At 59.2% G+C, this 57,671-nt stretch carries 46 protein-coding genes and 1 pseudogene (1 of these 47 running past the window's edge); 12 read left to right on the top strand and 35 right to left on the bottom strand.

The window, feature by feature from the left end; all coding sequences use genetic code 11:
• On the bottom strand, positions 1–662 hold the 5' end (the start) of the coding sequence (gene cysN, locus AC1Q6D_RS09625) for a sulfate adenylyltransferase subunit CysN (protein WP_103403136.1). Its footprint begins 1,252 nt before the window's first position; 662 of the gene's 1,914 nt are visible here — the first part of the coding sequence; its start codon is at positions 660–662; its stop codon lies beyond the left edge, outside the window.
• A complete protein-coding gene (gene cysD, locus AC1Q6D_RS09620; RefSeq protein ID WP_256590130.1) occupies positions 662–1,648 on the bottom strand; it encodes a sulfate adenylyltransferase subunit CysD in 987 nt (328 codons plus the stop codon). The genes cysN and cysD overlap by 1 nt, the downstream gene beginning before the upstream one ends.
• Before the next feature lie 1,055 nt (positions 1,649–2,703).
• Here cysD and cysQ point away from each other — a divergent pair.
• Positions 2,704–3,468 (top strand): 3'(2'),5'-bisphosphate nucleotidase CysQ, encoded by a 765-nt coding sequence (gene cysQ, locus AC1Q6D_RS09615; RefSeq protein WP_103403134.1) that lies wholly within the window; start codon positions 2,704–2,706, stop codon positions 3,466–3,468.
• 128 nt (positions 3,469–3,596) lie between these two features.
• Here cysQ and AC1Q6D_RS09610 read toward each other — a convergent pair whose 3' ends face one another.
• The 4 genes from AC1Q6D_RS09610 to AC1Q6D_RS09595 form a co-directional block, all read right to left on the bottom strand.
• Positions 3,597–4,040, bottom strand: coding sequence for a hypothetical protein (locus AC1Q6D_RS09610; protein ID WP_103403133.1), 444 nt, complete (start codon positions 4,038–4,040; stop codon positions 3,597–3,599).
• A gap of 183 nt (positions 4,041–4,223) precedes the next feature.
• Positions 4,224–4,865 carry a 3-oxoacid CoA-transferase subunit B gene (locus tag AC1Q6D_RS09605; RefSeq protein WP_103403132.1) on the bottom strand — a complete coding sequence of 214 codons (642 nt, stop codon included), beginning with the start codon at positions 4,863–4,865 and terminating at the stop codon, positions 4,224–4,226.
• A gap of 8 nt (positions 4,866–4,873) precedes the next feature.
• Positions 4,874–5,566 carry a 3-oxoacid CoA-transferase subunit A gene (locus AC1Q6D_RS09600; RefSeq protein WP_047529128.1) on the bottom strand — a complete coding sequence of 231 codons (693 nt, stop codon included), beginning with the start codon at positions 5,564–5,566 and terminating at the stop codon, positions 4,874–4,876.
• Between the two features lie 305 nt (positions 5,567–5,871).
• On the bottom strand, positions 5,872–7,209 hold the full coding sequence (locus AC1Q6D_RS09595; RefSeq protein ID WP_103403131.1) for an MFS transporter: 1,338 nt from the start codon (positions 7,207–7,209) through the stop codon (positions 5,872–5,874).
• A 2,214-nt stretch (positions 7,210–9,423) separates the two neighbouring features.
• On the opposite strand from AC1Q6D_RS09595, the gene AC1Q6D_RS09590 reads away from it, so the two are divergent.
• Entirely contained in the window at positions 9,424–10,710 is a 1,287-nt protein-coding gene (locus AC1Q6D_RS09590; protein WP_178083097.1) for a tyrosine-type recombinase/integrase, read from the top strand.
• A gap of 657 nt (positions 10,711–11,367) precedes the next feature.
• Here AC1Q6D_RS09590 and AC1Q6D_RS09585 read toward each other — a convergent pair.
• The gene (locus AC1Q6D_RS09585) at positions 11,368–12,435 is read right to left on the bottom strand and encodes a UvrD-helicase domain-containing protein (protein WP_103403129.1); all 1,068 of its coding nucleotides are present in this window, start codon (positions 12,433–12,435) and stop codon (positions 11,368–11,370) included.
• The gene (locus AC1Q6D_RS09580; protein ID WP_219739010.1) at positions 12,428–14,041 is read right to left on the bottom strand and encodes an ATP-dependent nuclease; all 1,614 of its coding nucleotides are present in this window, start codon (positions 14,039–14,041) and stop codon (positions 12,428–12,430) included. The genes AC1Q6D_RS09585 and AC1Q6D_RS09580 overlap by 8 nt, the downstream gene beginning before the upstream one ends.
• A gap of 180 nt (positions 14,042–14,221) precedes the next feature.
• Between AC1Q6D_RS09580 and AC1Q6D_RS09575 the strand changes: the two genes are divergently transcribed.
• Together AC1Q6D_RS09575 and AC1Q6D_RS09570 are read left to right on the top strand one after the other, a co-directional pair.
• Positions 14,222–14,992 (top strand): HNH endonuclease, encoded by a 771-nt coding sequence (locus tag AC1Q6D_RS09575; protein ID WP_103403127.1) that lies wholly within the window; start codon positions 14,222–14,224, stop codon positions 14,990–14,992.
• A 137-nt stretch (positions 14,993–15,129) separates the two neighbouring features.
• A complete protein-coding gene (locus tag AC1Q6D_RS09570) occupies positions 15,130–15,444 on the top strand; it encodes a DUF7693 family protein (RefSeq protein ID WP_178083096.1) in 315 nt (104 codons plus the stop codon).
• Positions 15,445–15,553: 109 nt separating this feature from the next.
• On the opposite strand, the gene AC1Q6D_RS09565 is transcribed toward AC1Q6D_RS09570, so the two are convergent.
• Positions 15,554–16,111 (bottom strand): hypothetical protein, encoded by a 558-nt coding sequence (locus AC1Q6D_RS09565; RefSeq protein WP_103403211.1) that lies wholly within the window; start codon positions 16,109–16,111, stop codon positions 15,554–15,556.
• A 337-nt stretch (positions 16,112–16,448) separates the two neighbouring features.
• On the opposite strand from AC1Q6D_RS09565, the gene AC1Q6D_RS09560 reads away from it, so the two are divergent.
• The gene (locus AC1Q6D_RS09560) at positions 16,449–16,997 is read left to right on the top strand and encodes a hypothetical protein (protein WP_103403125.1); all 549 of its coding nucleotides are present in this window, start codon (positions 16,449–16,451) and stop codon (positions 16,995–16,997) included.
• A gap of 714 nt (positions 16,998–17,711) precedes the next feature.
• On the opposite strand, the gene AC1Q6D_RS09555 is transcribed toward AC1Q6D_RS09560, so the two are convergent.
• On the bottom strand, positions 17,712–18,953 hold the full coding sequence (locus tag AC1Q6D_RS09555; RefSeq protein ID WP_256590113.1) for an MFS transporter: 1,242 nt from the start codon (positions 18,951–18,953) through the stop codon (positions 17,712–17,714).
• Between the two features lie 264 nt (positions 18,954–19,217).
• On the opposite strand from AC1Q6D_RS09555, the gene AC1Q6D_RS09550 reads away from it, so the two are divergent.
• Entirely contained in the window at positions 19,218–20,144 is a 927-nt protein-coding gene (locus AC1Q6D_RS09550) for a transporter (RefSeq protein WP_256590112.1), read from the top strand.
• 99 nt (positions 20,145–20,243) lie between these two features.
• Here the strand turns inward: AC1Q6D_RS09550 and AC1Q6D_RS09545 are convergent, their stop codons facing one another.
• From AC1Q6D_RS09545 to AC1Q6D_RS09535, 3 genes are all read right to left on the bottom strand, one after another.
• Positions 20,244–20,942 carry an ion channel gene (locus AC1Q6D_RS09545; RefSeq protein ID WP_103403122.1) on the bottom strand — a complete coding sequence of 233 codons (699 nt, stop codon included), beginning with the start codon at positions 20,940–20,942 and terminating at the stop codon, positions 20,244–20,246.
• 150 nt (positions 20,943–21,092) lie between these two features.
• Positions 21,093–24,650, bottom strand: coding sequence for a magnesium-translocating P-type ATPase (mgtA, locus tag AC1Q6D_RS09540; RefSeq protein ID WP_103403121.1), 3,558 nt, complete (start codon positions 24,648–24,650; stop codon positions 21,093–21,095).
• A 158-nt stretch (positions 24,651–24,808) separates the two neighbouring features.
• Entirely contained in the window at positions 24,809–25,480 is a 672-nt protein-coding gene (locus AC1Q6D_RS09535; RefSeq protein ID WP_103403120.1) for a MarC family NAAT transporter, read from the bottom strand.
• Positions 25,481–25,775: 295 nt separating this feature from the next.
• On the opposite strand from AC1Q6D_RS09535, the gene AC1Q6D_RS09530 reads away from it, so the two are divergent.
• Both AC1Q6D_RS09530 and AC1Q6D_RS09525 read left to right on the top strand, forming a co-directional pair.
• Complete coding sequence (locus tag AC1Q6D_RS09530) at positions 25,776–26,966, top strand: cation:proton antiporter (RefSeq protein ID WP_103403119.1); 1,191 nt, start codon at positions 25,776–25,778, stop codon at positions 26,964–26,966.
• 171 nt (positions 26,967–27,137) lie between these two features.
• Entirely contained in the window at positions 27,138–27,629 is a 492-nt protein-coding gene (locus tag AC1Q6D_RS09525) for a DUF2878 domain-containing protein (RefSeq protein ID WP_103403210.1), read from the top strand.
• A gap of 17 nt (positions 27,630–27,646) precedes the next feature.
• Here AC1Q6D_RS09525 and AC1Q6D_RS09520 read toward each other — a convergent pair whose 3' ends face one another.
• From AC1Q6D_RS09520 to AC1Q6D_RS09510, 3 genes are all read right to left on the bottom strand, one after another.
• Positions 27,647–28,171: a DUF3833 domain-containing protein gene (locus AC1Q6D_RS09520; RefSeq protein ID WP_103403118.1), complete on the bottom strand. Its 525-nt coding sequence runs from the start codon at positions 28,169–28,171 to the stop codon at positions 27,647–27,649.
• Positions 28,172–28,210: 39 nt separating this feature from the next.
• Positions 28,211–28,768 (bottom strand): chalcone isomerase family protein, encoded by a 558-nt coding sequence (locus AC1Q6D_RS09515; protein ID WP_103403117.1) that lies wholly within the window; start codon positions 28,766–28,768, stop codon positions 28,211–28,213.
• 185 nt (positions 28,769–28,953) lie between these two features.
• Entirely contained in the window at positions 28,954–29,970 is a 1,017-nt protein-coding gene (locus AC1Q6D_RS09510) for a M14 family metallopeptidase (protein ID WP_103403116.1), read from the bottom strand.
• A gap of 117 nt (positions 29,971–30,087) precedes the next feature.
• Between AC1Q6D_RS09510 and AC1Q6D_RS09505 the strand changes: the two are divergent.
• Positions 30,088–30,627, top strand: a pseudogene (locus AC1Q6D_RS09505) (TetR family transcriptional regulator C-terminal domain-containing protein); the annotation flags it as partial.
• Here the strand turns inward: AC1Q6D_RS09505 and AC1Q6D_RS09500 are convergent.
• The 5 genes from AC1Q6D_RS09500 to AC1Q6D_RS09480 all read right to left on the bottom strand — a co-directional run bounded on the left by AC1Q6D_RS09500 (position 30,583) and on the right by AC1Q6D_RS09480 (position 35,981).
• Positions 30,583–31,587, bottom strand: coding sequence for a DMT family transporter (locus tag AC1Q6D_RS09500; protein WP_103403114.1), 1,005 nt, complete (start codon positions 31,585–31,587; stop codon positions 30,583–30,585). The pseudogene AC1Q6D_RS09505 and the gene AC1Q6D_RS09500 overlap by 45 nt on opposite strands.
• Positions 31,587–32,285, bottom strand: a complete 699-nt coding sequence (locus AC1Q6D_RS09495; protein ID WP_047538681.1) for an ABC transporter permease subunit — start codon at positions 32,283–32,285, stop codon at positions 31,587–31,589. The genes AC1Q6D_RS09500 and AC1Q6D_RS09495 overlap by 1 nt, the downstream gene beginning before the upstream one ends.
• 5 nt (positions 32,286–32,290) lie before the next feature.
• Positions 32,291–33,004 (bottom strand): ABC transporter permease, encoded by a 714-nt coding sequence (locus AC1Q6D_RS09490; RefSeq protein ID WP_103403113.1) that lies wholly within the window; start codon positions 33,002–33,004, stop codon positions 32,291–32,293.
• Positions 33,005–33,164: 160 nt separating this feature from the next.
• Positions 33,165–33,953 carry a transporter substrate-binding domain-containing protein gene (locus AC1Q6D_RS09485; protein ID WP_103403111.1) on the bottom strand — a complete coding sequence of 263 codons (789 nt, stop codon included), beginning with the start codon at positions 33,951–33,953 and terminating at the stop codon, positions 33,165–33,167.
• Between the two features lie 24 nt (positions 33,954–33,977).
• Positions 33,978–35,981, bottom strand: a complete 2,004-nt coding sequence (locus AC1Q6D_RS09480) for an aminotransferase class I/II-fold pyridoxal phosphate-dependent enzyme (protein WP_103403110.1) — start codon at positions 35,979–35,981, stop codon at positions 33,978–33,980.
• Between the two features lie 238 nt (positions 35,982–36,219).
• On the opposite strand from AC1Q6D_RS09480, the gene AC1Q6D_RS09475 reads away from it, so the two are divergent.
• Genes AC1Q6D_RS09475 through AC1Q6D_RS09465 form a run of 3 tightly spaced genes read left to right on the top strand, consistent with a single transcriptional unit; the run spans position 36,220 to position 39,924 of the window.
• A complete protein-coding gene (locus tag AC1Q6D_RS09475; protein WP_103403109.1) occupies positions 36,220–37,773 on the top strand; it encodes an efflux transporter outer membrane subunit in 1,554 nt (517 codons plus the stop codon).
• Positions 37,770–38,891 (top strand): HlyD family secretion protein, encoded by a 1,122-nt coding sequence (locus AC1Q6D_RS09470; RefSeq protein ID WP_103403108.1) that lies wholly within the window; start codon positions 37,770–37,772, stop codon positions 38,889–38,891. Before AC1Q6D_RS09475 ends, AC1Q6D_RS09470 begins: the two co-directional genes overlap by 4 nt.
• Complete coding sequence (locus AC1Q6D_RS09465; RefSeq protein ID WP_103403107.1) at positions 38,881–39,924, top strand: DUF2955 domain-containing protein; 1,044 nt, start codon at positions 38,881–38,883, stop codon at positions 39,922–39,924. Before AC1Q6D_RS09470 ends, AC1Q6D_RS09465 begins: the two co-directional genes overlap by 11 nt.
• On the opposite strand, the gene AC1Q6D_RS09460 is transcribed toward AC1Q6D_RS09465, so the two are convergent.
• The 14 genes from AC1Q6D_RS09460 to AC1Q6D_RS09395 all read right to left on the bottom strand — a co-directional run bounded on the left by AC1Q6D_RS09460 (position 39,914) and on the right by AC1Q6D_RS09395 (position 57,473).
• Entirely contained in the window at positions 39,914–40,366 is a 453-nt protein-coding gene (locus AC1Q6D_RS09460) for a YMGG-like glycine zipper-containing protein (protein WP_103403106.1), read from the bottom strand. The genes AC1Q6D_RS09465 and AC1Q6D_RS09460 overlap by 11 nt on opposite strands.
• A 255-nt stretch (positions 40,367–40,621) precedes the next feature.
• Positions 40,622–41,326 carry an NAD(P)H-dependent oxidoreductase gene (locus AC1Q6D_RS09455; RefSeq protein WP_103403104.1) on the bottom strand — a complete coding sequence of 235 codons (705 nt, stop codon included), beginning with the start codon at positions 41,324–41,326 and terminating at the stop codon, positions 40,622–40,624.
• A 9-nt stretch (positions 41,327–41,335) separates the two neighbouring features.
• A complete protein-coding gene (locus AC1Q6D_RS09450; RefSeq protein WP_103403103.1) occupies positions 41,336–42,982 on the bottom strand; it encodes an ABC transporter ATP-binding protein in 1,647 nt (548 codons plus the stop codon).
• A 2-nt stretch (positions 42,983–42,984) separates the two neighbouring features.
• Positions 42,985–43,812, bottom strand: a complete 828-nt coding sequence (locus tag AC1Q6D_RS09445; RefSeq protein ID WP_103403102.1) for an ABC transporter permease — start codon at positions 43,810–43,812, stop codon at positions 42,985–42,987.
• 3 nt (positions 43,813–43,815) lie between these two features.
• Positions 43,816–44,775, bottom strand: a complete 960-nt coding sequence (locus AC1Q6D_RS09440) for an ABC transporter permease (RefSeq protein WP_103403101.1) — start codon at positions 44,773–44,775, stop codon at positions 43,816–43,818.
• Positions 44,776–44,940: 165 nt separating this feature from the next.
• Positions 44,941–46,542: an ABC transporter substrate-binding protein gene (locus tag AC1Q6D_RS09435; protein WP_103403099.1), complete on the bottom strand. Its 1,602-nt coding sequence runs from the start codon at positions 46,540–46,542 to the stop codon at positions 44,941–44,943.
• A gap of 101 nt (positions 46,543–46,643) precedes the next feature.
• Entirely contained in the window at positions 46,644–48,059 is a 1,416-nt protein-coding gene (locus tag AC1Q6D_RS09430; protein ID WP_103403098.1) for an aldehyde dehydrogenase family protein, read from the bottom strand.
• Positions 48,052–49,242, bottom strand: a complete 1,191-nt coding sequence (locus tag AC1Q6D_RS09425; RefSeq protein ID WP_103403097.1) for a pyridoxal phosphate-dependent aminotransferase — start codon at positions 49,240–49,242, stop codon at positions 48,052–48,054. Before AC1Q6D_RS09425 ends, AC1Q6D_RS09430 begins: the two co-directional genes overlap by 8 nt.
• 30 nt (positions 49,243–49,272) lie before the next feature.
• The gene (locus AC1Q6D_RS09420) at positions 49,273–50,880 is read right to left on the bottom strand and encodes a 5-guanidino-2-oxopentanoate decarboxylase (RefSeq protein WP_103403096.1); all 1,608 of its coding nucleotides are present in this window, start codon (positions 50,878–50,880) and stop codon (positions 49,273–49,275) included.
• 10 nt (positions 50,881–50,890) lie between these two features.
• The gene (locus tag AC1Q6D_RS09415) at positions 50,891–52,990 is read right to left on the bottom strand and encodes an acetate--CoA ligase family protein (protein WP_103403095.1); all 2,100 of its coding nucleotides are present in this window, start codon (positions 52,988–52,990) and stop codon (positions 50,891–50,893) included.
• Positions 52,991–53,007: 17 nt separating this feature from the next.
• Positions 53,008–54,168, bottom strand: coding sequence for an acyl-CoA dehydrogenase family protein (locus AC1Q6D_RS09410; protein WP_103403094.1), 1,161 nt, complete (start codon positions 54,166–54,168; stop codon positions 53,008–53,010).
• Positions 54,169–54,219: 51 nt separating this feature from the next.
• A complete protein-coding gene (locus tag AC1Q6D_RS09405; RefSeq protein WP_103403093.1) occupies positions 54,220–55,011 on the bottom strand; it encodes an enoyl-CoA hydratase/isomerase family protein in 792 nt (263 codons plus the stop codon).
• Positions 55,012–55,326: 315 nt separating this feature from the next.
• Positions 55,327–55,812 (bottom strand): hypothetical protein, encoded by a 486-nt coding sequence (locus tag AC1Q6D_RS09400; protein ID WP_103403092.1) that lies wholly within the window; start codon positions 55,810–55,812, stop codon positions 55,327–55,329.
• Between the two features lie 248 nt (positions 55,813–56,060).
• Positions 56,061–57,473: an amino acid permease gene (locus AC1Q6D_RS09395; RefSeq protein WP_103403090.1), complete on the bottom strand. Its 1,413-nt coding sequence runs from the start codon at positions 57,471–57,473 to the stop codon at positions 56,061–56,063.
• Positions 57,474–57,671 lie beyond the last annotated feature (198 nt).

The raw sequence follows: 57,671 nt of genomic DNA, 5'->3' as shown, positions 1-57,671 counted from the left end.
CCGCGGTACCAAGGCATGTGCTCACTCTGCACGGTGATGTTTTCACCTCGCAGCGCCGACATGGGTATGGCGGTGACATCTTCAAGATTGATCTGCCTGGCGAAGGCGCGGTAGTCATCGACGATGGCGTTGAAGACTTTCTCCGAGTAGTCCATCAAGTCCATCTTGTTGACGGCAAGGACCACCTTGCGTATGCCGATCAGCGATGCCAGATAACTGTGGCGCCGGGATTGAGTCAGTACGCCGCGTCGGGCGTCGATCATCACTACGGCCACATCGGCGGTGGAGGCACCGGTCACCATGTTGCGGGTGTACTGCTCGTGGCCAGGGGTGTCGGCAACGATGAACTTGCGCAGGTCTGTCGAGAAAAAGCGGTAGGCCACATCGATGGTGATGCCTTGTTCGCGCTCAGCGGCCAGGCCGTCCACCAACAGGGCGAAGTCCAGTTCGCCGCCTTGGGTGCCGTCTTTTTTCGAGTCGGCCTCCAGGGCTTCCATCTGGTCTTCGAAGAGCATTTTGGAATCGTAAAGCAGGCGCCCGATCAGGGTGCTTTTGCCGTCGTCCACACTGCCGCAGGTAATGAAGCGCAGCAGGCTCTTGTGCTCGTGGGCCTTGAGGTATTGCCCGATATCCTCGGCAATCAGTTCAGATACGTGTGCCATTAGAAATACCCCTCTTGTTTTTTCTTCTCCATTGATGCGGACGAGTCATGGTCGATCATTCGGCCCTGACGCTCGGACGTGCGGGTCAGCAGCATTTCTTGAATGATCTTGGGCAGCGTGTCGGCGTCAGATTCGACGGCACCGGTGAGCGGGTAGCAGCCCAGGGTGCGAAAGCGCACGTTGCGAATCATCGGTACTTCACCCGGGTTGAGCGGCATACGTGCGTCATCTACCATGATCAGCATCCCGTCACGCTCGACTACCGGGCGCGGCGCAGCGAAATACAGCGGTACGATCGGGATGTTTTCCAGGTATATGTATTGCCAGATGTCCAGCTCGGTCCAGTTGGACAGAGGGAATACGCGGATCGACTCGCCTTTGTGTTTTCGCGTGTTGTACAGGTGCCAGAGCTCCGGACGCTGGTTCTTCGGGTCCCATCGGTGCTGGTCGGAGCGGAAGGAGAAAATCCGTTCTTTGGCGCGGGATTTTTCCTCGTCGCGACGTGCACCGCCGAAGGCCGCGTCGAAGCCGTAGTGGTCCAGCGCCTGTTTCAGGCCCTCGGTCTTCATGATGTCGGTGTGGATCTGCGATCCGTGCTTGAAAGGGCTGATGCCCATTTCAACGCCTTCGGGGTTGATGTGGGTCAGCAGGTCCACGTTCAGCTTGGTCACCATCTGATCGCGGAAGCGATACATCTCCTGGAACTTCCAGGTGGTGTCGACATGCAGCAAAGGGAAGGGCGGCTTGGCCGGGTAGAAGGCTTTCATGGCCAAGTGCAGCATGACCGCGCTGTCCTTGCCGATGGAGTAGAGCATGACCGGGTTGTCGGATTCGGCGATAACCTCGCGCATTGCCTGGATGCTTTCCGCTTCCAGTCGCTGCAGGTGGGTAAGCGTCATAGATTTTCCTCTCGCTTTTTGTTGTTGTCGTTTTTCAACGTACAACTGCTGCGATTCGGACTTATGCGCGACTTGATGTTTTAACATCAGGCGTAACATCTGCAGCATCGGGTCGCCGGGCAGGGTGGTGGCGAGCGCGGCTGGCTCGTTGTCTGGCACGATGTGATGGCTGACGCGCGCGGCTTGCTGACTGATCTGGGTCGCCAGTTCGCGGGCGCCGCAGAGCATTGCGCTGGCTTCCGGCAGGTGGAACAGGTGCAGCCTTTCAGCGCGTTCGCCCGCCCAGGTAATGAAGGTCGCGGCGCGTTGCCAATGCATGCCTGAGAGCAGGGCAAACACTTTGCGTTCCGACGAGCGATACAGGCGGTCGAAGAACGCTTCCAGGTGGGGCGCGCGCAGCCCGTCTTCGTAAGGGAACCAGAGCACCTTCCCGCGATTGCTGACGGCGCGCAGAACCCCATAACTGAGCTTGCCCAAGTCGTTGCGCGCACCGTAGTCATCGATCCAGTGGATTTCGCCGTTCTGCGCACGGGATTGCTCGAGAATGTCCCGGTAGGTGCTGCGGTACCAACGCTGCACCGCCAGCGAAGCATTTGCGACGCGCTTGGCCGGGCGTTCGGCATTCAGCTGCCAGCGTTGCAAATAGTGGGCGGCAGTGCGTTCTGGCAAGTCAATATCGTGCAAACGCTTGACCAGTGCCTGCATCGCTTCCAATTGCCAAAGCAGGAACGGTAACTGGTGCCGTTCCGGCGAGGTGCTGACCAACAACAGGTAGATGTTCTGTTCCTGCTCGGCCGAGAGACTGCGGCCTTCACCTTGCTTGCGCCCGCGCTCGCGCACGGGCACGGCCTTCCAGCCACCGGTTTGCCACGCCTTGTAGGCTGAGATGATTGTCGGCGACGAGAGTCCTGTGTCCTGGTTGATGGCTTTGAGCGTGCTTCCGGCGATGCGCATCTGCACGGCGCGCAGGCGGAGCTTGTTGATCTGTACAACCGATAACTGATTGCCGTGGGGCACAGGAACTCCTGTTAAACATCCATTTGCTGAGTGGTGATGGGGTGGATGCCTGTACTGTTCCCGGATCAAGAAAACGGCGCATAGGCCGTTTGGACCATACGAAGAATAAAAACAGGAGAAATCTCATGAACCAGTCAATGACTGTTCTGCTTGAAGACGTCATCGGCATCGCGCGCGCAGCGGGCGAACTGGTGTCGGAGGTGTACCGCACCGATTTCGAGGTACGCGGGAAGCTCGATACCTCGCCTGTGACCGAGGCTGACGAGCGAGCCGAGACGTTGATACTTCAAGCTTTGGCGGCACGCACGCCGCAGATCCCGGTGATTTCCGAAGAAGCCGCCGCTGCCGGCCTGGTGCCCGAAGTGGGTCAGCGCTTCTGGCTGGTGGACCCGCTGGACGGGACCAAGGAATTCATCAATCGTAATGGCGAGTTCACTGTCAATATCGCCCTGATCGATAACGGCGAACCGGTACTGGGGGTGGTTTTTGCGCCTGCGCTGCAGCGGCTGTTCGCGGGTGCCCGCGGTTGCGGCGCCTTTATCGAACAGGCAGGAAAACGCGAGGTCATTCAATGCCGGACGGTATCGGAGGAGGGACTGGACGTGGTCGCCAGCCGCTCCCATGGCGATGCCGAGGCGTTGGATAAATTTCTCGACGGGCGCAAGGTGCGCTCACTGAAAAGCGCGGGTTCATCGCTGAAGATCTGCCTGGTGGCTACGGGCGAAGCGGACCTCTATCCGCGTCTGGGCCGAACCATGGAGTGGGATATCGCGGCGGGTCACGCGGTACTGGCCGCCGCCGGCGGGCAGATTTTCACACTGGCCGGTGATGCGCTGGGTTATGGCAAGCCCGGTCTGGACAACCCGCATTTCTATGCGCGTGGTCTTTAGTCCTTAACCCGTACGTGGACCTTTCGACCGTTGGCACCTCAGTATTGGCGGCAGTACTGAGCAACCCCTCACCGTGGCCTGGTGGATTTGCGCAAGCCACGGTACCGAACGAATTGCCTGATGCGCCCCTAGCTCGCGCTGATGTTGCCGCAGAAAAGAGGGCGGCTACCGTCCGCCGGGCTGGTGCGAACGAGCAAGACATAGTCACCCTTGGTCAGTTCGCTCAGCGCCACCGGCGCCTGGGACCATTGCTGGGTACGCGGGGCCAGCGATGGATAATCGACGCTGTTGGCCTGATGGGTCTTGTACACCGGTTGTGTGCTCAACTGCTGACACGAGCCAGAGTAGATGGCCGTAACGAGGCGGCTAGGTACAGCCAGGTCGTGAGGGACACCACCGACGGTGAGCCAGATGCTGGTTTGGTTGCCCACCGGGCTGAGGGTGGCTCGAGCGATATGCTCGGCGTTTTGCGGGGTAGCATTGAGGGGGACATCGACAACCTCGGTTCGGCTTGCGCAACCTGAAATCGTCCCGACCATCACTACCAACGCCAGCCAAGATTTTCTGTTCATTACAGATCTCCTGATTTGAAGTGCGTTGATTTCATGTCCCCCTGTGTAGTCTAGTGGCCTGCGCTGGGCGCGGGATCCAGCTGATGGGCGGTCATCCTCCATTATGAAATGCGCTGCAATTTTGAATTTATTGAAACAGTTGGATGGCTGGCCCGCTTGTAACGAGCCAACCGACTCGATCCGTTATCGAATCAATGGCACGCCACTGAGCGTTTGCAGGTCATCAAAGCTGATATCAGCGACGATCTCCAGGACCTTCAAGCCTTCCGCGGTGACGTCCAGAATAGCCAGGTCGGTATAAATCCGAGTCACGCAGCCGATACCGGTCAGTGGGTAGGTGCATTGCGGCACCAATTTGCTTTCGCCCGTCTTGGTCAGGTGATCCATCATGACGAACACCTGACGCGCGCCTGTCGCGAGGTCCATCGCGCCACCCACTGCCGGAATGGAGCCTTCGGCGCCGGTGTGCCAGTTGGCAAGGTCGCCGTTGACCGAGACCTGGAAGGCGCCAAGCACGGCAATATCGATGTGCCCGCCGCGCATCATCGAGAACGAATCGGCGTGGTGAAAATAGGCGCCACCGGGCAGCAGCGTCACGTGCTGTTTGCCCGCGTTGATCAGGTCATCGTCTTCCTCACCCGGCGCAGGACTCGGGCCCATGCCCAGTACACCGTTTTCACTGTGCAGGAACACTTCCTTGTCACCCAGGTAGTTGGCCACCAGCGTGGGCACGCCAATGCCCAGGTTCACGTAAGAGCCTTCGAGAATATCGTCGGCCACGCGTTGGGCCATTTCGCTACGCGATAGTTTTTTCATAACAGTCATGGCGGGCCTCAGTTGACGTTGGCTTTCGTGAGAGGGGCACGCGGCACTTTGACCACGCGCTGAACGAAGATCCCCGGGGTAATGATGTGTTCGGGGTCCAGCTCTCCCAACTCGACGATCTGATTGACCTGGGCGATTGTCGTTGTCGCCGCCATCGCCATGATCGGTCCAAAATTACGCGCGGCTTTGCGATAGGTGAGGTTGCCCCAGCGATCGCCCTTTTCGGCCTTGATCAGTGCGACATCGGCGCGCAACGGCATTTCCAGCACATAGTTGCGACCGTCGATCACTCGGGTTTCCTTGCCTTCGGCCAGCAACGTGCCATACCCGGTGGGCGAATAAAACGCACCGATTCCAGAGCCTGCCGCGCGGATACGTTCGGCCAGATTGCCTTGTGGCACGACTTCAAGCTGGACCTTTCCTGCCAGGTAGAGTTCGTCGAATACATAGGAATCGGATTGGCGTGGAAACGAACAGATGACCTTGGCAACGCGCCCGGCCTTGAGCAGTGCAGCCAAACCGATCTCACCGTTGCCGGCATTGTTGCTGATGATGGTCAGCTCGCGAGCGCCGGAAGCAATGACACCATCTACCAACTCTGACGGCATCCCGGCAGTGCCGAAACCACCCACCATGATGACCGAACCATCGGCAATGCCGTCTAGTGCAGCAGCGACGGACTCAAATGTTTTGTTGATCAAGACGTACTCCCGTTTTTATGTTGGCTGAACAGAATGATCCGATGGAAAAAAACGCTGGATCATCGTGACGGTTAAGATGTGCATAGCGTGCCAAACAATGGGGCAAGGAGGGTGTCCCGACATGTGATGTCGTGCGATTAGCGAACGAAACCGTAACACCGTGACAGGTACCTTGGAGCATTCAGCTGTGCATGTGCGAGGTTAGCGAACCCATCCTTGGCATTGGGTTGGGTTGTACCGGGGTTAGAGGAAGACGAACCTTAATGAACGTCCTCCTCGAAACCTTCCCGTGTAACCGCTGAGCGTCAATGAGTGGCGAGCGGATGACCTTCCACCGCATCGATTTGAGGGCGAATAATGATCAGCCCGGCTGAGGCAATGATCAGCGGAATGATCAGCGCTGAGTAGTAACCAGCGGGCCCACCGTGTTCAAGAAACCAGCCACCGCTTGCCGATCCGATAATGGCCCCGACCCGCCCCAGTGCAATAGCCCAGCCTGTTGCCGTTGCACGCAGTGCAGTGGGGTAGGCTTGGGCAACCATGTAGTTCAATACTATTTGCTGACCTCCGATACCTACACCGGCGCAGCCGGCCAGGATGAACACCAGCGTCCAATTTGTGCCACTGTTAGCCAGTCCCCAGCAAAGCGCGATCCCGAACAGGAACAGGATAAGCAGCAAAAGCCGCGTGTTGATCTTCGGCAAGATGATAGACAGTGGTATGGCACACGCAACAAACACTGCATTGACCGCGACAGTCCCCATAGGCGCCTGTTCTGCGGGTAATCCGGTCGCTTTAAGAACAGTGGGCAGCCAGGATAGAAACATAAACCAGGCAACCCAGTTAAACAGGTACACCGTCCATATCCCCAGGGTATTACGAGCCAGGCCGCCATTGAACAACGAAGCCACCCTGGTTTTGACTTCCGTCTCAGGAACGCTATAAGTGGCATCGGGTGTTGTTTGGGTTTTGGTGATGCGGGCAATAATTCGCGCAATCTTTTGACGGCTGATCGTTGATTGATTCCTCGCTAAAAAATACAGCGACTCAGGCAACGCGAACACTAATACCCCCACCAGCGCCAGCGGCACTACACCGCCAACCGCAAAAATGCCTTGCCAGCCGATCGAGGGCAGCATTTTTGCCGCCAACAACCCTCCCAGAATGGCGCCTGCAGGCAATCCAAGCAAAACAGTGGTCATGATTGTGCCGCGATGTTTGGCGCTGCCGTACTCGGCCGCAAGCGACAGAACCACGGGCGTTGCGCCGCCCATTCCAAGTCCCGCGATAAACCGTAAAACCAGAATTTGTTCGGTAGTGTGCGCAAATGCAGTGGCTAAGGAGGCCACACCAAATAAGGTGACCGATCCGATAATTGTCGGTCGTCGACCAAATTTGTCGCCCAACAGTCCCAATGTCATTGCCCCGAGCACCATGCCGACAATACCGGCGGTGAGAATCGGTGCCAATGCACCTGCGCCCAGTCCGAAAAACTGAATGATTGATGGACCTGTGAATGCAATGGCTTGAGTATCAAAGCCGTCGAGTATGGCTACGAAAAAGCAGAGGCCAAACACTTTCCATTGAAATGCGCTGATTCGAGTGCCGTCGAGAAGCTTGGGAATCGAACAATGAGTACTCATAATTGCTCCATTAAAAGGCATTTTTATTTTTATGCGTACGCATAGCCTTACGGATCACAGGCTAAGTTCGAAACTCACCGGGGTCTAATATCATTTGAGTGGTGTGTGATACCTAGAAGGTATGAACCGCTATTGCATGATCAATTTCACGTGCCCTCAAACGTCAGTGGCCCTGATAACCCCGCTGCTTTGCATGACAGGGCAACTTCTCGTAACAAAATGGCAACGAGCAAACGGGGCGAGGGGCAGGGGAGTCAGGCAGTAGTCGATGTCGAAATTGAACCGCTTTTACGTCAGCAGTGCTGCATCGCTTGGAGTGAAGGACTGTCTAACTTGCTACGCGATGGCAAATACCTAGTACTCAAACTTCCGGACTTGATTTGGTCAAGTGATAGCCGCGTGATGCTCAGTTCGGCTGCCGTGAATAAAGAAGAAATAATTCATGAGCTCTGCGCTCCAAGTAGTTTTTTCGCCATGTCCTCGTTGCATACGGGCTGCAAAAGGAGCCGTTGGCGATGGCGCGTGCGGTGTATCTAGCTGCACGTGCCTGCACACGATGTGGTTGCTGGTCCTGCGTTACTTAGGGGCGCGGGCGAAGTTTTGCTCAATGAAACTGGCAATCCAATACAGTACGGAACGCAGGACAACACCCAAGCAGCATGACGACGCTGTTGATGAGCAATTGGGCACTGAGGGAGAGAATCAGAACAAAACACGCCTATCATTTATCGAGCAATACTTAATTTAACATAATATACATTATGCGTACCGTTCTATGCGGAGCTTGGGGGCTCTGTGGCCAGATTTCGAGCCTGACCCAGAGCGCTCGGAAGTAATTCTTTGAAATTTTCGGAAGTAAATCTTTGAAGCGATGGTTTCGTCCCCACTTCAACAAATTACTTCCGCACTCTCTAGTGTGGCCCTCCTTTAAAGATGGCGCCTTAAGTGGCGCCCCCCATTTTTGTTTCGAAAGCCTTGTAGGCCGCGCCTCTGCGAACATTCCTTACTCTCGGAGAACGCCATTTCAGTGCTTTTTAATCCGGCGAAATAGGCCCTAACACATGGTATGACTACTTTCTCGTTAGTTCAGGACTCCGTATGCCGCGTAGAAATGCTTCCACGCGCCCTGGTAAGCGCCTATTTCGAGCAGGTTGCCCCAGAGCAATAAAGAGCCCGAATGCACGACCTCTTTTAAAACTGGCTGAAACCTTTAAAAATGACCCCCTCTGTAGTCCAATGAAAACGAGGGATTGCGATTTTCTGAAACCTAAAATCGCTCGCAATATGTGCTTTACCGCGTAGGTTCGATCGTTCGCATCAGAATATTCCAGTCTCATCGACCGGTACGCGAAGATCCAGAAAGATCGAATATCAGGGCAGCAACCCGGAAGCTACACCTAGGTAGTCTAAACCTCGCCTGCGCCATGAAGGCTAAGCTTGGTTGAGGGCGTGCAACACTGGCGTGCGTTGCGTGGATAAACATTGGAGTGAGCGACCGATATTTCAGCTCAGAGAGATTCAATTGCGAAGATATAGCGCTATATAGGCAAAAGAAGCGTATCGAAAGGTTTATATCGGACTGAAGCTTCGAAGAAGCTTCATTATAAAATCACTAACAGTTCTGAATTTCAAGAGTATTTTTCATGGGCTGACTACTGGTTGTTCAAGAAGCCCCCTCATTTGAAACAACTTTTAAAAATGATTGAAACCTTTAAAACTGGTCAGACCCACTAATTATGGCGGTTGCTGCCGTACAGCCCGCATACTAGGGTAGTGCAGCTAAAACACTTTTAAAAATGGCTGAATCTTTTAAAAGTGGCCCTTGGATTAGGGTTGTCACAAAGCCCCCTATCTAAAGCGCTATTGGCACCTCTCAATAGCTGGGTAGTTTGATCACCGAACCCTCACAGTCTGGGGCCTTCGGCCGTGAAGTCGGCGCTTCTCAGTCTGGACTCGGTCAAAACTGTCAATATATAACTAATTGGTCTTTAGTTGCCTGATCATCAGTCAAGCTTTGTAAGAGAAAACTTGCCAAGACATGTTTGCCATGTATAACCTACATGCCATCAATCAAATGGTTAGGGCTATGCGATGAGCGATTCATCCAGGCAGACGGGCACGCTCGCCTCGAACAAACGGAAGAATACGCCCCCTACTTCCGATAACTCCCAGAATCGGAAGTGTGCAATCCAGCATTCAAAGAAGGATGGCGAGATGCCGAACCCACATCCGCTGTTTAACACCTATAAAGAATTCATCAATCACACTAGCGATGAGCCCGACCCGAGCCTACCGATGGTGATGAACTATCTGGCGAACTTTGATGCTCTGCTAAAACCCATAGGCGGTTTCGACGCCGTCAGTGGTTTTCTGCGTTCATACTCCAACGTCGAGGCTACATTCGTTTCGTATCGCACCCATGCCGAGCGCCTGCTGCTTTGGGCATTGTTGATCAGAAAGAAGCCCCTCATGGAGCTGCGTCGCGCAGACGCCGAAGCTTTCTTGGAATTCTGCATGAATCCACCCACGGGCTGGCTTGGCCCCGTGACACGCAGCAGATTTCTGATCAAGGCGTCAGACAAAGATTTAGGGTTGTGCCCAAATCCACGCTGGCGTCCATTCTCGGTGAAGTCAGCGAGTCGCACGCCTGATGCCGCTGATCTTGACGGCCTGGGTACCGGCGCTCCGTATCAGCCATCCCGAGGGAGTATTTCCCAGGTTTTCTCGGTTTGCAGCAGCTTGTACGAATATGGTCTCGATGAGGGTCTGACGTCGGCGAATCCCTTCAGAGCGATCAAACAGAAGTCGCGGTTCAAAGCGTCGCGCTCAATGGAGCAAACCGGACGCGCCCTTACGCCTCTTCAATGGGACTTCGTACTTACCACCGCTGAAAAAATGGCAGCAACGGCTCCTGAGCGCTATGAACGCACCCTGTTCATCGCCGCGACGTTGTTCTCAATGTACCTACGCGTTTCAGATGTCTGTGGTCGAGTGAATTGGCAGCCCACAATGGGCTCATTCAAAGCAGATCATGAAGGCAACTGGTGGTTCCACCTCATTGGTAAGGGTGACAAAGCCGCCAAGGTAGCGGTTAGGCCGGAATATATTGATCGGTACCTAAAGCGCTACCGGCGGTTCATGGGGCTGTCCGAACTGCCACTACCTAATGAACAAACCCCTCTGATTGCGACCTTGAATGGTCGTCCAGGGTTATCCACTCGAATGGTTCATTCGATCATCCAGGAACTGTTCGACCGAGCCGTTGATGAGATGGTGAGCGAAGGTCGTCAGTCGGGCGAAATCGAGGCTCTGCTATTGGCCTCCACTCACTGGTTAAGGCATACGGCTGCGACACTTGATGCCCCCTGGCGAGACGCCAAGGACTTACAGATGGATCTACGTCACAACAATTTGTCGACAACTCAGGACATCTACTACAGCAGTTATGAAGATAAGCGCTCGTACTCGCTTAAAAAACTGGGTTTGAAAAATCGCGACTAATTTTCAGAGACAACAATCAAGCGCCAAAAGTGCCTACCAACGTTTCTTTGCGTGGCGTGGTTAGGATCTAGCAGGCCTGCCCTACTCTTTGCGGGTCGTTTCTAGTAAGTCTTTCTAGCTCAACTAAATAGTCATTTAGTTGAGCTAACTATACTATTTTGTCCGTGGGCTGAATCTCTGCATCAGCCACGCGACTTGATGTTGAACGCTATCTTGACTTGGCATTGCTCCTCCTCAGCGACTGCTGGGATACGTGGTTTAGGCAACACTCCTCTTATTAGGCTTACGTGCAGCAAATTGTTAGATGACTTGTTGTGCGATATTGCAAGCTTCCAGAAGCTCCTGCCCCCTCATACCAAAATCCTGAAAGCACATCCTGTGGGGGTGGCTCTCCGAGCTCGGCTGTCGTGAATCAAGCCGCCCGCAAGGCGTCCGTCTTGACACTGCGGATTTCCATCCTCACGCCTGCGCGCGCCGCTTGCCTGTTCCTGCGTGGCGGTCATAGCTTGGCGCTCTCAACGAAGTCGGCGCTCGATACGAGTCCCCTGCGCGAGGCTTCAGGCTCTGAAATTTCTTGCGAAATTAACGCTACGCACAGCAATGTCCTTTCGCTCTGCCCTGAGATCATTACCCTCATTAGCGCCCTGCTCCTTTCAATTACGGCACCCACACCGGCAGTTTGGAGTTACCAGGTTTGTCGATGATGATCGCCAGGCTTTGCTTTGCCCGCGTAGCTGCGACATAAAAGGCGGCTGCCGGCGTTGATTCCAGGTAGATCTGCTTCTGGATAAAGGCCTTGATGGGCGCGGTAGGCATGATCAGCACACGCTCGAATGTGGCGCCTTTCGAAACCTTGAAATTCATAAAGTCAAACGGGAGCTCCTTACCCGAAGCTATGGTGCTGCGAAGACACTGAGGCCGGAACCGCTCGACGTATTGCTCGACATGCTTTGAATGCACCAAGTACACGCCATCATGTTCAGATACCGCGTGGTTCTCTGACGTTGTTCCTGGAAAGCCCCATGACGCATCAAAAATGGTGTCAGAGAACGTCGCGATTTCAGTTCGACAGCGGTAAGTTGTAGTCGCATAGTTAATGCTCAGCAGCCCTCCCTTTTCGCGTACAAGGAACCACTCAAGCGCACCTGCGTACCCATACTGTTTGTTTTTCTGTCCCCTCGGGTTTGTCGAGAGCACCGCTTGGCGCACGTCACCAACCATGCGGACGTCGATCCTCGACTCAAGTAATTCATGGACGATTTCCCAATCGTAGCCACTGAGATCTTGTACCTCGTCGATCAGTATTTCGTCGTAGAGACATTCAAGTCTGCGTATCAACGCTGGGGTGGCCGCCATAAGCTCCCGCGCGAGGCGTCCGAGCTCGCATGCGTAGATCTGGTTGTTGCCATCCATAAATCTCTGCTTGCCGTTCGCGTACATGCTGGGGCGACCTTCGAAGTTGAAGCCCCCTACCCGCTCACCCGGGAATTTGAATGGCAGGAACGGCTTTGCAAAATGACGAAGCAAGAATGTGTACCAACCCAGAACCTCGAGGTTAAGGCAATCACCCGCTTGGGCGCCGAGACGATGGATCAGCTCCTGCTGATTTGTCTGGGTGAACGTGACAATGAGCACACGCCGATCGGTTGGTAGTCCTTTGCAGTGATCGACCAGTCCTTGAGTTTTTCTACCACCAGCGACAGCTAAGGTAAGAAGGTTAGGCATTGCGTATGAACTCCGCCGCGGCCTTCATATAGGCCGGTGGGCTGAGCACCTCATCCGACTCAGCTAGTCGAATTGCCCCTTCCGTTTTCTCGCGCGCCATCCAGGTCAATAGAGTTGCTGCCGCAGTGATGCCGAGCATCTTGCGCAACTGAGGTTCGCCGTTCGCTGTAATAAGCTGGGGTTCGAGCGTGGTTCCGCCAGCCACGGTGCCGATGAACAGCTCTCTGCGCGTCACGTCCAGCCACTTTAGAACCGGCGCACGTAGCTCTATTGGTTCAATGCCGTCGTTGTCACGCATCACAGCTACGGGCTTGTCGATGGCCGCGCAAAGCTCAAGGCATCGCGCTAGTGCCAGACCACGCATACTGATTACATCTATCCCATGGGCCATCGGGCGTGCGCCGAAGCAATCTTTGTAGACGCGTTCGAAGATGATTTCGTCTGATGGCCCCTCAACCAAAACGACTTTTTTCGCTAGTACCAAGCGGAGTGTGTCGTAGCCAGGCAGTTTCTGAAAGTAGCTCACCGTATCTGGATCAAGTTCAGTGATCTTGGAGGCACTGTTGCGATGGAGGAGCAGCAATGCGTCGAGGCCGAGCCGGTTCAACACGTAGGTGCTGTGAGTCGAAATGAATAGCTGCTGTTCTTCCGTCGCCAGTTCTTCGATGCGATTGAGTAGGGTCGTCAGGCTTGTGTGAGATAGATGGTTTTCAGGCTCCTCGATCATCACGATATTCGCCTTTGTGGAATGACGCTTCATTGCTAGAGAGATCTTGATAGCAGCCTGTTGGCCCTGGCCTGCCATCGCAAACGGGAGCCCGTCGACATGTGGTGTAACCACGCTTTCCCAAGAGGTACGAGATGTCTGATCCATTGCCAGTGCCATAGGCTCTGACTGTAGCGCGGCGCCCAGACCGGAGAGTCGCTTGTTCACCGGCGCCAGCGCACCATCAGTCATGGATGCTTTGATACCGCGGTAGTCCAGCGATATCTGTGCTTTCTCGGATGTTTCCAAGTGGTCGCTCAGAATCTGGCGGAGATGGTAGTCAACGCCGGCGGCAGATTTGACTGTGCGAGAATCGATGGTGGCCACAGAGAGTGCCCGTGGTCGCCGTGTGAGTTCTCTATCAGCGAAGGAGCGCCATTCGTAGGTGTAATACTCGACGGGGAGCAGCGCAGATGGGGTTTTCAGCCATTCATCCAGCTCGTCCTGGTATTCCTCACTGGGGGCAATGGATAGAACAATTCCAGGGCAAGCGTTTGTGGGAACATCCGCATTAACGGCGCCGAGCAACACCTGGAGTTCCAATGTGTTTTGCAGGTAAAGCTCGATTAGGATTTCCGGAAGTTTTGGCTTCTTCCCTGCATTCCTAAGGGCAAGAAATTCAGACACCATCTCGGTGTTGAACCAGTGAGGGTTGAGCTCCTCCAGGATCCCCCGCCCACCGATCCGCCCGTTGAGCGCCAGCGAGATGGCCTCCATTAAGGTAGATTTCCCGGCATCGTTGTCTCCGACCAGGATGTTCACGCCAGGGTTAGGCTTCAGTAAGAAATCCTTGTAAATACGGTAACCACGGATTCGAATTTTGGTGATCACGGTCGACATTCCTTTGACGAATTGTTGTCGGATGGCGCTTTGATGGCGCTGCGAGCTGATGCTATAAGCGAAGTGGTTAATTTGTCGACTGCATCACGATTCTCTCTGTTGGGGACACCGCCTTAACCGGGAAGTCGATTCAAGATTTTTTATCACCTCCTTCCTTCCGTTACCGCACAGGATTTGCACATGACTACAACGCCCTTCTCCACCAGAAAAGCTTTCATTGAGTCACTGGGGGCGACGTGTAGAAACTGGACGTGGAGCTGGTCTTTTATTAACGAGCAAGAACGTAAAATCATCTTCGGCGCTTGGGACATCAATACCAACGCTGGTCGAGCGCTTATCCTCAGCGATGATTGGGAAATCGAAAACGGGCGGCGAAACAGCGGCTATTCCCAGAGCATGGAGCACATTAGGTTGGTCGCCGAAGAGGGATATGAACTCCACACTTTCAAGATCATGCATTCGGACGAACTCCAGGATGAGGATGGACGCGGCCCCGCGAAGATCAAGCGCTTCGAGCGCTCTATCGAACGGAAATGGCTATCTTATGAAGATGGAGATTGGTATGCGTGCGATGAGCCGCCGGCAGCAATGATTCCCGAAGAAGTGATAGAGCCTGAGTTCTTTTCGGAAGGTGCCGTAAGGGAAATTAAGGTCAATGCTTACGAGCGCAACCCACAAGCCCGTGAGGCATGTATTCGTCATCATGGTGCTGTATGTGCTGCCTGCAGTTTCGATTTCGGAGCTGTCTACGGAGAGGTTGCACAGGGGCTCGTCCATGTACACCATATTATCCCGCTAAGTCAGATCGGCGCGGAATACCAACTGAACCCGGTGACCGATTTGATTCCGCTTTGCCCGAACTGTCACGCAGTAGTTCACCGGAGATCTGAGGTCATGTGTATCGAGCAGCTTAAAAAGTGCTTGGCTTCTACTGGTACGACCCGTGACTAACCTGCATCAGTGACAAGGCCATAAATCTTAGCCTTCAACGATCCACATCGTTACGCATCAGCATCGGCAGCAAGAATCGCAGCGAGTAGGCCACAAGCCGCACTGTTCAATCGTCACAGTCTCTGGGTTATCTCACCATGGATGCAAGAATGCTCACCGCGCAAGAGGTTTGCCAGGTACTCCGTGATGTTTCTGCAGGTTCACGCTCAATGCGCCGAATCACTGAGCAAACCTGGAACGAAATCTTCTGTGGCCTAATGTCCGTCGAAGTGGATGGCTGGCTGATCAGTTTTTTCAACGATTGCGGTGAGTTGGACTACTGCGATAGCTGCTGCAGTCCTGACGACCGAAAGTACGAATTCACCTCAACCGATATCAAAGCACTTGATCCAGTAGCTCTTCTGAGCCCAGAGGAGCATCGCAAGCTTGAGGAGCTGCTCACCAGTACCTGATGACACCTCAAGCATCGCAATTCGCACGTCAGTCCCTAATGTCGCCTGTTAGCAAGCTCCACAGATTTGAGCAGAGAGGCCTATGGCACCACTCTGAGTTCAGTGAGGCCTACAACCCGCTCATTGTCTCTAAATGATCCAGTGGCTCACGCCCCATCGCCTCCATCAGCGCATTGGCAAGCCAGACCGCGTCACGCATGCTGAACGAGTAGCCCATGAAATCAAAAACAAGCTCTACACCTCCTTCTTCAATTGTGTAAACGCTGACCTTTTCAGTTTTTTCATTCTCTTCTGTCGCAAGTTCAACGACGTAGGCTTCATCTTCAGTCTCGTGACAGTTAAACTTGCCGTCGGCGTAGTAACTCCATTCTCCAGAAATTCTTTTCCGATATCTCCTTTCAAGAATACTGTCTCGACCGGCTGGCGTTGGTACAAACCCTGCGAGATTTCCCACGGTTATGAGCACAGCATCGTAAAGACAGTGCGCAATATCTTCAGCCACTGCGTCAGCAAATCTAAAAGGCATGATGTCTAGGTTTAGGCTGACGTAATCACCCTCCTGCCTGGCAACCTGACACGAATACATCTCGTCATCCTCGCGGCCTCGCCAACATACAAATTTGCGCTCTGCAAAAAACGGTGTTTGTTTCATCTCGGTTTTGCTCACAAGTTTCACCATCATCTTATTGTTAAAAATAACAACGGACGTTCTGATCAAAACCTTTAGCGAAAAAGTAAAATATTTTTTGAGGGGAGCTAGAACCTAAGAATCTGAACAGGAAACGTGAGGATTGAACCCTTAAAAGTGAGGCAATGCCCCGGAATCTCAGAAAAAGTCTGAGTCTTAGCCGGGCCTGTTAGGCCCGAATGAACGACAAACGACCAGTGCAAGGTCGGTAGGTCAGCCAATCCAAGACGACGCCCTCATTGTGAGCAATCACCTAATCATTGCGGAAAACATTCTGAACTAGACTCCCTGCAACGCAGAAAGGGATACGAGCAACATGAACATTCCCCGCCAGGTTACTCCCAAAGGTGAAGAGAATTTTCTAAGGGATTTTCTCAAAGAGATTGCGTGGCCAGCGATGGCAGGAAACGTCGCTTGGTCATTCTTTTCGGTCGCGATCGATCCTGGCTGCGGAGGGAACACCTTTCCAAGACTTGCGACGCTGCTTGCCCTGGCGTTTTACCTTTCAGCGGAGTGGTACCGAACCAAAAAGGGTGGCGCAACCTCCCTTGGTCTTTGTTTTGATCTTTTCCTGGTCATTTGCATCGTTTGGTTTGCGATTGCCATTCAAGCGAATAAGGGTGCTCCCGGGTTTGCGTTGGTGCTGATACTCACTGCGGTCGGGATAGGTCACTTATGCAGTGTTTGGCCTCCTATCGGAGAGGGCAAAGGGAATATTGAATTCGGGAGGGTCAACATTCTCATCGCAGTAGTTCTTTCCATTGCCCTGCAGGTGAGCAGTTCTTGGCAGTCTTGGATCATTTTTTTCGCCATTAGCACAGTGCTTGTAGCTTGGTGGATACTTCGCCACGGCAAGACCAAATAATCACGGGCGACTAAAAAGCCTAGGACATTTCTCTGCCCATCATCGATTATGCTTTCCATAAATCTGGGCACTCAGAGAAAGACATGAATAGGCTTGGGCAGTGCATGGCGTGGTTTTGGCGGGACAAGAGGTCTCAATCTGAGCAGTCGCGTGAACGGGCGTTTATCGAGTCAGTCAACGGGTTGAAGACTCTACAGGTCACGCCTGAGGGCGGCATGTCTATAGATCCCCAGGAGATACGCGAGCGCGTAATCGCGAGTCGTCATGCGCTTAAGCATTTTGTGAGAAAACCGTAGGCATCACCTCCCCTGACCTTTCGCCACTGGCTGTCTTGGCAACGTCTCAAAAGGAAACTCTCTGCTACGCTGGATTTCGGCGCCATCAACGCTGAGATCGCCTAGGGGCATGTGCGTTCGTGGTTGAGCGAATTCAACAATGCTCAGGTTTCATACAAGGACGACAGCATGACTGACAGACGACCCTTGAATCCGAATGTAACTGTTCCGAAGCCAGGCGGTGGTGTCCAGCCTCGCTCGCGAAATCAAGACGGCCAGGTTCGTGATAAGCGTGATGACGCTGGAAAGCCCAGAAAGAAATAATCGATCGATGCTGAATAGCAGGTTGCTCGCATTTTGGGGCAACCTGCTCTGCCGCCCGACTAGAGATTTTTATGCTGCTTGAGGTGAGCACCACCGGGGTTATAGCCCGGCTGGGTTATCTAGCGTTGCGCTTAGACTTTCGACGAGGCTTATAGCTTATGAGATGGTTAAATAGCGCTCTCTCCTCGGGAGTTTGACCTACCACGTGGGCATTGGCCCTAGGGCGCCACTCGATCATCTTGTCCCAGATTCTCCAAGACCTGCTCTCCAGTGAATACGCACAGTCGCTCAGACCGCGACAAAGCTGAAGTGCCTGTTCGGCTGTTAGTAGGTATTTGTCATTGCCCTTGCCAAAGGCGCGTTGCCCAAGCACCATGTTCATCTGCACGGCAAAGTCCAGCGCGATACCGGTAACCGCCAAACCCATCACACCGTAAAAAGGGTTGATGAAGGCCGGGAGGAAACTCACTGCGGCCAATATCATGGCCAACTGTGAGGCGCGTCGAGTGTGCCCGGCATCCGCGAGTCGACCACTGATAGGTGCGGCGATTGCACCGATGGCGCCGACCAGGGAGAAAATCGCGATCTGACTTTGCGAGAGGCCGAACTCACGGCTCAATACCATCGGGACAGCGGTCCAGAACAAACTGAACGCGGCAAACATCAACCCTTGATAGAGCGCTCGCTGACGCAATACGGGTTCGCGGCAAAACAGTTGGCCAAGGGATTTCAGCAACTGGCCATACGACGCGCGATGGGCTGGTTGCCATTTGGGCATGGTCATGCCGATCACCACGGAAATGACGAGCATCAACGCAGCCGCGCCGATAAACACGGCCCGCCAGCCAAAATGATCGGCAACCAGGCTCGACAGCGGCCGCGCCAGCAGGATCCCCAACAGCAAGCCGCCCATGATCCCGCCCACCACTCGGCCGCGAGATTCTTCAGGCGCCAGATGCGCGGCCAATGGAATCAGCATTTGCACTGAGACCGAGCTGAAACCGATGAGTGCCGAGACGACAAGGAACACACTCGGCTGCCTGGCCAGGCCGGCTGCGATCAGGCTGAAGATCGTAACCACGATCGTTGCGATCATCAGCCGGCGATTTTCCATGAGGTCCGCCAACGGGACCAGGAAGAACAATCCGAGTGCGTAACCGATTTGAGTCAGCGATACGATAAAACTGGCGCTGCCATTGGACATGCCGATGTCCGGGGCGATCAGGCTGATAATCGGCTGTGCGTAATAGATGTTGGCCACGATGGCGCCACAACAAAACGCAAAGAGAAGCACCATCCCTCTCGTCATTGAAGCTATTGCCACCGTCGCTGCCGTACCGCTTGTTGAAACACTCATGCTGTGGACTCCTGAAGTTCGACAACGGTGACGTTCCAATGAAGGTCACCCGCTGGATGTTGGTCAGGCCACAAAATAGGCGGCACGCCTCGCCGGGAGAATATGGACATGGCGCAACGTCCTGTTGCGTCGTGCGCAAAAGATGCCTGGGCAGTCTGCTGGAACCGCCGTCGGTACGTGGTCGCTATGAATGCCAGACGAATACGGATGCGCTACTACAATGAGTAGAACTTCCGGGGCCTGACAGGCAGCGAGCGAATGTGGATGAAACACCAACTCTGCGTCGTTCGGCCGATTCGTTTCGCGACCGCCTCGCTCATCCTCGTCACCTCCATTGCCGGCGCAGAGGACCTCGAGCCCAGGTCCTACGCCAATACGCCGGTCGGTATCAACTTCCTGCTCATGGGCTTTAGCGATCTCCATGGCAACGTAACGGCCAACCCCTCGGTCCCGCTCCAGGATGCCAAGCTCGATATCAAGACTGTCGTGTTTGCCTTTGCCAGATCCCTGGACATCTGGGGCCGCTCCGGGAAGTTCGATATCGTCGTGCCTGAGGCAAGATTGACTGGGTCTGCCCTGTTTGCCGGTGAGCCCAAGGAGCGAAATGTGACGGGTTTGATCGACCCAAGATTTCGCTTCTCGGTCAACTGGTATGGCGCCCCGGCGATGTCCCTGGCTGAATTCCCCAGCTATAAACAGGATGTGATTATCGGCACCAGCCTGGCGATCACGGCGCCACTCGGCCAGTACGACGCGAACAAGCTGGTGAATCTCGGCAACAACCGCTGGTCGTTCAAGCCCGAACTCGGGATTTCCAAGCGTCTGGGACCCGTGACCCTGGAATTGTCCGGCGCGGCAACGTATTACACCGACAACAACGAGTACCTGGGCAACCGCACACTTTCCCAGAACCCGATATACCAGGTGCAGGCGCATCTTATCTATGCCTTTGAGAACGGTGTCTGGGTCTCGCTGGATTCGACCTACTTTGAGGGGGGGAGTACTTCAATCGATGGCGTCGGCAACCATGACTTCCAGGAAAATACGCGCTACGGATGCACCCTCACGCTACCGTTGAACCGCAACCATTCGGTGAAGCTCAATGCGAGCAATGGCGGACATACTCGTACGGGCAGCGAATACGATGCCATTGGCATCGTCTGGCAATATCGCTTCGGCGGAGGGCTTTGAAACCGGGGCTTGCGCTGTATTCCATTCAGGCATCGGTGGAATATTCGACGGAGTCTGATTATTGACCAATACCCGCAAGTGGTTCAGGAAAATCGAGCGTCACATAATCTGATTCGATGGATAAAGACCGGCAAGCCGCGCTATCACCACACCCACGTAAAAGACCCCTGAAAACTCTTCAACCATCACAAGTGAACGAGCGTGATTGGTTAACGGGATAAAATCACCGTAACCGGTTGTTGTGAGGGTCGTAAGACTAAAATAGATCAGCTTGAAGAAGTTTCCGGGCTGGACGAAGTCAAGGTGGCCAGGGCCGAATGAACCGGCGCTGGACATCTCGACCAAGGCATATACGAATGACCAGACGAACGCCAGCAGGATGTAACCTGCAAGCGCGCCATGCAGTTTGTCCGCCGTAATGGGCCCGCGCTTGAGAACATAGCGAAGCACTCCGCTGAACGAGATGGCAAGAGACGCTGTATAAGCCATCCCGGCAAGTTTAAGAACGGCGACACTCCCAGCCCACAATGCCCCCCATAGAAGGCCGACCCCCAGCAACGCCAGACACAGTTTGAGAATGGCTCCCCGCCGAGTCTGCCTGGTGGCGAAAGCGCCCACGAGCAGCACGGTTGAAAACAGAATGGCGAGCAAGATGCGGTCAAATATGCCCTCTTCAAGAAAGGGAAACAGGAGGATCAATCCCACTAAGAGCAGCAACAGATAAGTGCAGGGCCCCAGCCCTATGACAATCTGACCTAAATCCGCATCGGATTCGGTTTTATCTTGTGGATGGGTCATATCGCCTCCCTGAGGCCGAATAGTTGCTTTATATGGCGTCTATGTTCGAATTACATGACCCCCTTCCCTGTCTGTGCCGGTTTTTTCAAGGGCCCGAGACGCCCGCCCCCATCAACGCGCTGCAAGTTACTCAAGTGCCTGATGAAACCACTAGTGTTGACGCCGATAAAAAGCCCGTTTCACAAACTCGGCCGACACCATGTACACCAGACTGATTGCCAGCATCAGCAACAGGATATGGAATGGCAAAGGCACCAGGCCGAACCAGGGGGCTACCGGGCTGTACGGCAGACCTATGGCCAGCAGGCCGATGCCCAGTGCACTGACGATCAGCAGTTTAGCCGGGCGGCTTTGGTAAAACGGTTTGTAGGTGCGCACGATGAAGATCGTCAGCAGTTGAGTCAGCAGCGACTCAACGAACCACCCGCTGCGGAATACTGCAGGAACCATCTCCGCCAGCAGGTACAGGGCCACGAACGTCAGGATGTCGAACAGTGAGCTCACCAGCCCGAACACCACCATGAAATTACGTATCTGCTTGATGTTCCATCGGTGAGGCGTGCTTTCCCATTCCCGGTCAACGTTGTCGCTGGCAATCCCCATCGAAGGGATGTCGGACAGGAAGTTATTGAGCAATATCTGCTTGGCCAGCAGCGGCAGGAAGGGTAGCGCCAGGGAAGCAAGGGCCATGCTGATCATGTTGCCGAAGTTGGCACTGGAGACAATCGATATGTATTTGAGGGTATTGGCAAAGGTATGCCGCCCCTCTTCGATGCCTTCGCGCAGGACATTCAGGTCGTGCTCCAGCAGCACAAAGTCAGCGGCCTGTTTGGCCACGTCGGCCGCGTTGTCCACGGAAATCCCGATGTCGGCGACTTGCAGCGCCGGGGCATCATTGATGCCATCGCCCATGTACCCGACCACATGCCCGGTCTTTTGCAGGGCCCGGATGATGTGCTCCTTCTGATTGGGATCGACCTCGGCGAACAGGGTTGTCCGGGGGGCCAAGTGCATCAAGGCTTCATCTTTCATCGCCGAGAGTTCACCGCCGGTGATGATTCGCTCCACCGGCAGGCCCACCGCCTGGCCGACATGGTGGACGACCAGACGGTTGTCGCCGCTGATGATCTTCACTTGCACACCCAGCCCGTCCAGGGTGGCGAGCGTGTCCTTGACCCCGGGTTCCGGCGGGTCAAAAAACAACAAAAAACCGCGAAAGGTCATGTCCTTCTCTTCGTCGCGACCATAGTGCGGCTGATCGGGTAATGCACGGGTGGCAAGGCCCAGGACGCGAAAGCCCTGCTCGCTCCAGTTCGCGAAACGTTGTGCGATCGTCGCCAGTTCCGCGTCGTTCAGCGTGACAACCTGTTCACCACGGCGCAGGTGCGTGCAAACCTCAAGCACATTGTCCAGGGCGCCCTTGGTCACCATCAGCCTGCTGGCCTCAGGGGCATTGGCCACCACCACGCTGAGGCGCTTACGGACAAAGTCATAGGGCACTTCATCGAATTTGACGACGTCGGCGCTCGGGGCCAGGTCTTTGCCGGCCAGGGTGATGGCATCGTCCATCGCGTTACGCATGCCTGTCTGCAAACTGGAATTGAACACCGCCAGCTGCAGGACATCAGTGGCGGCGACACCCTCCACATCCATCGCAGCGTCCAGCACCACGACACCCCGTGTCAGCGTACCGGTCTTGTCGGTACACAGGATGTCCATGGCTCCCAGGTTTTCGATGGCGTTGAGGTGACGCACGATCACCCCTTTCGCCGCCATGCGCTGCGCGCCTTTGGCCAGCGTAATGCTGAGAATCGCCGGCAACAGTTCCGGCGACAGACCAATGGACAAGGCGATGGCGAATAGCAGCGTGTCGAGGGTCGGGCGATGCAGCAAGATGTTGATGCCGAACACGACGATCGTGATCACCAGCATCACCCGCAGCAACAAGGCACCGAAACGACGCAAGCCACGCTCGAATTCCGTTTCGGGAGGCCTGAGCGACAAGGTCTTGGCAATGTGGCCGATCTCGCTGTCCTGGGCATAGCGCGTCACAAGCACCTCGGCGGTACCGCTACGGACCGAGGTGCCCATGAACACACAATTGTGGCGCTGCCCCACGGTGGCCTCAGGGGCGCAATCACCTGGCAGCTTTTCGACCGGAAAGGTTTCGCCGGTCAGCAGGCTCTCGGCGATGAAGCAATCGAGGGCCTGCAGGATGCGGCCGTCGGCGGCGATCAGGCTGCCGGCGCTGAGTAACAGGACGTCACCTGGCACCACGTCACTGGCGGCAACCTCCAGGGTCTTGCCCTCCCGACGGACCGTTGCGCGCAAGGCGATCTTGTTGCGTAGCTGCTCCACCGCGTGGCTGGCACGATTTTCATACCAGGCGCTGAGGACGGCGCTGATCAGCACAATACACCCGACAATCGCCGCGTCGAGCCAGTCGCCCACCACCACGGCCACCAGCGCGCCGGCAATCAGAATAAGCACCAACGGCGTGCGCATTTGTTCCAGCACCAGCCTGGCCAATCCCTGTGGCCGGTCCTTGGCCTGGGGCGGTGCGCTGCGCAGTCGAGCCTTGGCCTGGGCCTGGCTCAATCCCGTCGGCTTGCTGTGCAAGGTGCTGAACAACTGGCTGAGCGACGGGCTCCAATAATCGGCGCAGACATCATGCGTCGGTTTTGTCGTGGTGGAATGCCATTCGCGATGCGCCAGCCAGAGACCGGGCAACATCGGTAACCAGAACGTCAGGCCGCGAAACAGCAGCGTGGCAGACAACGCTACGGCAACGTTCACCCCGACCCAATGCAACGTCACCACGGCTGCGGCTTCGAAGGCCCCAAGACCACCCGGCACAATGCCGATACTGCGCAGAACGCTGGCCAGCATGAAACCGGCAAACAACCCCAGGGGCGGTGCCGAGACACCCAACGCTCGCACCAGGACCCACAGCGTTGCACTGTCCAGCATGATGATCGCCAGTTCCAGCAACGTGATGCGCCAGAGCAAGGCGTGGCTGCGTACCAGCTGTCGATCCGCTCCGGTGAGCAACGCAAGGCCTTTGGCGATAATCGAAAAACGCTGCCCCGGCACATGGGTCGCCAGGCGTGTGTTGCCGGCCAGCCTTGGCGTGGCAACCGCCAGCATCAGGCTGACCGCCACGAACACCACACAGGTCACCAATAAAGCCGCCGTTGCATGCCCCTGGAAAATCACCACCGGCAGTGCCACGCCAACGGACAGCACATAGGCCAGGAAGTACCCGGACAAATCCAGTACAAGGCACGCCAGCACGACGGGGCTGGCGAACCCCAGGCGCACGAACGAGGCGACCACCGCAAAGGCCCCGCTGATGCCGGAAGACGGCAAGGCTTGATCGACAAACAGCTTCATCAAGCTGAGCTTGCCCGCCTCCCAGAGTGAAAGATGCTGAGCCCCGGCCTTGAGCACCACACGAAAAACCTGCCCCTGCGCCATATAGGTCAGGGCTTGCAAGCCAAAGGCCGCGATGAGCCACAGTGGCTCTGCCTCCGTCAGCAGGCGTGTGAAGGATTCGACGTCCGTGAATTGCAGTGCGACGCCCACCACCGTCGCAAACATGGCGGCTCCCAGCAGCCATGTCAGCCAGAGTGCAGGACGACTGAAATGCTGGCCGTCTTCCAGCGCAGTTGGAGGAGGAAAGTCTGGAATGGGTGATTTGACAGACATGCCGGGTCCCTGAGCAATGTGGCAGATCGCTGGATTCTGGGCCCGTGTGGGCGGACGGCATTGATTAATGTCAATCCCGCTTGCTCAAGCGGGTTCAGTCCGGTGGGACACTGCTGCCGGTCTCCGGGTACCCGCAGCGCTGAACAAGCCAACCGCGCCTAGGGGGAACGTATTATTGGCGCGTTATTGTTGATGAGGGTTTGTATGATCTCGACCGATCCGTTGATGGCAAATTGAACGCCCATGCACACCAATATAAAACCCATCAAACGGGAAATGGCATCGATACCCGACTCCCCCGTCACCTTCATGATCAAGTCCGACGCGCGCAAGCAACCCCAAAGCGTCAACGCGGTGACAAGGAAAATTAAAGGTGGAGCGGTCAGCAGCACCCATTGCGGAAAGGTGGTGTTGTTTTTAATGGTGGCAGAGGCACTGATGATCATTGCGATAGTGCCTGGGCCGGCTGTGCTGGGCATGGCCAGGGGGATGAAGGCGAAGCTGGTTTTTTTCGCCGCGCTATCGCCGCAAGCGGTTTCGCGAGGCTTGGGAAACAACATGCTCGAGCCGATCACGACAAGTATTCCACCACCGGCAATCCGCAAGCCCGGGATGGAGATACTGAATACACCCATCACGAACTCACCGATGTAATAGGTCACCAGCATAATGATGAAGACGTAAACTGCCGTCAGGAAGGCCTGCTGGTTTTTTTCTTCACGACTGAACCCTTGGGATAACGCCAGAAAAAGCGCCACGGTGGTGGGTGGATTGATCAATGGCAACAATGCCAACAACCCGAGCGTGACGGCGTCGAATAAATGGTTCATCCCTATCCACCCTGCAAGTCACTGAAAACACTTCTTGGTGCGTCATTATGGAATCAACTGGGTGTCGACACTTTCTATACAACTTCCATTTCGGGGCTGCATTCGAACGCCAGACAAGTAACGCCAGACAAGTCTAGGTGCGCTGTGGGTTTTCACCACTGACGGCGAGAATCTGGCCATCCATTGACTTAAATCAGATGACCCGACTACGCGCGAATCCAACGTAGATCATACTCACCGAACAAGTTAAGCACCGCTGACATCCGAAACCGGTCCCCGCACAGGCATGCCGTCGATGTATCAGAACCTCGCCCTCTTCGCCGCCTTCCTCCTGCTCTACAGCCTGTTTGCCGGGGGTATCGAGACGCGCCTGCTCAATGGTCCCCTGATGTTCATGCTCGTCGGCCTGATTCTTGGCCCGGCGTTCCTGGGCGTTTTGGCGCCCCGGATCGACAAGGACGGCCTGAAGATCCTCGCCGAGCTGACATTGGCGATCGTTTTGTTCAGCGATGCGGCCAATGCCGACCTGAAGATTCTCAAAGCCCACGAAGGATTGCCCATGCGCTTGCTGATGATCGGGCTGCCCCTGACGATCCTCAGTGGTTGGCTGGTCGGTCGCTGGCTGTTTCCGCAGATACCGTCGGTGGAACTGGCAGTCATGGCGACCCTGCTGGCCCCCACCGACGCGGCCTTGGGCAAGGCGGTGGTGAGCAATCCCAAGGTTCCCGGCGCCGTGCGTGAAGGGTTGAACGTCGAGAGTGGGCTGAATGATGGCATCTGCGTGCCGGTACTGTTGATGTTCCTGGCGTTGCTGGTCGAAGAGCAGACCCGATCCCCCCTGTCACTGGCCGCAGAGCTGTTCGTTGAGGAACTGGGGATCGGTGCCGTCGTCGGGCTGGCCCTGACGTTCATCGCCTGGCTGATGTTTCGCTACGCTTCAAAACAGGATTGGCAATCCCCCATATGGTCACAACTGACGCTGCCCGGACTCGCCCTCTTGTGCTTTGCCACAGCGCAAACGCTTGGTGGCAGCGGGTTTATCGCCGCGTTCGTCGGCGGGTTACTGGCGAGCAGTCTGTTTTCCGAGCAAAAGCATCGCCTGCTCGAGTCCAGCGAAGAATTCGCCACGCCGCTATCGGTCATTACCTGGATCGTGTTCGGCGCGCTGGTCATCCCTCGAGTCTGGGGCAATCTCACCCCGGCCATCTGGCTCTATGCGGTGCTGAGCCTGACGGTGATTCGCGTGCTGCCGGTACTGATCAGCCTGGCAGGCACGGCCTTCGATTACGAAACGCGATTGTTCATCGGTTGGTTCGGCCCACGCGGACTGGCCACCATCGTCTTTGCCATCATGATCCTGGACTACCCGCTGGAGGCCATACGCACGATAGGCGCCATCGCAGTCTGCACGGTTCTACTCAGCGTGGTACTGCACGGCTTGAGTGCCAATCCATGGGGCTCGCGGCTGGCCCGTCGCGAGCATTGATTGACTTGTACAACTTTACCCCTAGGCTTCAGGCTTATCTGTACAGAATTTCTGACGTGTACAACATTGCCTGGAACCTGCCATGTCCGCCCGCCCGCCCTCTTTCGCCAAGACATTCGCAACGCTTACCCCAGTCTCGACTATGCGCCGCATGTCGCCGCCGAGCGCCTGATGTCGAGCCGGGCATGGCTGATCGCCAACGCGCTATGGATGCAGGCCGGCTGGTGGAGCTGTGTGCTGGGCGCCAGACACCCCTGGCTGCTGATGCTGGTCGCGGCCGGCCTGGTGATCCATGTCGCGATCTGTCCACGGCCGGGCAAGGAAGCCACTGCGCTCCTGCGCGTGGGCGTGGCCGGTTGGCTGATGGATGCCAGCCTGGGCGCGCTGGGGGTTTTCGAATTTGACCAGCGGCCTCTGCCTCTGTGGCTGGCACTGCTCTGGCTGGTGCTGGCGAGCGGGCTTCGCCACAGCCTGGCCTGGGCCCGGAAGCCGATGTGGTACGGCGTGCTGCTCGGCCTGATCGGTGGACCGCTGGCGTACTTCGCCGGGGCGCCACTGGCCGGGGTCGGTTTGCCTTGGGGTTCCCTTGGCACCGCCCTGGTGCTGGGGCCGCTGTGGGCAGCAGCTTTGCCCCTGGCCCTGAGACTGGCCGCACCGCGTTGACAAAATCAAGCCAGCCGCTATGGCTGGCGGCGGAAGAACAGACTCACCTGCCCCAATTCGACGCCCAACTTGCTCATGCTCGAACGATTGATCAGGGTGTCGTCGTCCATCAGGTACATCCAGTCGTCGAAATCCACTTCCCAATGCTTGTCATCCACCGGCAGGTCAAGGCGATAGCGCCAGCGCAGCGCGTTGCCGGCGACCTCGCCCCGGGCTTCGCCAATCACATCGCTCGCCCGGCCACGCCAGCGCATGGGGCCATCCGGTTCCAGGGTCCAGACCCGCTGCTGGCGCGTACCGTCGCTGTAGACAAACCGCTCATCGAGGATCAGGCGCTGCCCCTCTCTATGGCTTTCGATCTGGACGTGGAAGCGCTTAAGCACTTCGCCCGAGCGATTCTGGTAAAGCCCCCAGGCTTGCACCGGTCGGGAAAAGAACGCCGCCAGATCCAGAGTCGGGCGCTCCCGGGCGTAGTGTTCCACGCCGACATTGCCGCAGCTGGCCAGCAACAGGCTGCCCATCAGTAACAGTATTCGCCACATGTCTATCTCCTGTTCAGCAGGCTGGTATTCAGAACGCTCCTATGCAGCAGGACCGCCCTGCCCCAGCAGGCGTTGGCGCAACTGTGGATCTCGCGCCCGCGGGTCGAGCCAGATGTCGAAAAACGCACGGGCGAATCGGGCATCAGGCACTTGCCGGTGAAGCCGGTCGTCGACGTAAAACGTGCAGCCTTTGCCAGGCAGGTAGACCCCGGTAATGCGCATGCCGGGCTGAACATCAACGAAGGCCTCACGCATTTCAGCGGACCATCGTTGCAGGGTGGCATCGTCCAGGTTAGCCCCGCCCAGGCGACGCATTTCATCCAGGCTGGCCTCGACCAGGGTGTCCCTTGACAGTGCACGGCGATACGTCAATTCGAGCGCAAAGGGCTGACTCCACGCCGGCGGCGCCTCGGAGCTCCACAAGCGCGCGGTGTACAGGCTCATGCCAAACCAGGTGAAATCGCCCCGGCCGACCAGACGTGCCTCGGGGACGGATGGGCGCCAGTCCGCCGAGGCCGGCACCGAGAGAATCAGCAACAGCAGACAAGCCTTCGACAGGCGATGTTTGAAAATACGTCTTGCGTCAGCCACGTTCATCAGCGCCTCCTGCTTGCAGTTAAATATTGTACAAGAGTAGCTGTTTGTATAGCTTTATGCCGAGCAGCGGCAAAAATTTGTACAACGTTTGCGGTGAACGCCTCCCCTATGCAGGTGAGTTTTGACTTTGCGCGATAGACCTGGAGGTTTTCCATGGCGACACGCGCCAGGCAGTTTCGTCTGGCTCAGTTCGGGTCCAGCAAGCCGCCGCTCCAGTTACGCGATACCCGGCGCCCGGTAAACTTGGCCACGCCCATGCCCTGGGCAATCAAGCGATCGCGAAAGCGGGTGACCAGGCGCCCGGTTTGCTCGGCATACAACACCACTTCCGACGACGGATCACCCGGCCGGCGCAGAATCCGTGCAAAGCGCTGTCCCTCTTCGACGATATCGCCCAGCTCCTTTTCAAAGATCAACACCCCCGGCTGCGGCGCAATGATGGTTTCCATGTGGCCCATTTCCACCGCTACGACAGGCCAGTCAGGGGGTGTGCGTGCCTCATCGATCACCCCGTAACCGCACAGCCACGTATACAGGCCCTCGGCATCCTGCTCGGCGAATCGATCGTTGACATCGCCCTGCCCTCGCAACTCCAGGGTCGCGGCCATGCGCTGGTCGGTCCTGCCTTCGCTCAGCCACGGGGCAATGATGGTTTCTTCGAACGAACCGTCGCCGCCCTCATCCCAGATGATCGCGACGTCCATTTTCATCGCCGCCGCCAACGCGCGACCACGGGGCCAGAAACGGCGATGAACGTAGAGGTAGGGCAACGCTTCGTCGTCAGTGTGCAGGTCGAGCATTACGTCGGCGGGCGCCGCCAGCTGCACCAGTTTTTTCTGCCATTGCTGGACGTTGCTCATCGACCGCTCCATCGCCGCCGACTGGTCGAAACCCCGGTTGAAGTTATGCCCGGTGGCGTCGTGGTAACGCCCCAGAATCCGCCCCTGGCGAAACTGCCCGATGCCCAGCGGATTGGCCTGCGGCACCACGGTCACGCTGCCCTTGAGCTGCCCCCCGGCCTCGGCGACCCGCAGGCGCTGCATCAACAGATGCAGGACCAGCATCCCGGCGATTTCGTCGGCATGCACACCCGCCTGCAAATGCACCTTCGGCCCGTGGCCATCGCCCTCGAAACGCCAGGCACCGACCTGCACCGGTTCGCCGTTGTTGTTGTGAACGTTGAACGAAATATCCTGAACCATGCACTAGCCCTCCCCTGATGAGCGTTAACAATCGAGGTATTGCCGCTGTCGAAGCTGGAGATTGAACACACGTTCAACTAAGCTCGCCAGCGTGGAACCACTGCCAAGGAATCCCCTGTGACCACCACCGTCCCGAAAAACCGCCGCGCCGAGCCTGACGAGCGTCGCGAATTGCTGGTCGCCGCCACCCTGCGCTGCCTGGGCCGCGACGGTCATGCCGGGATTTCCGTGCGGCGCATCGCCACCGAGGCCGGGGTTTCCGTCGGTTTGCTCAATCATCATTTCGGCAGCATCGATGCGCTGATTGCCGACACCTATCAGAAACTGGCGAGCGAACTCACCACGGCACTGCTCCAGGAAATCGAGCAGGCCGGCACACCCGCGCAAAAAATGGATGCGTTTCTCGTTGGCTCGTTTTCACCCAGGGTCATGGACCCGAAACTGTTGGGCGTCTGGGTGGTGTTCTGGAGCCTGATCCGCCATTCCGAACACGTCAGCCAGTCCCACGTCAAAACCTACGGCGCGTACCTTGATCTGCTTTGCCAATTGCTCGACGGCATGGCCGCCAGTGAAGGCTTCAGGATTGACGACACGCGCCTGGCCGCCATCGGCCTATCGGCGATGCTCGACGGACTCTGGCTCGAGTGGTGCCTCAACCCCGAGACCTTCAGCGCCGCCAACGGCCTCCATATCTGTCGTTGCTGGATAAAGGGGTTGCGTCACGGAGCATTCAGCACCGACGACGTCCTGTGACGGATGCCGGCCGAAGATCATCGCCAGGGTGCCGCTCACGGCGATCAACCCGGCACCGATCATCAACGACACATCCATCAGCGTGCCCCAGATCAGGCTCGACAGGGCAAACGCCCAGATCAGCCCGGTGTACTCAAACGGCGCCAGCAAGGTCGCCGTGGCGCGGCGGAAACTGGCGAACAGCAGGAACTGACCGATACCACCCACCAGCCCTGCCCCGACCATCCCCAGCCAGGCCGGTGTCGGCGCAGGGGTGTAGGTCCATGGCAGCGCCACGACCATGCACAATACGAACACCACGTTGGTGATCAGCATCTGCTCCAGCACGGAAGTCTGGTCATCCACTTGGCGCAACTGGATATAGGTGAGGGCCCAGCACACCGCTGCCAGCAGCGTCAGCACAACCGGCAGTGGTTCATTCATGTTGTCCGGGCGGCAGGCGATGACCACGCCGACAAAACCGACGATCAGGCTGAACCACTGCCAACCGCTGGCACGCTCCTTGAGAATCACCGCTGCCAGCACCGTGACCATGATCGGCGCCGAAAAATACAGGGTGGTCATTTCCGCCAGGGTCAGGTCACGGGCCGCCGTGTAGTACAGCAGCCAGGCCACGATCGACAGCAGGCCGCGCACCACCAGCAAGCGCCGGCTCGGTGAGTACCAGGCCCGCTGGATCAGACGCGTGCGTCCCGCGGCCAACACCACGGCGACCACCACCAGGGCACGCCAGAACAGAATGGTCACCACGGAGTAGTCAGCCACCAGCCACTTGATGGCCGCATCCTGCAACGTCAGGAACGCGTAGCCCAAGGTGCACAGGCCAATGCCCTGAAGCGAACGGTCAACCCGTGGCGAACTCATCAGGCTGACCTGCGCACGGGCGTGCCGCGCCGCTCGGCAAAGGCAAACAGCGCCTCGATCAGGAACGTCAGGCAGACATACACGCCGGCCACCAGCAACAGCGGCTCATAGACTTGCAGGGTCTGCGCCCGAACCACGTTGGCCGCGCCCAGCAAGTCGATCACCGCAATGGTCGAGGCCAGCGCCGTGGATTTGAGCAGCATCACGGTTTCCCCGGCCAGGGTCGGCAACAGCAGGCGCAACGCCCGTGGCAAGCGCACCCGCAACAAGGACTGACGCGGGGTCATGCCAAACGCCGAAGCCGCTTCCATCTCACCCTTGGGCACCGCCAGCAAGCCACCACGAATGACTTCACCGACGTAGGCGCCCACTGACACCACCAGGGCGAACACGATGTACCAATAACCATCGCGCAGGTAGGGCCAGAGAAAACTGCCACGGATCAGCGGGAACTGCGCAAACAGACTGCCGAGGCCGTAATAGAAGATGTAGATCTGGATCAACAGCGGCGTGCCGCGCGTGACGCTGGTATAGAACAGGCTGACCTTGGCGATCACCCTGTTTTTCGAGATCCGGGCCAGCGCCACCAAGACGGCCAGCGCGTAACCGAACACGCTGGAAACCAGCAGGATGGTAATGGTTGTTTGCAGCCCCCGGCCCAACAGCGCCGCGTATTCAACTGTCCACGCTGGAATCATGTCATTCACTCCGCCAATGGCATCCAGCGACGAATGCGTCGCTCGAGCCGTCCCGACAGGTAGTTGGACACCAGCGTCACCGCGTAATACAAGGCGGCGGCCGTCAGGTAGAACAACAGATAGTGACGCGTCGAACCCGCGCCTTGTTTGGCGGTGTAGAGCAACTCGTTGGTGCCGACCACACTGATCAGCGCACTGTCCTTGATCAGGTTGATCCACAGGTTGGCCATCCCGGCCATCGCATACGGCGCCATGATCGGCAGCGTGACGCGGCGGAACAGCCCGAAGCCGTGCAAGCCGAAAGCCTTCGCCGATTCGATCTGACCGTAGGGAATCGCCTGGATGGCCGCCCGGAAAATCTCCGAGGCGTAAGCCCCCTGCACCAGCCCCAGCACCAGGATCGCCGCCAGCGGACCGCTCAGGTTTACCGCGTCGTAACCGAGGCTGGCCATCAGCGAATTGAGCAACATGGACCCGACGTAGTACAGGAGCAGAATCAGCAACAACTCCGGCACCGCCCGGAACAGCGTGGTATAGACCCGCGCCACGGCCGCAATCGGCTTGGGCGCGCCCAACTTGAGGCAGGCCACGACCAGGCCGATCGCCAGTCCGACCACAAAAGCCCCCGCCGAAATCTGCAGGGTCATCCAGAGTCCCTTGAGCAGCGCCCCGCCCCATCCTTGTTCGGTGAAATTGATCAAATCGAACATTGCTGGCATTTCACTCTCCGGTTAGCAAACATCAACCAACTGACGTGATCCCTGTAGGAGCGAGCTTGCTCGCGAAAATCGTTAACGATGATGCGGCTTCTCTGACGAACCGCGTCGCTCTTGCGTTCATCGCGAGCAAGCTCGCTCCTACAGGAGTTGGGTGTTGCCGTCAGAACGTCGGTTTCACGCTGGTACCGAAGTAGCTTTGGGAGAGGTCGTCATAGTCCTTGCTTGCCAGCAGGGCTTTGATCGCCGTATCGAGTTTGGCCTTCAGTTCGGTGTCGTCCTTGCGCAGGCCGGCGCCTACACCCTTGCCGAAGATCGGGTCGTAAGGCACCGCGCCGAGGTAGGCCAGGTTGCTGGCAATGGCATCCGGGGTCTTGACGAAAGACGCCATTGCCGTGCCGTCGGCCATCATCAAGTCGATACGCCCGGCGATCAGGTCGGCGTTAGCCGAGTCCTGGGTGTCGTAGTACTTAACGTCGGCGATTTTTTCGTAGTAGGTCTTCAGGTAGCTGGCGCTGACGGTCGAGTTCTGTACGCCGATGGTCTTGCCCTTGAGGTCATCCGGGTATTGGGTCACGGCAGTGCCCTTCGGCCCGACCAGTGCGACAACCGAGTCGTAATAGGCCTTGCTGAAGGCGATCTGTTTTTCCCGCTCCTCGGTCACCGACATCGAAGAGAAAATCACGTCGATCTTCTTCGCCAGCAACGACGGAATGATCCCGTCCCACGCCACTTCCTTGATCTCGCATTGCGCTTTCATTTCGCTGCACAGCTTGTGGATCAGGTCGACTTCAAAGCCCTTCCACTCACCGTTGGCCTGTTTCTCGGTGTACGGCGGATAGGGTTCGGCGGCGACCGCGAACCTGATGGGCTGCGCTTGGGCCGCACTCATGCCTGCGAGCAATACGCAGGCCGCGCCGGTCAACCAGTGTGCAAAACGTCGATTTCCCATGATGTATTCCCGTCTTTTTATGTGTTAGCGAGTTTGATGAGCGTTGACGAATTGTCGGCAGCGCTCGCTGCGTGGGTGTACGAACACTTCGTCCGGCGAACCGGTTTCCTCGATCAGCCCTTGATGCAGAAAGGCGACTTTGGAAGAGACATCGCGTGCAAAGGCCATTTCATGAGTCACCAGGATCATGGTCCGGCCTTCTTCGGCGAGAGAGCGGATCACCCGCAGCACTTCCCCGACCAGTTCCGGGTCGAGTGCCGAGGTGGGTTCATCGAACAGCATGACCTTGGGCCGCATGGCCAGGGCCCGGGCGATGGCCACCCGTTGTTGCTGTCCCCCGGAAAGAAACGCCGGGTACTCGTTGCGCTTGGCCGCCAGCCCCACGCGTTCGAGCAAGGCTTCGGCCCGTTCAGTGGCCTCGGCTTTGCTTTCGCGCAGGACCTGGGTCGGCGCTTCGATCAGGTTTTCCAGCACCGTGCGATGGGGCCAGAGATTGAAGTTCTGGAACACCATGCCCAGGCTTGAGCGGATGCGCACAAGCTGCTTGGCATCGGACACCAACGGTGCGCCAGGCCGCGTGTGGTTCAGGTGAATGCTTTCACCGTCCACCAGAATCCGCCCCTGATCCGGCACTTCGAGCATATTGATGCAGCGCAGCAAGGTGCTTTTTCCCGAGCCGCTGGCCCCGATCAGGGAGATCACCTCACCCTCGCGGGCCGTCAGGGAGACGCCCTTGAGCACCTCGATATTGCCGAAGCGCTTGTGCAGCTGTTCGACCTGAATCATGGTGCGTCCCGCGACCGGTTCGACCACCGCCGAAGGGGGCTCGGGGCTGATGATCGGCCGGGGCGCTTCACCGTTGAGCACCCGCACAAAATCGCGAATCCGCTGGCAGGCCTCCGCCAGGCGTTCTTCACCGAGGGTGAACGACAGCCGCACAAAACCTTGCGCCGGTTCGCCAAAGGCCGCGGCATCCAGTACCGATACCCGCGCCTCGCGCAGCAGGCGCCAGGCGAACTCCAGCGACGTCAGGCCGGTGGCGCGCACATCCAGCAACACGAACATGCCGGCGTCGGGTTTGAGCACGTCAATCCCCGGGCAATCCGATAAACCCGCCACCACCAGATCGCGCCGACGGCGATAAATGTCGCGCATGCCGTGGGTCACTTCGTCGTGGGCCTGCACGGCCTTGAGCGCAGCTTCCATGACAAACCCCGGCAAGCCGTAGAGCATGCTCAACACCAGGGTTTCGGCATGCGCCACCAGTGCGGGATCGGCCACGATCCAGCCGATGCGCCAGCCGGTCATGGCATGGGACTTCGACAGGCTGCCGATCACCACGCACCGCTCGGCCATGCCCGGCAAGGCGGCCAGGCTCAGGTGTTCGCGCTCGAACACCAGGCTCTCATAGACCTCATCCACCACGACCCACAGGTCATGGGCGATGGCCAGGTCGGCGATCGCTTGCAACTCTTCGCGGTTGAGCACCACGCCAGTGGGATTGTTCGGATTGGAAAAGAAAATCGCCCGGGTGCGGGGAGTAATGGCCTTGGCCAGCACTGCCGCGTCGAGGCGGAAATCGTCGCTCGCCGCACAGGGCACCCGCACCAGCGTGGCGCCGGAGGCTTTGAGGGTGGCTTCGTAGGTCACGTACATCGGATCGAGGGCGATCACTTCGTCGCCGGCACTGAGCAGGCACATCGAGGCAACGAACAGAGCATTTTGCGCACCGGCCACGGTAATCACGTTTGACGCTTGCAGCTCACGGTCGAACAGCTTGCCATAGCGTGCGGCGATGGCCTCGCGCAAGGCCAGGCGACCGGCGATCTCGGTGTAGTGGGTATCACCTTCGCGCAGCGCCTGGATGGCGGCGTCGGTGATGAAATCAGGGGTGGGGAAATCCGGGTCGCCGACGCTGAGGATGATCACATCCTCGCCGCAACGCCGTGCTTCAAACGCCGCATTGTGAATATCCCAGGCTGCAACACCTTGACCTGAGATCCGCTCAACAAAGGGTGAAAACCGCATGCCAGTGCCTCGTTCGAAATGAAGAAACGCAAGCCCGCAACCAGCCGGGAGAGAAGGTCGAACGAACATAGCCAAAGCTGAACACTCGTTCAACAGAATACTGATCAAGGTTCGCGTTCAGCGTAAACAGGTCGTTTTTGCGACAGTCGCGGCGTTTTTGCGTACAGGCCAATCCGGGCATGCAGAAGGCAGCCGGGCGACTATGCTCCTGTGAAGTTCCCCGGTCGGAAAACTGCCAATGCAATCAAATGCTTCCCTGCTGACGCGACCCGCCCGGCTATTGCTCTGCGGCGTGCTCGCTCTCGGCGGTTGCGTAAGGTTGGGGCCGGACTTTCAGCCGCCGGGCGAGGCCTGGGTCGATCACTGGAACACCCCGGCGATCGAGCACGCCAGCCAACGCGCCCTGCAACCGGACATCCGCCAGTGGTGGCAAGTCTTTGCCGACCCGGTGCTCGACCAGTTGATCGCCGCCGCGGATGCGCACAATTCCAGCCTCAAGATCGCCGGCCTGCGGGTGATGGAAGCTCGCGCGCAGTTGGGCATCGCCCAGAGCGGACGTTACCCGCAACTGCAACAGGTCGCCGCCGACAGTGTGTACGTCGACCGCCATCAATCCGGGGGCAACAACCCGGTCGACAGCCAGTTCTGGCAGCACAGCGCCGGGTTCGATATCGGTTGGGAACTGGATTTCTGGGGCCGTTTCAGCCGGGCCATCGAGTCTTCCGACGCCAGCTACTTCGCCGCCGAGGCCAACTATGAAGACGGCCTGGTGCTGCTGCGGGCACAAGTGGCGGACACCTACTTTGTCCTGCGCACCACCGAAGCGCGCCTGCGCGTGGCCAGGGAAAACGCGAAACAGCAGCTACGCAACTACGAGATCACCGAAAAGCTGTTCAAAAGCGGCCAGACCGCCGAGCTCGACCTGCAGGGGGCCAAGACCCAATACCTCGGCACCTTGAGCACCATCCCCGGCCTGGAAGACCAGATATCGCGCACCCGCAATGCCTTGACCGTGTTGATCGGGCAACCACCCGGCGCACTGCCGCTGGTCGTCCAGAGCACCGGGCTGATTCCGTTGGTGGACCGTGCCGTGTTGCAGGACGTGCCGGCCAATCTGCTGTTGCGCCGCCCGGACGTGCGCGCCGCCGAACTGAATGTCGCCGCGCAGTCCGCATTGATTGGCGTGGCCGAAAGCGATTTCTATCCGTCGCTGTCGTTGCTGGGCAGCATTGTCTGGTCGACCGATACCTTGAGCGGTACGTCGCGCAGTTTTGATCTGATCGGCGGACCCAGTCTGCGCTGGAACGTGTTCGACCATGGCCGTATCAGCAACAACGTGCGGGTCCAGGATGCGCGCTTGCAGCAATTGATCGAGGCCTACCGTGACAAAGTGCGTCAGGCGGCTCGCGAAGCGGATGATGCTGCCAACGGCTTGACCCATGCTTTGCAGCGCGAACGCATCCTGCGCGAGGCCGAAGGCGCGGCCAAACGCTCGCTGGACCTGGCCGTCATCCTGTACCGCGAAGGCTATTCGGATTTCCAGCGGGTGCTCGATGCCCAGCGTGCGCTGCTCGAACTGCAGGACAGCTACCTGCTCAGTCGAGGCGACGCGGTGAGTAATGTGATCGCCCTGTACAAGGCCATGGGCGGCGGCTGGTACAGCGCCCAGCCCAGGGTCGACGCGGCCACGCGCCAACAAATGGAACAACGCACGGACTGGGGCGACCTGCTGAACGAGCCCCCGGCCGAGCAGCCCGTCTCCCCCCTTGCCCAACCAGGTAAAAAACCATGAGTGAAGCCGCCTCCACCCCGCCGGCAGCGGACCCCGCCGCCGACTCGACGAAAAAAGGCGTGAAATGGGTCTTGCTGGTGATCGTCGTGAGCCTGGCCTGGTATCTGCTGGCTGACCGCTTCACGCCCTATACGCAACAGGCACGGGTCGGTGCCTTTGTGATTCCGGTGGCGGCGGAAGTCTCCGGCCGGGTGATCCGCGTCAACGTGCGCAACAACCAGGACGTCAAGGCCGGCGACGTGATTTTCGAGATCGACCCGCAGCCCTATCAGATCGCAGTCGACCGGGCCCGGGCGGACCTTGAGTCCACCCGTCGTCAGGTCGGCGCCAGCACCGCCGGCATCGCCTCGGCGCAAGCCAACTTGCGCGCGGCGCAGGCCAACGAACTCAAGGCCACGCAGGACAACCAACGGCTGGAAGGCTTGTATCGCCAGGACCCCGGAACCATTTCCGTGCGCCTGCTGGAAGTGTCCCGCGCCAACCGCGAACAGGCCGTCAGCCAGGTCGCCGCCGCCCGCGCCGAAGTCCAGCGCGCCCGCGAGCAGGAAGGCGGCAATGAGGAGTCCAACGCCCTGCTGCGCAGCGCCGCAACCGCCCTGTCGAAGGCTGAACTGGATCTGTCCAACACTCAGGTCCATGCACGCTCAGCCGGTTTGATCACCGACCTGCGTACCGACGTCGGCCAGTTCGCGGCGGCGGGCAACCCGGTGATGACCCTGATTGCGATCCACGATGTCTGGATCAGCGCCGACATGACCGAAAACAACCTCGGCCTGATGCGCCCAGACAGCCCGGTGTTGATCGCACTGGATGCGTTGCCCGGCGAAGTGTTTGCCGGGCGCGTGCGCAGTATCGGTTATGGGGTCAGTGTCGGTCAGCCCACTGCACCCGGCAGCTTGCCCACGGTGCAGAACAGTCGCGACTGGTTGCGTCCGGCCCAGCGTTTTCCGGTGGTCATCGAGTTCTCGCCGGACGCCTTGGCCATGCTCAAGGACAACCGTGCCATTCGCGCCGGCGGCCAGGCCGAGGTCATGGCCTTTCCGTCCGAGGGCAATGTCCTCAACCCTCTGGGCCGGATGTTTCTGTGGCTGATGAGCTGGCTGTCCTATGCCTACTAAACGCCCGCCACGGGTTCAGCGCGCGTTGCGCCTGGCCAGCGGCACCGCGCTGTGCCTGGCCGCGAGTTTCGGCCTGGCGTTGCCGATCCCGTTCCTGGCGCCGGTGCTGGGTGCCTTGCTGCTGGTCAGCCTGAATCGTCCGTTGCCATTCAAGGCAGCCCTGGTACTGGCGGTGACCGCGATGCTAACCACCGGCATCGGCCTGCTGTTGATCCCGGTGCTGCGGTATTACGCCTTCAGTGGCGTCCTATTGATCGGTCTTGGCCTGCTCATGGTTTTTCGATATGGCCTGCGCGGCGGCAACAACCTGGTGGTGACCTTTCTGGTGATCGGCCTGACCATGATCCCCTCGGCCGGGGTCGCGGACTTCGGTCTGGCAGCGATGGTCATCAAGGCGCTGATCTGTGGCTTGCTGCTGGCGGTGATGATCGGCGCATTCAGCCACTGGCTGTTCCCCGAACCGGAGAATGCCCCAGCGCCGCCGCCCGCCGCCACACTACCGGAGGCCGACGTCGACCGGGTGGCGCTACGGGCCACCCTGATCGTGATGCCGACCTTTCTGCTGGCGCTGATCGATCCCGCCAGCTACTTGCCCATCGTCCTCAAAGCCGTCAGCCTCGGCCAGCAGAGCTCCAGCACCAATACCCGCGACGCCGCCCGCGAGCTGATTGGCTCGACCTTGCTCGGCGGGCTGCTGGCGATCCTGTTCTGGAGCGCCCTGAGCTTTTTCGTACACCTGTGGATGTTCTTTCTATGGATGCTGCTGTTCGCCCTGGTCCTGGCGCGCAAGCTCTATGGCCTGAGCCCGGGCCGGTTGAGTCCGGGCTTCTGGCTCAATACCCTGGTCACGCTGATTATCCTGCTGGGGCAGTCGGTTCAGGACAGCCTGTTGGGCAAGGACGTGTACACCGCGTTCGCGATTCGCATGGGGCTGTTTATCGCGGTGACGCTGTATGCGTGTGTGATGGTGCATTGGCTCGATCAGCGACCAGCCACAAAAATCATCGCGAATCAGCAGCTGCTCAAGGATTAACCTGATACCCCTTGCCCTGTAGACAGCTTGTATAAGCGGTGGACGTGGTCGAGGCGTTGGTTTTCTCCTGGGCACGCCGCTCCTGACGCTGGCGCGAACCACCGACGACGGCACCTGCGGCGGCCGTCTGTTTGGCGCGATTCTGCCGGTAATCCTGCTTGGTATTGTCATCGACGCGATCATATATCTCGTCATGCTGGTTTCCCCGAACCTGCGCCGCCGTGGCCCCGGCGGCCGCCCCCGCCGCCGCGCCCTTGACCCGTCCACCGGAAGGCGTCGAGGTCGTCGATGTACTACTGGCGGCGATGCTGTTGCATTCATTGATGTCGAGTTGGGTCTGTTGCGAATTCTGGCCCTTCATCGGTACGACCGTTTGTGCCCAACCCTGGGCACTGAAAACCGACAATACGACGCACAGGCCGATGGGCGACAATCTGTTCATGATGTCCTCCGGATGGGCGCGAGTGGCCCTCAGAGAGTGTAGATCAGCCCTCCTCGCCAACCTCCATGAGCATGCAATTTCCGACCCCTTGCACCGCGACCGCCTCCAGGCCGGCCGGGTGGCGGTGCCGTTGATGCGAACCCCAATTCCCCTTGTGGGAGCGAGCTTGCTCGCCATGGCGTCAGGTCAGGCAGCATCGATGTCACAGGGGCCGGCCCATTCGCTGGCAAGCCAGCTCGTACAGGTCTAGTGGTGTTATTTGGGCAGCGGATAGAGCTTCTCGTCGAACTGCGAGAGCTTTGGAAACACGAGTGGCAGGTCATCACTCAGGTGCTGCAGCCGCTGGCTGTAATCCACCAGAAACTGCTGACGCGCTTCATCGCTGATGTACGGCACATGCCAGGCCACAAACGGCTCCAGCACATCAAACCCAACGTAAGCCAAGGTCCCACGCAAGAGCGGCCGCAACATGTCTTCCAGCGGACCATGAATCGCGTCATCGCCGAACATGTGTTCGCGGCCGCCCAAGGTCACCGTCACCAGCGCCTTCTTGCCGGCTAAACCGCCCTGATCGTAGAAACGCTTGCCGCCGTAGCAGATGCCGGACACCAGCACCCGGTCGATCCAGCCCTTGAGGATGGCCGGGGTAGAGAACCAGAAGATCGGGAAGTTGAGGATCAGCAGGTCGGCCCACAGCAGTTTGTCCAGCTCGGCCTGGATGTCGGCCGCCAGCGACTGGCTTTTCACTCCCAGGCGTTGCTCCAGGGCGTACACCAGATACTCGGGGTTTTCCCGCGATGAGAAGTCATCGGCGCTGGCCACCGGGTTCCAGTTCATTTTGTACAGGTCGCTGACCTGCACTTCATGGCCCTGGGCTTCCAGGGTCGCGACCGCTTGATCGCGCAAGGCCGCGGTGAAGGATTGTGGCTCTGGATGAGCGTGGACGATCAGTACTTTCATGGTGATTCCTTAGACTTTTTCCAGCGTAGGGTTTGAATTCGGGAGCGCGCGGCTGGCCAGCAAGCGGTCGAGCCAGTCGGGGTCCATTTGCGGTTCGGACGAAAACAGCAGTCCGGTGTAATCCTGGTGCGGCGGCGTGAAGATCTTGCTGCGTGAGCCGTGGTCGACCACCCTGCCCCGTTGCATCACCAGCACCTCATCGGCAATGGCGCGCACGGTGGCGACGTCGTGGGTGATGAACAGGTAGGCCACGCCCAACTGTTGCTGAATACGATTGAGCAGTTTGAGCACACCTTCGGCCACCAGTTGATCCAATGCCGAGGTGACTTCATCGCAGATGATCAACTGCGGGTCGGCCGCCAGTGCCCGGGCGATACACACCCGTTGCTTTTGCCCACCTGACAGCTCCCGAGGCTGACGCTCCATGAAGGTGGCTGGGTCGAGTTCGATCATTTCCAGCAATTCGGCCACCCGCGCACGCAGGGCCTTGCCCTTGAGTCCCAAGTAGAACGTCAGCGGGCGACCGATGATATCGACGATGCGCTGGCGTGGGTTCAGCGCTGTGTCGGGAATCTGATAAATCATCTGGACGCGCCGCAGCTGCTCCTTGCTGCGCTGGCGAAAGTCCGCCGGCAGTGGCAGGCCGTCATACAGCACCTGGCCCGAGGTCGGCGGCAGCAAACCGGTGATCAGTCGTGCCGTGGAGCTTTTGCCGCTGCCGGACTCGCCGATGACTGCCAGGGTCTGGCCACGGTACAGCTTGAGCGAAACGTCATGCAGCACCGGCTGACGACCGTAACTGGCGCAGCTGTTGCGCAGTTCCAGCAACGGTTGCTCCTGCTGCGGGCACGCCTTGGGTTCGGTGCGGAAACTGCGTACCGCCCACAACGACTTGGTGTAGTCCTCCTGCGGATCGCCGAGCATCTTGCGGGTTTCGGCTTCTTCCACCAGTTTGCCGTGGCGCAGCACCATGATGCGGTCCGCCATCTGCGCCACCACCGCCAGGTCGTGGCTGATGTAGATCGCGGCGCTGCCGTAGGTTTTCACTGCATCGCGAATGGCCGCCAGTACTTCGATCTGGGTGGTGACGTCCAGCGCGGTGGTCGGCTCGTCGAAGATGATCAGGTCCGGATGGCAAGCCATGGCCATCGCCGTCATCACCCGCTGCAATTGACCGCCGGAAACCTGGTGCGGATAACGCTGGCCGATCTGCTCGGGATCGGGCAGGCGTAGCACGCGGTACAGTTCCACGGCTTCGGTCATGGCCTGGGCACGGCTCATGCCGCCATTGATCACGGCGGTTTCGACATGCTGATCGATCAGCCGGTGGGCCGGGTTGAACGAAGCGGCCGCGCTCTGTGCGACGTAGGCGATGCGCAAGCCCCGCAACTTGCGCAGGGCTTCGGGCTTGGCCTTGAGCAGGTCGATGCTGTCGAAATGCACCGAGCCGCCGGTGATTTTGCAGCCGTCTCGGGTATAGCCCATGGCCGACAGACCGAGGGTCGACTTGCCTGCTCCCGACTCGCCGATCAGCCCCAGCACTTCGCCGCGCTGCAGGGTCAGGTCGATACCCTTGATCAGCGGATGCCAGGCGTCTTCGTAGTGACCTTCGATGTGCAGGTTGCGGATTTCCAGCAAAGGTTTGGAGGTCGTCATGTTCAGCATTCCTTGAGGCCGCTGGATTTGTGAAGCATCCAGTCGACGACGAAGTTGACGCTGACCGTGATCAACGCCACGGCCAGGGCGGGCAGCAACGGGCTGATGTCGCCAAAGGTGATCAGTACGGCGTTGTCACGCACCATGCTGCCCCAGTCGGCGGTAGGCGGTTGAATGCCCAGACCGAGGAATGACAGTGCACTGATGAACAGGAACACAAAGCAGAAGCGCAGGCCGAACTCGGCAATCAACGGCGCCGCCGCGTTTGGCAGCACTTCGCGGGTCACCAGCCACCACAGGCCTTCACCCCGCAGGCGCGCCGCTTCGACGAAGTCCTGCACCACAACGTTCATCGCCACCGCCCGGGACAGACGAAACACCCGGGTCGCATCCAGCAGCGCGATCACCAGTACCAACGAGGTCGCGGTGGTGCCGACCACACTGAGAATCAGCAAGGCAAAAATCAGCTGCGGGATCGCCATCAGGATGTCCACCACCCGTGACAACCCCTGATCGATCGCACCGCCCTTGATCGCCGCGACCAGGCCGCTCAAGCCACCGAGGAGGAACGCCAGCACGGTGGTGAGGAAGGCAATGCCCAGGGTGTTGCGCGCGCCGTAGACCAGGCGGCTGAACATGTCGCGCCCCAGGTTATCGGTGCCCAACAGGAATTGCCCGCCCCACGGCGCGAAGCCCTCGCCCACCACCTGGGTTTCGCCGAAGGGCGCCAGTGCCGGAGCAAACAGCGCCACCAGGATGTACACAACGATGACCAGCAATCCGAATTTGGCACTCAGCGGCGCCCGGCCCAATTGTTTAAGCAAGCTCATGGTCTACCCCTTTGGATGCATCAAGCGTGGGTTGCTGGCAATCGACAGCACATCCGCGCTGGTATTGAGCAGGATGTAGGTCGCCGCGAAGATCAGGCTGCAGGCCTGCACCACCGGGATATCGCGCTTGGCCACCGAGTCCACCAGCAACTGGCCCAGGCCGGGATAGACGAACACCACTTCGACCACCACCACGCCCACCACCAGGTACGCCAGGTTCAGCGCCACCACGTTGACAATCGGTGCCAGGGCGTTGGGCAAGGCATGGCGAAAGATGATCCGCGACTGGCTGATGCCTTTGAGCCGGGCCATTTCGATGTAGGGGCTGGCCAGCAGGTTGATCAGCGAGGCGCGGGTCATGCGCATCATCTGCGCGATCACCACCAGGCTCAGGGTCGCCACGGGCAGCACCGAGCGCTCCAGAATCGTGCCCAGGGACGCATCCGGCGCCAGGTTGGAAATACTCGGGAACCAGTTGAGCTTTACCGCAAACACCAGGATCAGGATGTAGGCGACGAAGAACTCGGGAAACGACACCGCACTCAGTGCCGAGGTGTTGAGCAAACGGTCGAACCAGCTGTTGCGGTACAACGCCGCGAGCATCCCCAACAGCAGCGCCAACGGCACCGACACCAGGGCCGCCAGCAGCGCCAGGCTGAAGGTGTTGCCCAGCCGTGAGCCCACCAGTTCGGAGATCGGACGCTGGTTGGCCAGGGATACACCGAGGTCGCCTTGCAACAGGCTCCAGATCCAGTGCCCGAAGCGGGTCAGCGGCGGCAGGTCCAGTCCCAGTTGCGCACGGAACGCCGCCACGGTTTCCGGGGTGGCGGATTGGCCGAGCATGGCCTGGGCGATATCGCCCGGGAGCATGCCGACCGCGAGAAAAATGATCACTGACACCGCAAACAGCGATAACAGCCCCAATGCCAAACGCTGCGCCAACAGCTTGAAAATACTTCTCATCGTGCAGTTCCTTGAATTGGGCACGCCTTTGAAGACTGCAAATGTCCACTGTGGGAGCTGGCTTGCCAGCGATGGCGGTAGCTCATTCACCATCAATGTTGACTGTGCCGGCGCCATCGCTGGCAAGCCAGCTCCCACAGGGATTTTCATTGCTTCGACTATTGGTTACGCCTGCCACCAGCGCTCGATCACGCGCAGCCCATCCAGCTCGCCATAGGGCGCGGTCTGCCCGCCATGCGCTACGCGGTTGGAGCGCGCCGCCACGGAGCTGGCGAACAGCGGCACGATTGCCCCGCCGTCATCCCGGCACAGCGACTGCATTTCGTTGTACATCTCGCGGCGCAGCGGGTCGTTCATTTCGCCACGGGCGGCGTTGAGCAGTTGATTGAAGCGCGGGTTATCCCAGTGGGTTTCGTTCCATGCCGCGCCCTTGGCGTAACCGATGCTGAACATGCGGTCGGCGGTCAGGCTGCTGTACCAGAACGAGGTGGTGAACGGTTGCTTCATCCACACGTTGGAGAAGAAGCCATCGGCCGGCTCGCGTACCACATCGATATCGATCCCGGCAGCACGGGCCTGCTCTTTGAACAGCACCGAGGCATCGACGGCGCCGGTGTACGCCGCGTCCGAGGCTTGCAGACGCACCTTGAGCGAATCCATGCCGGCCTTTTTCAGGTAGAAACGCGACTTGTCCGGATCGTAGCTGCGTTGTTCCAGCGCGGTGTTGATGAAGCGGCTGCCAGGCTGGATCGGGTGATCGTTGCCCACCAGGCCATAGCCGTACAGCACCGAGGACAGCAGGGTTTCACGGTTGATCGCGTGCTTCATCGCCATGCGCACGTCGTTGCTCTGGAACACCGGACTGTCGGTGAGCATCGGGAAGGTGTAGTGCTGCGCGCCCTTGGTTTCTTCAATGACCAGGTTCGGGTTGCGCTTGAGCAGGGCCACGGTTTTCAGGTCGACCTTGTTGATCACGTCCACTTGCCCGGTCACCAGCGCGTTGATTCGCGCGGCGCCATCGCCGATGGCGATCAGTTCGGCGCTGGCGAAGTGCGCCCGGCCCGCTTTCCAGTAGTCCGGGCTGCGCTCCAGGGTCATGCGCACCCCCGGTTCGAAGTTCTTCAGGCGATAACCACCGGTGCCGATACCGGCCTGCCAGTCCGGCACGCCGTCCTTGCTCGGCATGATCACCAGATGGTAATCGGCGACCACGTAGGTGAAGTCGGCGTTGCCCGAATGCAGCTCGAACACCACGCTGTCGCTGCCGTTGGCGCTGACCTTCGCCACGTCGCCCAATACGGTCTTGGCCGCCGAACTGGATTTTTCCCCGAGGTGATGCTGGATCGAGGCGACCACATCGTCGGCGGTCAGGGTCTTGCCGTTGTGGAAGGTCACGCCCTGGCGCAATTTGAAGGTCCAGACCCGGGCATCCGGGGTCGAGGTCCAGCTTTCAGCCAGTTCGGGGATGGCCGAACCGTCGACGGCAATTTCGGTCAGGGTGTTATAGATCGCCGAGAAACCGACAAAGGTGAAGGTATCGACCCAGGAACCGGGGTCTTTCGAGTCAGTGGTGCTGGCGCCGGCCAGTCCCAGACGCAGCACGCCGCCGGGTTTCGGCGTTGCCTCGGCCGCCATGGCGCCCAATGGCAGGCCCATGGAGAACGCGCCGGCCATCGCTGCGGCAGTCGCGCTGTACTTGAGAAAGTCACGGCGAGGAAAGCTGAATTCATGGTTCGCTTGAGTAATCTTGTTTTTGTTATCGCTCATTGCATTGCCCCTGATTGAAAGCTAAGGAAATACCCGTTCAAATCCACCACGCGAAACACCGGGCCATGGCCCGGTGCGAACAACCTTTGAATCGTTAACCGTCACACCTGGATCGCCTTCACTTCGACGAATTCGCCCAGTCCCTCTTCCCCCCACTCCCGTCCGTTGCCGGATTGTTTGTAGCCGCCGAACGGCGCCTGATAGTTGAAGGCCGCGCCATTGAGGAAACATTGGCCCGCCCGCAGTTGCCGCCCCAGTTGCAAGGCGCGCTCGCTGCTGGCGGCCCAGACGCCGCTGGACAGGCCGAACGGCGAGTCATTGGCGATCTGGATCGCCTGCGCTTCATCCGTATAAGGAATCAGGCACAGCACCGGGCCAAAGATTTCTTCCTGGGCAATGCGCATGCGGTTGTCGACATCGGCGAACAGCGTCGGACGAACGTAATGGCCGCGCTCGAAGTCCGGCGCCGAATCGCCACCGCAGAGCAACCGCGCGCCTTCGGACTGACCGAGGCGGATGTAATCCTCAACGGTGCGGCGCTGCCCTGCCGAACACATCGGGCCGAGAAAACTCTGCGGATCGAGCGGGTCGCCCATGCGCAGGCTCAGGGTCTCCTCCAGCGCGATCTCCAGCGCTTGGGCATAACGACTGGCCGGCAGCAACATGCGCGTCAGCGCGGTGCAGGTCTGCCCGGAGTTGATCATCACGTCCTGTACGCCGTAACGCACCGCTGCGGCCAGATCCGCGTCCTCGGCGATCAGCAGCGGCGACTTGCCGCCCAGCTCCAGGCACACCCGCTTCACCGATGGCGCTGCCGCTTGCGCAACGCGCACGCCCGCGCCGGTGGAACCGGTGAACGACACCATGTCGACGTCCGGGTGCCTGGCCAGCGCCTCACCCACCTTGGAGCCCGGCCCGCTGACCAGGTTGAAGACCCCGGCCGGGAGGCCGATATCCTCGATCATCTGCGCCAGCAGAAACGCGTGCAGCGGCGTTTCCTGGCTCGGCTTGACCACCACCGTGCAACCGGCGGCCAAGGCTGGCGCGAGTTTGCCGATCAACTGGTGCAGGGGGTAATTCCACGGGTTGATGAACGCGCACACACCGACGGCTTCGCGGATCACCAGTGAGTTGCCGACTTCGCGCACTTCATCCATCAAACTGGCGAGTTCGACATACTGCTCAAGGCCAATGATCGGCCCGTCGACCTGCACCGAACGGCACCATTGCACCGGCATACCCAGTTCAGTGGTAATCACGGCGGCCATTTCATCGGCGCGGGCGCGCAATTGCTCGGCCAGCGCCCGGATATAACCGGCACGCACGCTGGACGGAGTCCGCGACCATGGCCCGAAGGCTCGACGGGCAGCGGCCACGGCGTTGTCGACGTCGCGTTCATCACCCAGGGGCACGCGTCCGGCGACTTCTTCGGTGGCCGGGTTGATGACCTCGGCGACGCCCTGCCCCGACGGGGTTTGCCAGCGTCCTTCAATAAACAGTGCCTTGTGATCAAGCATGAACCTGAGCCTCCATCAGTTCCTGGGCGCAACGGGCGATGCGCTGGCAGGCATCGCGCAACGGCGCCGCCCCCACCACCAACCCGAGGCGAATGTGTCCGGCAGCGCTCGGGCCAAAGGCTTCGCCTGCCAGCACCGATACGCCGTGGCGATCGAGCAGACGGTCGGCAAATGCCTGGGCGCTGAGGCCGGTTTCGCGGATATCGACCATCACGAACATGCCGCCATCGGGCTTGAGAGCACGCACGCCGGGGCAATCGGCCAGGCTTTCGCACACCAGATCACGGCGCTGACGATAGGCTTCGCGCATGGCCTCCAGTTCCGGCAACTGGCTTTCCAGCGCGACCACTGCGGCGTCCTGGATAAAGTCCGGCGAGCCGTAGAGCATGCACAGCGCCAGGTTTTCCAGGTGCGCGGACAAAGACAGCGGCGCCACCACCCAACCCACGCGCCAACCGGTCATGGCGTGGGATTTCGACAGGCTATTGAGGGTTGCGGTGCGCTCGGCCATGCCCGGCAGACTCGCCGGGCTGACGTGTTCGCCTTCAAACAGCAGCTCGCTGTAGACCTCATCGGAAATCAGCCACAGATCGTGGGCGATGCACAGTTCGGCCAAGGCCTCCCAAGTGCTGCGTGGCAGGCTCGCACCCGACGGGTTGTGCGGGCTGTTCAGCGCCAGGGCGCGGGTACGTGGCGTGATGCGGGCGGCGACGTCTTCTGGCAGGACGCGAAAGGCGTTTTCCGAACGCACCGGTACCGGCACGACCTTGGCCCCGCAAGCACCGAATACGGCTTCGTAAGTGACGTACATCGGCTCGGCGACGATCACTTCATCGCCGGGATTGAGCACGCACTGGGCCACGCTGAACAACGCGCACTGCGCCCCGGCCAGTACCGTGACCTGATCCGCCGACACTCGCTGACCGCTGCGTTGCCGATGGCGTTTGGCGATGGCTTCACGCAGGGCACGCTTGCCGCGCACCTCCGCGTAGTGGGTGTTGCCGGACAACAGGCTGTCGATGGCGCCCTGGACGATGGGTTGCGGCGTATCGAAATCGGGGTCGCCGACCGACAGCAGCAAAATGTCCTTGCCTTGCTCCAGCATGGCCAGCGCACGGTAGTGAATGTCCCAGGCGGCGGCGCCGTCACCGGCGATGCGTTGAGTCAGATCGGAAAAGCGCATGGCCCTATTCCCTCCAGTAAAGGTTGAATATCAGCGAACGCAGGCATGCTTGAGTTCGATCAGGGTGACGCCGTTGCGATTAAAGCCGTGGCGCAAGTCGGTTTGCAGTTCCGCAAGGTTCTGCGGCTGCGTCACGGTGCAGCCGAAGGCACGGCCCAGCGCGGCGAAATCCGGGTTGCGCGGCAGCACGCCGATGGGCTCGATATCCAGCCCGATCATGTCGTCACGAATCTGCCCAAGGGCGTCGTTGTTCCACAGCAACACCACCAGCGGACTGTCCAGCTCCTCGACCGCCGTTGCCAGTTCCTGCGCGGTGTAGAGGAAACCGCCATCGCCCACCAGCACCAGGCCCGGTCGTTGCGGTGCACCGAACTTGGCGCCGATACCGGCCGGCAGGCCGTAACCCAGGGTGCCGTAGCCGGTCGGGTGCAACCAGCTGCGGGTAGCCTCGCTGGCGAAGGCGTAGTTGCCGGTGTAGGCCAGTTGGGTCATGTCGGTGCTGATGAAGGCGTTGGCCGGCAGTTCGGCGGCGATGCGCTGCAGGATCGCCTGATGGATCTGCTGCAACGGGCCATGACCGGCGTGGATGGCTTCACGCAGTGCCGCCACTTTGGCAATCGCGGCACCGGCGTCGCGGACATCCGGCGACAGGCGTTCGAGTACGGCGGCCAAGGTTTGCTGGGCGTCACCGTGCAACGCCACGGCGCATGGGTAGAAGTCGTTGAACTTGCGCGGATCGATGTCCACCCGCAGCAGTTCGGCATTGAGAGGCAGGCGTTCGCGCCAGAAATCGGTGTCGGCCATTTCCGTACCGACCGCCAGTACCACGTCGGCTTCGGCGATCAGGTTCCAGCCCGGCTCCACGCACAGCGACGAACCGGCATTGAGTGTTGCATCCGGTGGCAGCAAGCCTTTACCGGCGACGCTGGTGAACAGCGGCGCGGCCAGTCGGGTGCTGATTTCTTGCAGCTCCGAAGCGGCATTCAGCGCGCCGCCGCCGGCGATGATCATTGGACGTTTGGCGCCATGCAGCTTGGCGACCGCTTGATCCAGCGCGGTGGCTGCAGGCGTACCGCGACCCGGGCGACGCACCACGTCGTTGCTCCAGTCACGGGTGACAGGCGCCGACAACACGTCCAGCGGCACCGAGATGTGCACCGGGCGCGGACGTTCGCTGTCGAACACCGCGTAGGCACGGGCAACCAGTTCCGGCAGGTCTTCGGCAGTCAGGGCCACGGCCGAGAACGCGGTGATAGGCGCGGTCATGGCGCGCTGGTCCTGGCACTCGTGCAGGATGCCCCAGCCCTTGCCGAGGCTGGCCGTGTGGTTGACGCTGGAAATCACCAGCATCGGAATCGAGTCGGCGTAGGCCTGGCCGATGCCGGTGGCGGCGTTGGTCACGCCGGGGCCGGTGATGACGAAGCACACGCCAGGTTTGCCGCTGACCCGCGCATAACCGTCGGCCATGAAGCTGGCGCCCTGCTCATGACGGGTCAGCACATGCCGAATGCCGCTGCCGGGCAGGCCGCGATACAGCTCCAGGGTGTGCACGCCGGGAATGCCGAACACAGTGTCGACGCCGTAGTTGGCCAGCAGACGCACCAGCGCCTGGCCACCGGTCAAGGTTTTGCTTTGCATGTTCAGTTCCTCATTCATGGCCGAGGCGAATCAACGCATCGACCGCGGTCGTGCCCTGGGCACCGACCAACAATGGGTTCACATCGAGTTCGAGCAGTTGCGCAGCGTTTTCGCAGGCGTAGTCGGCCACGGCGCGGATCGCCGCGACCAGCGCGTCCAGATCTGCCGCTTCGCGACCACGGAAGCCTTGCAGCAATGCCGCGCTGCGCAGGCTCAGCAAGGCCTGGAGAATGGCCCCGTCAGTGGTCGGCAGCAACAGGCTGCGACTGTCCTTGAGCAGCTCCACCAGAATGCCGCCAGCACCCATCACCAGCGCCAGGCCGAAGTCGTTTTCACGCTTGATGCCGACGATCAGTTCGGCCAGTGGCGGCTTGGCCATTGGCTCCAGCAACAACTGATCGAACGCCACCCCGGGTGCGTACGCGGCAATACTCGCGCGCATTTTTTCCAGTGCCGCGCTCAGTGCCGCGTCGTCCTTGAGGTTCAGCGCCACGGCGCCGGCCTCGGTTTTGTGCGGCAATTGGGCGCTGACCGCTTTGAGCACCAGCGGATAACCCAGGGCGTTGGCGTCCTGCAGTGCCCGGTCCGGAGAGCTCAGTACGCCGTTGGGGGTGGGCAGGCCGAATTCGCGCAAGGCTTGCTTGGAATCCCATTCGTTGAGCAAACGACCCTCGCCTTGCAGCGCTTGCGGGCACAGCGGCACCAGCGCCGACTCACCCAGGGCCAACAAGGTCTGACGGTTACGCTGGTAATTGGCGATGCGGCCCCAGGCTGCCAGGCCGTCTTCAACGCCCTGCAATGCGGCCACGCCCTGCTCGTGCAAACGCTCGCGAGCATGGGCCGGCAGCAACTCGGGAAAGGCCGAGGTAACGAAACCGGTTTTGCCGTGGCGCTCCAGCGCCTTGCAGTACAGGTCCAGCAGCAGGTCACATTCCTTGCGTTCGCCGGTGAACTCGGACGGGTAATCGAGCACCAGCATCGCGGCATCGGCTTCGGTGCGCAGGGCGCTGTCGAGCATGCGGTTCAGTGCCTCGCCATCGCCCCAGATCGCCGTGGTGAAATCCAGCGGGTTGACCAGGTTGGCGTAGCTGGGCAGCACTTGCGCCAGCTCGCCGGTTTGACCCGCGTCGAGCTTGGGCAGCGCCAGTTCATTGCGTTCGGCGTAGTCGGCGATCAGCCCGGCGTCGCCCCCGGAGCAGGCCAGGGCGATGAGGCTATTGCCCGCCGGCAGGTTGCCGCAGGCCGCGGCTTTCAGGGTTTCGACAAAGCTCACCGGGCCACTGACGCGGATCACGCCGAGGCGTGCAAACAGCGCGTCGTACAGCGCGTCGGAGCCGGAAAGCGAACTGGTGTGACTCAGGGCCAGCTCGGCGCCGATCTGCGACACGCCCGTTTTCAAGGCGATGATCGGTACGCCCTTTTCCAGCGCCTTGTGCGCGGCGCGGGCGAACCCCGGTACGTTCTTCAAACCTTCCAGGTGCAGGCCGATGGCGGTGACCCGTGGCTCATCGAGCAGCACGTCCATCAATTCGGCCACACCCAGTTGCGCCTGGTTACCGACCGAAGCCATGTAAGCCACGGGCAGCGAGCGGTCGCTCATGGACAGGTTGTAGGCAAAGTTGCCGCTCTGGGTCAGCACCGCCACGCCCTTCTCCACCGCTTTGCCGCCATGGGCCACCGGCCACAGCGCGCAGCTGTGCAGGTAGTCGAGCAGGCCGTAGCAGTTGGGGCCGAGCAAAGCCATGTCGCCGGCAGCTTCGAGCAGTTGCTGTTGCAGGGCCTGGCCTTCGGCGCCGGTTTCGGCAAAACCCGAGGCATAGCAAATCGCGCCGCCGGTACCGATGGCGGCCAGTTCGGCCACGCAGGTCAGGGTCAGGTCGCGGTTGGTCGCGATGAACACCGCGTCCGGGCCGCACGGAAGGTCGGCCACACTACGCACACAAGGCACGCCTTCGAGGCTCTCGTGCTGCGGGTTGACCAGCCACATCTGCCCTGGGTAGCCGCCTTCGGCGCAACGCTTGAGGGCACGGGCCATGCTGCGGCCGCCAACGAACGCCACGTGGCGCGGTGCGAGCATGCGTTTGAGGTTGTCACGAATAGTCTGGGACATGGAAATTCTCCGGGCGATCAGCGCAACAGCGGCCGCAGCAGCTCGCGGGAAATGATGTGGCGCTGGATTTCCGAGGTGCCTTCCCAGATCCGTTCGATCCGCGCGTTACGCCAGATGCGCTCCACCGGACCTTCATCCATCAGGCCCATGCCGCCGAAAATCTGCACCGCTTCATCGGCCGCACGACCCAGCACTTCGCTGGCAAACAGCTTGGCCATGCCAGCCTCGCCATCGGTCATGGTGCCCTGGTCCATTTTCCATGCGGTGTGCAGGGTCAGCAGTTCCGCCGCGCGAATTTGCGTGGCCATGTCCGCCAACTTGAACGACACGCCTTGGTAGGTTCCGATGGGCTGGCCGAATTGCTTGCGGTCCGCCGCCCATTGCAGCGAGACGTCCAGCGCCCGTTGCGCCTGGCCGACGCAGTTGGCCGCCACCATCACCCGTCCGGCGGTCAGCCAGGCGTTGGCCACGTCCCAGCCCTTGCCGACTTCACCGAGCACCTTGGAGGCCGGTACGCGGCAGTCGTCGAAAAACATTTCGAAGGTGTGGTAACCACGGTTGCTCACGCACTTGGGACCACGGCGGATGGTCATGCCCGGGGTGTTGCGATCGGCCAGGAACGAGGTCACGGCGTTGCGCTTCTTGCCGTTGTGCTCGTAGGTGTCGGTGACGGCGAAGACGATGGCGAAATCGGCGTGGCCGGCGTGGCTGATGAAGTGCTTGCTGCCATTGAGGACGAAGTCGTCACCGTCACGCACGGCGCGGGTCTTGATTGCGTTGGCGTCGGAACCGGCACCCGGTTCGGTCAGGGCAAAGCAGTCGATCTTCTCGCCCTGGATGCACGGCAACAGGTAATCGTTGATCTGGTCGCCGGTGCAGGCCATAAGAATTTTCGAAGGCCGTGCGACGAACACGTGCAGTGCCCAGGAGACTTTCGACAGCTCACGCTCGATCAGCGCCTGGGACAGGTAGTCCAGACCGCCACCACCGACCTCTTCGGGCATGTTGAAGGCGTAGAAGCCCGCGGCAATGGCCTTGCCGCGAATCTGCGCGGCGAGCTCCGGGGAGACTTCGTCGGCGCGATCGACTTCGGTTTCATAGGGCAGCAGTTCCTTCTCGACGAAGCTGCGTACCGAGTCCACCAACATTTCTTGTTCTTGGGTCAGTTGGAAATTCATGGGTGCTACCTGTGTTCGTTTGCAAAGTGTGGTTGGCGAGGCGGGTCGGGCTTAGCGACCGATAAAGCGCGCCGGGCGTTTTTCCATGGCGGCGCGCAGCGCTTCGCTGCCGTCTTCGCTGCGCCCGCAGAGCAGGCCGGCGGCCAGTTCCGCTTGCAGCTGCTCGGGCAGGCTGCAGTCGGCGCCTTCGCGCATGAGTTTTTTGGTCTGGGCAAAAGCAAAGGTCGGCCCGGCGGCCAGGCGTGTGGCGAGTTCGCTGGCCACGGCCTGCAATTGATCGTCGGCGCAGACTTCACCGACAAGCCCGGCGGCCAGGGCGCGATCGGCCCCCCACAGTTCGTCGAGGAACAACAGGCGCTTGGCTTGCTCGGTGCCGATCAGGCGTGGCAAGTGCCAACTGGCACCGGCGTCCGGCGAGTAGGCCATGCTGGTGTAGCCGGCCTTGAAGCGTGCTGACTGACCGGCAATGCGCAGGTCGCAGCACAGGGTCAGGTCCATCCCGGCACCGACGGCGGTGCCATTGATGGCGGCAATGGTCGGCTTTTCCAGGCTGTGCAAGCGGGTCATCAGGGCATGGGCGGTTTCGGTCCAGCCGTAGGTTTCCAGCGCGCCACGGGCTTCGGCCTCGGCCCACTCATCAAGGTCGGCACCGGCGCAGAAACTGCGACCGCTACCGGTCAATACCACCACGCGTACCGCTGGATCAGCGTTGTACGTGTCGAGCAAGGCGTGAAGGTTTTTCAGCGTCGGGATGTCCAGCGCATTGCGCTGAGCCGTGCGATTGAGGGTGATCCAGGCAACGCCTGCTTCGACCTGACTGAGCTGAGAATCGTGAGTAGTCATGCGGGTCCTCGAATTATTTTGTTTGTCTTGAGGTGTTGCGACTTGAGGCCATACTAAACGAGTGTTCAGTAAGCCGGCAATCGGTGAGGAAATGGGCTGTAACTAGCTCATAAACTAACTAACACATTGTTTTTATTGAGTTATTTTCAGATTCGCGAGCATGAGTCGCTGGCGTTGTTACAACTTCGAACAACTGGTGACAGGAGGTCTGTAGCGGATTAACCGAGCGCTCTCCCCCCTGTGGGAGCTTGCTCGCTCCCACAGGGGGTCATCGCGTTTGAGGGTGATGTTGGCGGAACTGACGATGGAACTGATTTAACTAACCGATTTATCCGAAAGATCCACGGTGTACTTCACATTGTCGATGTAAATCGGTCCGACCGCTTTCGGATTCGATACAGGTGCCAGCGCAATGGTGAATTGCACCTCAGTGACCGCTGACCGCATTTCGCCCATGTATTCAAATCCTTCGCTGACTCCAGACAAAGTGAAAGGAATGGTTAATATGATTGGGAATGGTAGCGAAGGCCCGTAACCGGCGAGTGTGCAATACAACGTGGTCCCAGCGTCTTCATCAACGGGTTCTGGCATGGAAGCTTCAAGGGACAGTTTGAATGCTGGTCGTCTGATCGAGAACCTTTCAGTGACGAGTAGTACCGACTCATTTTTACCTAAAGTGATTCTGGCCCTGTAGCCATCTCCATCCCTCAAGACTTTCGCTGTACCGTCAAATTCGCTCACTGTCCAATGCTCGAAGTTTCCGGTTGTGAAGTCACCGTTCCTGATGCGGTTGCTGTCCATTGGGCGCTCCTTCCTGATTGATTTAACTTTCGTACGGCATACCGACGAATACCGCATCATTAGGCTGTGGAGATTCGATGCAATCTACTGTCAGTTCTGACAGTCGCGACCAACGGCTAATCGCTTGGAACAACTGTGGGAGCGAGCCTGCTCGCGATGACGGCAGGACATTCAACATCGCTGCTGACTGCCGCACCGCTATCGCGAGCAGGCTCGCTCCCACAGGGGGATGTGCTGGAGAAAGTGAATTAAGCGTTTGGCAAACTCGGTGCCAGCACCGCCTCGCGTTTGCGATGGAGCAGGAAGTACGCGCCGTAGCACAGGGCGATAAAGCCGAAGCCCCAGTACAGCGAAGGACGCTGGGTTTCATCCAGGGCCAGGAACACGAACAGCGAGCAGCACAGGGTGATGCACATCAGCGGCAATACCGGGAACCACGGGGCGCGGTATTTCAGGTCGCTGAGTTTGCCGCCGTCACGCAGGTAGGCCTTGCGGAACTTGTATTGCGCCAGGGCGATGACAATCCAGGTTACGGTGCCGGACATGCCACTCACCGCCATCAGCACCATGAACAAGGTGTCAGCCGCGATGAAACTGGTCAGCAGCGACACCAGCGCAAAGCACAGGGTGATGCTCAAGGCGCGCAACGGCACGCCACGCTTGCTCAGCGGCGACAGGCTTTTCGGCGCCATGCCGGTTTTCGACATCGCCCAGAGGATGCGGGTCGAGGCGTAGAGGCCGGAGTTGCCCACCGACAGAATCGCGGTGAGGATCACGAAGTTCATCAGGTCCGCGGCATAGGGGATGCCGACCATGTCGAACACCTGCACAAACGGACTTTCCATCAGGCCTGCTTGCTGCCACGGCACGATGGCCGACAGCACGATAATCGCCAGCACATAGAAAATCAGCACGCGGAACACCACGTTGCGCACGGCGCGCGGGATGCTTTTTTCCGGCTGGTCGGTTTCGCCGGCGGCCACGCCCATGATCTCGCAGCCCTGGAAGGCGTAGACCACGGTCATCATCACCGCGAATACGGCGGACAGACCGTTGGGGAACAGTGAGTCGCCGATCAGGTTGGTCGCCATTGGCGCGGGCGCACCGCTGCTCAGCGGCATCACGCCGAAGATCACCAGCACACCAACGACGATGAAACCAAGAATCGCCGCGACCTTGATCCCCGAGAACCAGTATTCGGCCTCACCGAAGGCGCGGGTGGCCATGGCGTTGATGCCGAACAGCACTACCACGAACAGCGCTGACCAGTACCAGATCGGCACCGCCGGGAACCAGCGCGTCATCAGCATGCCGGCAGCGGTGAACTCCAGGCCCACGGTGGTGGCCCAGCTCATCCAGTACACCCAGCCGATCATGAAACCGGTGGCCGGACCGATGAATTTGGTGGCGTGGGTCTGGAACGAACCGGAAACCGGCATCTGCACCGACAGCTCGCCCAGGCAGACCATCACCAGATACATCAGGAAACCGGCGACCAGGTAGGCCAGAATCGCCCCCACCGGACCGCCCTGGTTGATGGTGACGCCGGAGCCCATGAACAGGCCGGTGCCGATCACGCCCCCCAGGGACAGCATGAAAATGTGCCGGCTTTTCAGGGCACGGGTCAGTTGGATGCCTTTACGGTCGATGTGTTCACTCATGTCGGCACCTCAGCAGTCAGTGAGGTGCGCAGCGCAGGACAGGATGTCGTGGCGCGGGGAAGGATCAGCTTTACGGCAATTCATTATTATTATCTCCAATAAGCTTCGAAGACCGCGCTGCGGCGGTTGCGTCGATTATTGGAAAGCCATGTAAGGTCGCGTTGTACGTATGGATCGAAGTTGTAGAAAGTCGTAACA

It is taken from the genome of Pseudomonas sp. MT92 (assembly GCF_058792515.1).
The sequence above is the reverse complement of the archived record's forward strand: the minus strand, read 5'-3'. Positions and strand labels throughout refer to the sequence as shown.

Bases quoted from the DNA above. Each gene is read 5' to 3' on its own strand.
- cysD (WP_256590130.1), bottom strand. From the start codon at position 1,648: ATGTTAAAACATCAAGTCGCGCATAAGTCCGAATCGCAGCAGTTGTAC.
- cysQ (WP_103403134.1), top strand. From the start codon at position 2,704: ATGAACCAGTCAATGACTGTTCTGCTTGAAGACGTCATCGGCATCGCG.
- AC1Q6D_RS09610 (WP_103403133.1), bottom strand. From the start codon at position 4,040: ATGAACAGAAAATCTTGGCTGGCGTTGGTAGTGATGGTCGGGACGATT.
- AC1Q6D_RS09605 (WP_103403132.1), bottom strand. From the start codon at position 4,865: ATGACTGTTATGAAAAAACTATCGCGTAGCGAAATGGCCCAACGCGTG.
- AC1Q6D_RS09595 (WP_103403131.1), bottom strand. From the start codon at position 7,209: ATGAGTACTCATTGTTCGATTCCCAAGCTTCTCGACGGCACTCGAATC.
- AC1Q6D_RS09590 (WP_178083097.1), top strand. From the start codon at position 9,424: ATGCCGAACCCACATCCGCTGTTTAACACCTATAAAGAATTCATCAAT.
- AC1Q6D_RS09585 (WP_103403129.1), bottom strand. From the start codon at position 12,435: ATGCCTAACCTTCTTACCTTAGCTGTCGCTGGTGGTAGAAAAACTCAA.
- AC1Q6D_RS09580 (WP_219739010.1), bottom strand. From the start codon at position 14,041: ATGTCGACCGTGATCACCAAAATTCGAATCCGTGGTTACCGTATTTAC.
- AC1Q6D_RS09575 (WP_103403127.1), top strand. From the start codon at position 14,222: ATGACTACAACGCCCTTCTCCACCAGAAAAGCTTTCATTGAGTCACTG.
- AC1Q6D_RS09570 (WP_178083096.1), top strand. From the start codon at position 15,130: ATGGATGCAAGAATGCTCACCGCGCAAGAGGTTTGCCAGGTACTCCGT.
- AC1Q6D_RS09560 (WP_103403125.1), top strand. From the start codon at position 16,449: ATGAACATTCCCCGCCAGGTTACTCCCAAAGGTGAAGAGAATTTTCTA.
- AC1Q6D_RS09555 (WP_256590113.1), bottom strand. From the start codon at position 18,953: ATGAGTGTTTCAACAAGCGGTACGGCAGCGACGGTGGCAATAGCTTCA.
- AC1Q6D_RS09550 (WP_256590112.1), top strand. From the start codon at position 19,218: ATGAAACACCAACTCTGCGTCGTTCGGCCGATTCGTTTCGCGACCGCC.
- AC1Q6D_RS09545 (WP_103403122.1), bottom strand. From the start codon at position 20,942: ATGACCCATCCACAAGATAAAACCGAATCCGATGCGGATTTAGGTCAG.
- mgtA (WP_103403121.1), bottom strand. From the start codon at position 24,650: ATGTCTGTCAAATCACCCATTCCAGACTTTCCTCCTCCAACTGCGCTG.
- AC1Q6D_RS09535 (WP_103403120.1), bottom strand. From the start codon at position 25,480: ATGAACCATTTATTCGACGCCGTCACGCTCGGGTTGTTGGCATTGTTG.
- AC1Q6D_RS09530 (WP_103403119.1), top strand. From the start codon at position 25,776: ATGTATCAGAACCTCGCCCTCTTCGCCGCCTTCCTCCTGCTCTACAGC.
- AC1Q6D_RS09525 (WP_103403210.1), top strand. From the start codon at position 27,138: ATGTCGAGCCGGGCATGGCTGATCGCCAACGCGCTATGGATGCAGGCC.
- AC1Q6D_RS09520 (WP_103403118.1), bottom strand. From the start codon at position 28,171: ATGTGGCGAATACTGTTACTGATGGGCAGCCTGTTGCTGGCCAGCTGC.
- AC1Q6D_RS09515 (WP_103403117.1), bottom strand. From the start codon at position 28,768: ATGAACGTGGCTGACGCAAGACGTATTTTCAAACATCGCCTGTCGAAG.
- AC1Q6D_RS09510 (WP_103403116.1), bottom strand. From the start codon at position 29,970: ATGGTTCAGGATATTTCGTTCAACGTTCACAACAACAACGGCGAACCG.
- AC1Q6D_RS09500 (WP_103403114.1), bottom strand. From the start codon at position 31,587: ATGAGTTCGCCACGGGTTGACCGTTCGCTTCAGGGCATTGGCCTGTGC.
- AC1Q6D_RS09495 (WP_047538681.1), bottom strand. From the start codon at position 32,285: ATGATTCCAGCGTGGACAGTTGAATACGCGGCGCTGTTGGGCCGGGGG.
- AC1Q6D_RS09490 (WP_103403113.1), bottom strand. From the start codon at position 33,004: ATGCCAGCAATGTTCGATTTGATCAATTTCACCGAACAAGGATGGGGC.
- AC1Q6D_RS09485 (WP_103403111.1), bottom strand. From the start codon at position 33,953: ATGGGAAATCGACGTTTTGCACACTGGTTGACCGGCGCGGCCTGCGTA.
- AC1Q6D_RS09480 (WP_103403110.1), bottom strand. From the start codon at position 35,981: ATGCGGTTTTCACCCTTTGTTGAGCGGATCTCAGGTCAAGGTGTTGCA.
- AC1Q6D_RS09475 (WP_103403109.1), top strand. From the start codon at position 36,220: ATGCAATCAAATGCTTCCCTGCTGACGCGACCCGCCCGGCTATTGCTC.
- AC1Q6D_RS09470 (WP_103403108.1), top strand. From the start codon at position 37,770: ATGAGTGAAGCCGCCTCCACCCCGCCGGCAGCGGACCCCGCCGCCGAC.
- AC1Q6D_RS09465 (WP_103403107.1), top strand. From the start codon at position 38,881: ATGCCTACTAAACGCCCGCCACGGGTTCAGCGCGCGTTGCGCCTGGCC.
- AC1Q6D_RS09460 (WP_103403106.1), bottom strand. From the start codon at position 40,366: ATGAACAGATTGTCGCCCATCGGCCTGTGCGTCGTATTGTCGGTTTTC.
- AC1Q6D_RS09455 (WP_103403104.1), bottom strand. From the start codon at position 41,326: ATGAAAGTACTGATCGTCCACGCTCATCCAGAGCCACAATCCTTCACC.
- AC1Q6D_RS09450 (WP_103403103.1), bottom strand. From the start codon at position 42,982: ATGACGACCTCCAAACCTTTGCTGGAAATCCGCAACCTGCACATCGAA.
- AC1Q6D_RS09445 (WP_103403102.1), bottom strand. From the start codon at position 43,812: ATGAGCTTGCTTAAACAATTGGGCCGGGCGCCGCTGAGTGCCAAATTC.
- AC1Q6D_RS09440 (WP_103403101.1), bottom strand. From the start codon at position 44,775: ATGAGAAGTATTTTCAAGCTGTTGGCGCAGCGTTTGGCATTGGGGCTG.
- AC1Q6D_RS09435 (WP_103403099.1), bottom strand. From the start codon at position 46,542: ATGAGCGATAACAAAAACAAGATTACTCAAGCGAACCATGAATTCAGC.
- AC1Q6D_RS09430 (WP_103403098.1), bottom strand. From the start codon at position 48,059: ATGCTTGATCACAAGGCACTGTTTATTGAAGGACGCTGGCAAACCCCG.
- AC1Q6D_RS09425 (WP_103403097.1), bottom strand. From the start codon at position 49,242: ATGCGCTTTTCCGATCTGACTCAACGCATCGCCGGTGACGGCGCCGCC.
- AC1Q6D_RS09420 (WP_103403096.1), bottom strand. From the start codon at position 50,880: ATGCAAAGCAAAACCTTGACCGGTGGCCAGGCGCTGGTGCGTCTGCTG.
- AC1Q6D_RS09415 (WP_103403095.1), bottom strand. From the start codon at position 52,990: ATGTCCCAGACTATTCGTGACAACCTCAAACGCATGCTCGCACCGCGC.
- AC1Q6D_RS09410 (WP_103403094.1), bottom strand. From the start codon at position 54,168: ATGAATTTCCAACTGACCCAAGAACAAGAAATGTTGGTGGACTCGGTA.
- AC1Q6D_RS09405 (WP_103403093.1), bottom strand. From the start codon at position 55,011: ATGACTACTCACGATTCTCAGCTCAGTCAGGTCGAAGCAGGCGTTGCC.
- AC1Q6D_RS09400 (WP_103403092.1), bottom strand. From the start codon at position 55,812: ATGGACAGCAACCGCATCAGGAACGGTGACTTCACAACCGGAAACTTC.
- AC1Q6D_RS09395 (WP_103403090.1), bottom strand. From the start codon at position 57,473: ATGAGTGAACACATCGACCGTAAAGGCATCCAACTGACCCGTGCCCTG.